The sequence below is a fragment of the Candidatus Saganbacteria bacterium genome (assembly GCA_016223245.1).
Taxonomy (GTDB): domain Bacteria; phylum Margulisbacteria; class WOR-1; order XYC2-FULL-46-14; family XYC2-FULL-37-10; genus JACRPL01.
This window is the reverse complement of record JACRPL010000003.1, coordinates 57,199-114,496: the sequence shown is the minus strand read 5'-3', so window position 1 is coordinate 114,496 and position 57,298 is coordinate 57,199. Positions and strand designations below refer to the sequence as shown.

Below are 57,298 nucleotides of genomic sequence, written 5' to 3'. Positions count from 1 at the left end.
GCAAAAATCTTTTTGAGATTGTAAGACATGTAAGTCAGCAATGATTGGGCATGAGTCTTGAGTAATCCCCAGTAGCGGCATCGTTTGAGGCGATAACTGCGCTTGCCGACCGCAAAAGGTTTCTCGCAAATCGGCCGCATATTGCGGGCATAAACGTAATCATCATTGCTTTCCTTCCATTGCTTCCAGAAAGCCTGATTGTTTTTCGGGATAACAAAATCAATGATGTTGAGATTTTGAATTTCTTTTTCTCTTCCGCCATAGGCCTTGTCGCTTCGATCTCTTTTTTTGCCTTTTCAACATCTTCTCCAGCAAGAAATGCTTGCGCCATTGCGAAACATGGCGACTTTCTTCGAGGACTATTTTATTCGCCCGCCAATTTTCTCCGCGGGGTAGAACAACTTGGACAATTTTGGGCTTCTGGCAATACTCCCTTTGAACAGGAAAATGCCCTAAGAGTAAAAATATTTTTGGAAGCGCTCTTTATCCCAGAATTGCGCAAGGTATTGTCTAGCTCGGCAATAACCAATATCCGAAAAGACGAGGAAGAGGCCAGTCCACCTTATATTTGTGAACAAACTGCCAGGTTGCTTTCCGGCCATAAAGAGATTGTTCGCGGCCTCTACCTTGCCCTGCGGGAATACGATACGCTCGTAATGTGGAAAAGATTGTTTGAGCAAGCGAAAAAATTGGGTATCCCATCAGTTTTGCCGGAGCTTGTCTCTTCGGCGGGCATTTCGTTCAAAGAATTGCGAAATCCTACTCTGGTACTCCGCCAAGATCCGGCTTCTGACAAGGACAGATTTAACCCAAAATTATTCGGGGCGGCAGATATTTGTCCCTTTGATATAGATCTTTCGCCGCAAAACCCGGTTTGGGTCATTTCGGGCGGCAACGGCAACGGTAAAACGCATATTTTGGAAGCGGTTGGCAACGCAATTATCATGGCTAACCGCGGCATACCGATTTTTGCGCGAGCCGCTTCATTGGAACCGGTTGGAGCGCTGGAGATGAATGTAAATGTTTCCCGCCATACTCTGACTGCCAGCGCTTTTCAAAATGAGATACTGCGCTACATCGAAGTGTTTGCGGAAATTGATAGGGTTCGCGAAAAGGGGCTTCCGGCAGTTGTTTTAATGGATGAACCAGGGCGCGGCACCTCGCGGGTAGACGGCTATGCTCTGCTTAGCGGCTTTATTGCCGGCTGTATCAGCCGCGGAGCCTATGTTGTAGCCTCCACGCATTACAATAAAATCGGAGAACTGCTTATTGATCCAAAAGTTAAAATTTTAACGGTTGATTCCGAACATCATCTGAAGAAAGGTGCCGCAGAAAGCGGCGCCATTGCCCGGGCGGCTAAAGAAGGATACCCTGATGAAATTGTATCGGAAGCTCATAATATTTACCTGGCCATGAAGGAGGGACGCAGCGTTGCGCTTGACCCTGTCAAAACTTGGAAACACGGGGAAACAGCAGAGAATTTTGAAATTACACCCTACGATGCGCTTCAGATCGGGGTTTGGAACAATAAACAACAATTTGTTGATCAGCAGGGAAATATTGATTTGACAATGGTTCCGCGAGAGGTCTACGATATTGATCACCGACTATTTTATCTGTGGATCGGGCCAGCCGCATTGGTTTTTGCGGAAAATTCACCTATAGCTTTAGAAGAAGCACGAACAAGCAATCGCCCAGAAGACGAAGCACCAAGCCATGAATTTTCAAAACGCGTCGTAGAGATACCGAGAGTGGTCGGCCACTGGGTCGGATTGGAGCTTACCCGCTCGCTTTCTCCAGCAGAGAGAGAATCCCGCTATCGCTGGTTTCAAAGTTTAGTGGGACTGCCGCAAGAGCAGTTTGACGAGATGAAGGCGGCTGTTTCGTTCGGCGCTTATTTTGAAGGACTGCTGCTCTGGTATGCCCAAGACGGTTCTTTTATGGTTCACTGGGATGACAAAGAAGATAAAATTCGCCACACCAGTGAGGCGCTTGATAAGCTCTTCAGTTCAATGGCAAAGGATATAGCAGAAGAAAAAAAGGCTTATCTAAATTTTGAAGCAATGAGAATATATATTTTTTCCCGCCTGCGCCAGCGGCTGGGGTTCACTGCCACTTTAAGCCTGGCGCTTTCCGATGCAGGCCTCAACAATCCCGACGCGCCTGAATCCGCTCAAATTACTCTGGATGAACTAGGGGCTGTGTCGGCGTTGATCGAAGAAGCAATTTCAAGCCTTGATTTGGAAAAATTAAAACAAGAATTGGTTAATAAGATAAACTCAAAGTTATCCTTGCTTTTGGCGCCAAAAATTGATCCTGTTATATTGGAAAATAGTCCGCTTGGCCCGGTGGAGGCTCAAGAGTACGCTAATGGTATATGGATCCAAATTATGGGCTTTATTAAAGAAAATTGGAAAAGATGGGCGTCCACCATGTCGACGGCAGTACCCGCTTTGACTTCACTCTACAAAAAATATCTGGAGCTAAATGCTCTGCTGGGTTTTGCCGAGACAGTTCGCGAGCAGGGATGGGCGCGAGCGGAAGAAAGCGACAGCCTGTCTCTATCTCGATCCAGGAGTCCGATCTTAACCGGCAGTATGGCGGCAGATGAAGTCGTTCCACTTTCTTGGCCGTCGACTGATCTTGATGGGACTCCGGTTATGGTTCTTACCGGCACAAACGGCGGGGGAAAAACGCATGCGGCGCTTGGTTTGGCCATGGCGGCGCTCTGCCGCCAGCAATTTGGATATGTTCCTGGCAGTTCTGCTTCAATTCCTAAATTTGGGCGGATCATCGCGGCCATCGAAACTGCCGGCCACACAGCCGAAGCAAGCTCCTTCACCGGGGAACTGCGCCGGCTAAAACGCGTGATCGACTTGGCTGATTCCGATGCGGGCGCCGAAAAACCTTTGATCTTTTTGGATGAGCCTGCGAAGGGAACTTCGGGAGAGGAGGCGGCGGCCTTGCAAAGTGCTATTGCCCGCTATTTAGCCAAGCACAGTGCCAAAGTAGTTTTGACAACCAACTATACCGAGCTATTTGAATATGTCGACCGAATGCCAAAAGACACTCTTCCCCATCGGCCATTATCGGTTGAGTTTTTTGGGGATAAGCCGTTTGAATTGCAGGAAGGAAGAGGGCGCAGTTCAGGTATTGATGTAGCGGAGAAAATGGGGTTGCCGACTGATGTCATTGATTTTGCTCGAAAGACAGCGGCAGCGCTGGAATCTGGCAGACATGAAACAGTTCCTCATCTTCCTGCTTTTTTGCATTCGCCGCTTAACATCACGGCACCGGAACACTAAATTATTTCCGGTGCTTGACAATGGATGTTTCAGTAAGTTATAATATATTATAACCAAATGAAATATGAAGAACTATACAAAAAGCTAACCAAGAACCAGCTGTATGTTTTTAGCTTTAGGGACTTGAAAAGACTTTTCCCAAAGGAGTCACCAAGAACCCTTAAATTCCAGGTATATTTTTGGAAGAAAAAAGGCTGGCTAAGAGCTATTCGCCGCGGTTTTTACGAGATCGCTTACCCTGAACGGAAAAATATCCCTGATATGTTCATTGCCAATCGCCTCTACGAGCCGTCATATGTTTCACTTGAGACCGCGCTATCAACCTACAGCATTATCCCCGAAGTCGCGATAGGTGTAACTTCGGTAACAACAAAGGCAACGCGCCGATTTGGATCGTTTGTTTATCGAACGGTCCGGCCCAAAGCTTTTACGGGATATCGGATTATTAAAGAACAAGGTTTTGATATCAAAATCGCTGAACCGGAAAAGGCGCTGATAGATTATTTGTATCTTAAATTGAGGACCAATGGGGAAATTTCAAAGCGCTTCGAAATAAAGGCATTAAGACTTTTGGATAAAAAGAAGCTGCAAATATACATGAAATTATATCCAAAGAAGATCAAGGAGGAGATCAACAAAATATATGCTAACTTATGAAGCGCTTCTCGAATACGCGAAGAATAAAGGGATGCCGACAAATAAGATAAGGGGGATTTTGCGCGAATACATCCAAACCCTTATCCTAAAACATTTATATAGGCATCCTTTGGGGAAAAGATCCTATTTTTTAGGTGGGACTTACCTGCGTTTCGTCCACGGGTTTAAAAGGTTCTCGGAAGACCTCGATTTTAACGGTGAAAAATTCAAAAAAAATGAATTCGTGGATATGGCGCATTATGTCCAAAGCGAGTTTGAACGCGAGAACTTGAACAGCGGCGTCGATTTCGATCATCGCGGCAACCTTTTAACCGCGAAATTCACTTTTAATAGGGAGCTTCAAAGCGCTTATCAATTAATAGATGCAAGAGGGCAATTGATGGTAAAGGTCGAGATCCACCAGCCATCATGGGAACTGAAGACCAATGAGGTGGTCGTCAATAACTTCGGGGAAATGTTCCCGATTTTCACTATGACCGATGGCTATATTTTTTGCGAGAAAATGCTGGCATTAAGCACCCACAGAAGGGGCCGCCATGTTTATGATCTTATCATGATGCTTTCAAAAAAATTCCCGGTGGACGATTATATTTTAAGGGAAAAAAAGGTCAATATCTCCCCCAGGGAATTCCTAAAAGAGATCATTTTTGCCATTCCCGATAAAGAGCTTGAAAAGATGGCAAATTCCCTGCGCCCATTTTTATTCGAGGAAAAAGAAGCGGAGTATGTTGAAAGGGCTAAGTTTTACATAGAACAACTATTGTCAGCTTGAAGATAGTTTGAAACTGGCCCATAATAGGAGGAATAATCATGAATTGGGGAATGAAAAACAGGTTAAGCAAATTATTTCAAGACGACGGACATTGTTTCTTTTTGCCGATAGACCATGGATATTTCCAGGGGCCCACGCATTGCCTTGAAAAACCGGGTGAGACAATTAAACCGCTGCTGCCTTATTGCGATGCTCTTTTTGTAACCAGAGGCGTTTTACGCTCCTCAATCGATGCGAATATAAGCAAACCGATAATATTAAGGGTGTCCGGCGGCACGAGCATTGTAGGAAAAGACCTCGCGAATGAAGGGCTTACCACATCCATCGAAGAGATCCTCCGGCTTAATGCAAGCTCTGTGGGAGTTTCGATCTTTGTCGGAAGCAACTATGAAAAAGAAACTTTATTGAATTTGGCCGAATTGGTAAATCTTTGCGAAAAATATGACATCCCGGTAATGGCTGTTACCGCGGTCGGCAAAGAAATGGAAAAGCTTGAAGCTCGCTATCTAGCTTTAGCTTGTCGGATAGCGGCAGAGCTTGGCGCCAAAGTCGTAAAAACCTATTGGTGCGAAAAAGATTTCGACAAAGTTGTTAATGGCTGTCCAGTCCCGGTTGTAATGGCCGGGGGGCCCAAATGCGCGACCGAACATGACGTTTTTAAATTCGTACACGACGGAATGCAAAAAGGGTCTGTCGGCATAAATCTTGGGCGAAATGTTTGGCAAAGTCCCCATCCTGTGGCTGTTGCGGCGGCTCTTCAAGCAATAATCCATAAGAATGCCAGCGTAAAAGAAGCTCAAGATATTTTCAACGAAAACAAATAGATGCGTGCAGCTGTTTACCACAATAATAATGACATCCGGATCGAAGAGCGGCCAAAACCTTCGATAAACGACGGCGAAATATTGGTGAAAGTCCTGGCAAGCGGGATTTGCGGGACAGACTTAATGGAATGGTACCGCATCAAAAAAGCCCCAAGGATATTAGGCCACGAAATTGCAGGCGAAATTGTCGAATCCAAGTCCGGAAAATACAAAGTCGGGCAGAGAGTATTTGTAAGCCATCATGTCCCTTGCGAAGAATGCAAGTATTGCAGAGAAGGAAACCAAACTGCGTGTGAAACGCTTCATAAAGGCAACTATGACCCGGGCGGCTACAGCGAATTTGTCCGCGTCCCAAAGATAAATGTCGAAAAAGGCACTTACTTATTGCCGAAAAATGTCTCAAACGACGAAGGGACATTGATCGAACCTTTAGCCTGCGCTATCCGCGGCCAAAAAGCGATCGGCGTCAAGAAAGATCATACTGTATTGGTACTCGGAAGCGGCGTCTCCGGATTATTAAACATTTTGATTGCAAAATTGGCCGGCGCGAAGGTTCTCGCAACAGATATTTCCGAATATAGGCTGAACAAGGCAAAAGAATTCGGCGCAGACCAAGTTATCGATGCGCGCCAAAATATTAATATCAAAGCCGACAGGATAATTGTTTGTACAGGAGCATATTCCGCGGTTGAGCAGGCCTTTAATTGCATTGACAGAAAGGGCTTCATTCTTTTTTTTGCTATTCCAAATAAGAATATTGAGATCCCAACCGAAAATTTTTGGCGCAACGAGATCACAGTCACATCATCATATGGCGCCGGACCTGTTAATCTCGAGGAAGCTCTAAAATTAATTAAAACCGGCAAGGTTAAAATAAAAGGCCTTGTAACCCATCACTTGCCTCTAGAAAAGATCCAAGAGGGTTTTAAAATTATCGCTGAAGGAAAAGAGTGCCTGAAGGTTGTGTTGAATTAGTTCTTTCTCGTATAATTTTTTAGATGCTCGGGAACGGCTTGAGTAACTTCATTCTCAACTTTTTTTAAAGCTTCATTTATTCCCATATAAGCCGCGTTGCTTTTTGGCGCCGTTGAGACATAGGTTGTAGCTTGGGCCAATGGAATTCTTGCTTCCGGAAGTCCTACAAACTCAGCTACCTGCATAGCGGCGTTTGAAATAACCAATGCCAAAGGATCAGCATTCCCGACATCTTCGGCGGCACAAATAACAATGCGCCTTGCGATAAACCTTGGATCTTCACCGGCATGTATCATTTTCGCAAGATAATATAGCGCTGCGTCTGGATCTGAACCGCGCATAGATTTTATAAAAGCGGAAATAGTGTCGTAATGTTGGTCGCCTTTTTTGTCGTAGACAACTTTTTTCTTTTGGATCGATTCTTCGGCCACCTTCAGATCAATATTTATTGTCCCACTCTTATCTTTTTGCGTTGAAAGGACGGCCAATTCCAGGGCGGAGAGCGCTCGCCTTGCGTCTCCATCCGACAGTTTTGATAAATGTTCAAGTGCTTCACTATTTATATCGATTTTTAATTTGCCATATCCACGATCTGCGTCTTTAATAGCCGAATTAATTACTATTTTTAGGTTTTCGGTCGATAAAGGTTTCAATTCAAATATTTGCGACCTCGAAACCAACGCCGAATTCACATAAAAGAAAGGATTTTCTGTTGTTGCGCCGATCAAGATAAGATTGCCCTCTTCAACATCGGGCAATAATGAATCCTGCTGAAGCTTATTGAAGCGATGGATTTCATCCAGGAAAAGAATAGTCTTTAATCCATTTAATTTTCTTCGCTGTTTGGCCTGGAGGCTGGCAGTTCGAATATCGTCAACTGAAGCCGTTGCGGCATTAAGCCACTCAAAGTGGCCTTTGGTTGTATTGGCAATAACGCGAGCAATTACAGTTTTTCCGACTCCGGGTGGTCCATAAAGAATAATAGATGTGATCTTGTCGGCTTCGATTAACCGCCTTAATAATTTCCCCTGCCCCAATATTTCTTCTTGGCCTGATATTTCATCAACTGTTCGAGGTGCCATGCGGTATGCAAGAGGCTGGTCTTCTGGTTTTCCTTGATCTTGGAAGAGTTCCATGGGATAAGTATATCAAACATATCACAATTTGTTATATGTTTGAACGGTGTCTGTTTGAAAATATCCGAGCGAAATTCTCTGGACTCGGCAGGCGGAAAGGACGATTTCAAGTTTTGCTGCAAGCTACACTAATTATAAGTTGTGCTTGCCTGCTTTTCAAGCAGTTGGCGGCAAATTCTTTTAATACCAACTTAAGAAAATCGCGCATTCGCGTAATTAAAGGTCGCAAATCAGAAAAGATGAGACCGATTAGCAACTCAGAAACCAGCGACTAAATCCCGATGTGGGAATCGGGACAAGCGTCGCGGTTTCTTCGAGCCTTTCACTAATAGCATTATACCTTGTTAAGCCCCACGGGCTCAACCCTCATTTTATCTAGCCATTAAGCAATCGTCAGATGTTCTTTGTGGCGATAAAAAAATATTTTTAGGATTTTTGTCCAAAAAAGAAAGCCCGCCCCAGTCGGCTAGCCTATTTCAATTTTAGCTTTTTAGCCATTTGCTACAATGGTTGTATCATTTCTATGGAGGTGTCTTATGTTCAAAGAGTTAAAAGGTTTCGGCGGGAATCTCTTCGAGGCAGAATTTGCCAAAAACGTCAAGAACAATTATGCGTCTCATATCCTGGTTAAACTGGTCGATTTCGATTGGTCGTTCATCCGTGAGGAAGCGAAGAATTGCTATAGTAAGAATGGCCAGAGTGCTTTCGATCCGGTTTTGATGTTTAAGATACTTTTTCTTAAAGAGGCGATGCAGCTTAATTCCGACTACCAGCTTGAAGAACTCATCAATCTCTACATTCTTTTCCGTTTTTTCCTCAATGTCTCTTTTAAAGAAAGCAACGATGATTATGTTTACGCCCGGAGCATGCGCTGTATGGTCGAGGTGCCTTTTGCCGTTGGCAAGCGCAGTTATCGCCTGAAAAGATCGCGCTACTGGGGCGAGCTTAAGACACATGCCCAATCTTTGCTAACTTACATGGCATACAATCTCAAGAAAATATTCGCTGCTCCTCCGCCCTTGGAACCGGCCGCTACGGCGGCATAAGGATTAACTGTTTCCAAAATTGGGGGAATGGAGGTGATGGGAAAGAAAAAACCAGCAATTAGAGATTAGAACCTCGGAAAACTCTCAAAAAATTGCTTAGTTTCAAAAACCGTCGGAAAATGTTCGCTTCCTAACCTGTCTCCAATTATATCAGGGGGCTAAAAAGACTCATATTCCCTCGAGCTTGCGCTCGGGGTATGTCGGTTGTCTTAATCAATAAAAATTCAAAAAGTTTTCTCTTGGCCTTACTGAATTCAAAACGGCTTGAAATTTCTATGAAAAACGGTTGGCGAGCCTTAGCCTCGGGCGAGCCAACAAAGACATTTCTCAACTGGCGGAGGGAGGAGGATTCGAACCCCCGATACTGTTTCCAGTATAGTCGCTTTCGAGGCGACCGCTTTCAACCGCTCAGCCATCCCTCCAACTAAATATTAATAACTAATTTTTTAAAGGCTTGACCGCCTTTATAATTTTTTATCTGCTTTTCTCTTCTAGAAGCTTCTTCTTTAGTTAAAAAGCTTTCCTGATAAACTAATTTCCAAGGGCCTTTATATCTTGTCCAATTTCCCTTTGATCGATTGTGCTCCTCTAATCTTTCAATGGGATCTTTCGAAGTATATCCGATGTAATGCTTATTGACATCGTTTTCTAATATGTATATATAAAACATTCGATTATTCTTCTAAGTATTAGTGCTTTTTCCGCCTTTGGCGGAACCCCGCTAGTTCCGTCTGCGGAACGTAGCGGTGGCGAGGCGTTCGCCTTCAACCACTCGGCCACTCCTCCATAAAATCGATAAGCGTCAATGGGTTGGGAAGTGGGAAACGTATTGCGATATACGTTTCAAGCCGCGCAACGACTCGACTGAGCTCGTCGAAGTCCGCAACCGGTCGATTGATAAAGTATACCATCACGATATTTTTATGTCTATTTACGGGGCACAAAAAATTTCTAAAAGTATTTTTTAATAAGTGAAATTTCTGATATTACTTCCCGAAGTAGGCGTATAGAGTAAAAAATAATTCTTCAGGAGGAAAATATCATGGCAATTGATGGGACAAAATTTCAAGTTCAAAAAAATATTTGGAGGACGCCGATCGGGATCGCATCCAGCGTTTTGGGGCCGAACCATAGATCGCTTGGAGATGTCGCAAGAAAGATCAACGAATCCGGACTGAACCTCAAACACGCGCTCACCCATGGCGAAGTCGGAAGATTAGCTGGATTTGCCGCGGCCCATTCTGTATTATACCTTGACTTTAGCGGATCTGTTATCGGGCCCAAAAGATTTGAAGATACACATTCATTTAGTTGTGGAACATACTTCCCTCTGTTATCAGGCGCAAGCTTAAGATTTAGCACTTTCGGGGATGCATCTTTCACTGATTTGGATGCAAGATTTTCAAATTTGACCGGCGTTGACCTAAGCCATGCTCTAGTCAAGGGAGACTTTGCAAAAGCATGGTATGACGCGGCTACAAAATTCTCCGCAGGGTTTAGCTGGCTAGCTTCGATGCATGAGATCAAACCAGTACCACGGACGACAGAAAATATAGGCTGATTATATAATCCCATCTAAACAGCTAACCCTACCTGTGCAATCAGTAAATTTCACGATATAATAGTAAATGTGAGCAAGAATAAACCACACTACGAAGACCTTGGGTTCGCAAAAATAGACCATCATAGGATAAAACGAAAAGGATTCCCTGAAGTGATCTACTGCCAAGGAAAAACTCCCGATCAAATAGCGCATATCGCATCGCGCATCGCGCATTATGGCCATGATGTATTAGCAACCCGGGCTGATAAAACGGCATTCAAGGCAATAAAAGAAATTCTTCCAAAAGCGAAATATCACAAAGTCGCACGAATCGTTACTTTCAAACAAAGCGACATAGAAACAAAGAAACCTGCCTTCGCTAAAGCTTCCATCCTCCGCAGTAGCACTGCTACGGAGGACGGATCGGCAGGCAGGCATAGAAACCCTGTACTTATTGTAACCGCAGGCACATCCGACATACCCGTTTCCGAAGAAGCCGCAATTACGGCAGAATTTCTTGGGCTTAAAGTCGAAAAGCTACATGACGTTGGAGTTGCGGGTATACATCGTTTGTTGAAAAATATTAAAATCTTAAAAAGAGCCTCTGTTATTATCGCTGTCGCCGGAATGGAAGGCGCATTGCCATCTGTAATTGGAGGATTAATTTCTGCGCCAATTATCGCCGTCCCGACATCGGTTGGCTATGGAGCAAGTTTCAAAGGATTGTCGGCACTTTTAACGATGCTAAACTCCTGCGCACCCGGAGTTGCCGCGGTAAATATCGACAACGGCTTCGGCGCCGCCGTTATGGCGAACGCAATTGTTAATCGCAAATGAAAACCGCTTATTTTGACTGCGCATCGGGTATCTCCGGCAACATGATCTTAGGATCGCTTGTAAATGCCGGAGTTCCGATTGAACATCTAAAAAAAGAACTAGCAAAGCTTCGCATTACGCATTACTCGTTACTCGTTACCAGAAAAACAAACAACAGAATTAATGCTACTCATATCGAGGTAAAAACCATAAAAGAAAAAAACCATCGGTCGCTTAAAGATATCAATAAAATAATAGATAATAGCCATCTGTCGAAAAAAATAAAAGTTTTAAGCAAGAAAATATTTTACAATCTTGCAAAAGCGGAAGCCAAAGTCCATAAATGCGGGATAAATGAAATCCACTTCCATGAAGTCGGCGCTATTGACGCGATAATAGATATCGTGGGTTCCGTTACTTGCCTAGCCTTTCTTGGTATCGAAGAAGTTTTTTGCTCTCCAATAAATGTTGGATCGGGAACCACAAAATGCGCTCATGGAACGATCCCAATTCCGGGGCCTGCGACGGTTGAACTTCTAAAAGGGATACCGATCTATGATTCGGGAATAAAAAAAGAGCTCGCAACGCCAACGGGAGCCGCGATCATTGCAACTCTCGCGAAAAGTTTTGGACCATTGCCAAGGATAGAAGTTGAAAAGACCGGATTCGGAGCCGGCGGATATGACCTTAAAGTTCAGCCGAATTTCTTAAGGGTAATTATCGGTGAAAAAGAATTAGAAACCAAAAAAGATATGGTTTTAATGATCGAAACAAACATAGACGATATTGCTCCGAAACTTTTCGATAATACGATCACATCCTTATTGAAAGCTGGGGCATACGATGCATATTTTGAAGATATTCGGATGAAAAAAGAAAGGGCGGCGGTCAAACTAACTGTATTATGCCCTATCGAATTGGAGGATATCATCCTAAAGACGATTTTTGAAACGACTACCTCGTTTGGCGTTCGAACATTCTTAGTCCAAAGAGAAAAACTTGGCCGCCATTTTAAACAGATCAACACAAAATATGGGAAAGCCGCCGTTAAGATCGGAACACTTGGAAAGAAGATCATGACTATCGCGCCTGAATACGAAGACTATAAGAAATTAGCGAATAAACATCATATCCCTATAAAGAAAGCTTATAGAGAAGTTATGCGGAGAGCGATTCGATATCTTGTGGAGTAAGAACTTTCATTTTTGAGGCCAACTCAATAGCAACTTGTTTCGCTTCCGGATCGCCGTAATATACATTATAGTTGATCGCCCTGCGGACCCCTTCCTCTCCCAACAATTCGTCTGTAAGGGAATGCATTATAGCAACCCTGTCGGGGCCATGAAGTTTAACTACGAGATTTTGGATTTGGATGTTCATTTCAGGTATCACACAATATAATCGTCGCGTCACACCCAAAACTTGCATAATATTATTTTCGATTAAATATCTTGGCCAAAAGATCCGATATCATGTTCTTTTTTACAAATATAGCTCTTTCCGGGCACATTTCCTGGCAGCAGAAGCATCTTATGCATTTGCCATAATCGTAAACAGGATTTTTGGATCCGACGGACATAGCTTTTGCGGCGCATACATTGATACAAATCTTGCAATTGACGCATTTTTTGGGATCGATCACAGGTTTATCGGAAAAGTTCTTATTGATAAAGCTTAATAAAAATGAAAGCGGCAAAAATTCGACATTGCTTGGCAAGATATTTATCTTTTTAAAATCGGGACAAGAAAACCCTTGGATGTTTTCCCCGTTAATGATCTTAAGCATCAATTGGTCGATATCGAAGGGATCCGATGTCGCGCCAATAATTCCCAAATGTCTTGGCGTCCCGCCAGCAGGCCCGCCTTCCCCCTCCATTGCCAATACCGCGTCCATTATCGTCAATTTCGGTTTAATTAATCTCGCCAGATCTTCGAGGAGCTCAATAAAAGGCTCGCGTTCTTTTATTTTATAATGATATTGGCTCTTTAAAAGGCCGGGAACGCATCCAAAAAGATTTTTTACGGCATTAGTAGTTCCGGTAAGCACATGGGTCTTAAATTTCGGGATATTTATCAAAACATCATAGCCATAGACTTCCGCCGCGACAGTTATTCTTTTGAATTTTTTCCCATCCGGGAAATTTACTTCTTTGGGTGTTTTAAATTCGATCAGGTCTACTTTTTCTTCATCAAGTACCTTCTTAATGCCGGTAATTTTTGACATTTTCTCGGCAGTTCCAAATCCGGGGCTTTCACCGACGAATGCATGGGCGCCAGCCAACCTAACCAGACGAATGATCGCCCGTATAACTTCTGGATTAGTCGTTACGGCTTTATCCGGACTGTAACCGGCCAAGATATTTGGCTTAAGCAATACTTTTTGCCCCGGTTTAACAAATCTTCCTATGCCGCCTAGCGGCTCAAGGGCTGAAGTTATCGAATTGAATACTTCAACCTGGTCATATGTGCCGCATTTCCGAAAAATTGTTATGTTTTCGTCCATTGCAAATAATTATACATGATTTCGTCGCTTATGACGAAGATTAACTCACCCCCTCCCTCGCTTTGCTCGGGTTTCCCCCTCTCTTATTAAGAGAGGGGGATTAAGGGGGTGAGTTGGCGCGATAATTGCTGTGTATCTTGTGTAATCAAAAATATCTTAGAAAAAAGGAGGTGAATACGATGGCATCATTAAACAAGACCATGCTTATTGGACGATTAACGGCCGACCCGGAAACCCGATTTACTTCGAAAGAAAACCCGATCACAAGGTTTTCGATCGCAGTTGAAAGGCCTTTCAAAAAGGAAGGAGTAAAGGAAGTTGATTTCTTCAATTGCATCGCCTGGGGTCCTCTTGCAAAAATTTGCGGAGAATACCTTAAGAAAGGAAGGCTCGTTGCGGTAGACGGAAGGATTCAGATAAGCAAGTACAAAGATAAGGAAGGCAACAACCGCACCTCGACAGAAATTGTAGCTGAAGGCGTACAAATGCTTGATTTCCCAAAAAAGCAAAAAGAAACCGCTTCTGTATAATAAAAAGCCCCGTATCATGCTGCAGCATGCTGCGGGGTTTATCCCGTACAATGCGCATGCATTGCTACGGGATTTTGCCTTTAAAATACCTTATGTTATAATAGTTTTTATGCGAAAGCGCATAATAACCTCTCTCATCCTAATTGTATTCTGCTCTTTGGCTTATGCCGAAACAATAACTCTCCCGCAGTCAAGATCAACAGGACAAATGTCGCTCGAAGAAGCAATTTATCGAAGGCGATCGGAAAGATCATTCCTCGAAACGCCGCTAAATTCAACCCAGATATCCCAATTATTATGGGCGTGCCAAGGTATAACTGACCCACAATGGAATTTCAGGTCGGCGCCGTCCGCAGGCAGCCTATACCCGTTGGAAATATATGCCGTGGACAAGACCGGCGTATACCATTACCTGCCATTAGAGCATAAACTTGAGGTTATCGTAAAAGGCGATAAGCGGCAAAGCTTGGCCCGAGCCGCGCTAGCGCAGACTTTTGTAGCTGAAGCTCCTTTTATTGTTATTGTTTCGGCAAACTATAATAAAACAAGGACAAAATTCGGCAGCCGAGCCGAAAGATATGTCTACATAGAAGCTGGTACTGCATCAGAAAATCTTCTCCTTCAGGCGACAGCTTTAGGCCTTAAAACAGTCTGTGTCGGTTCGTTCTGGGACGATGTCGTTGCGGCTTCAATGAGCCTTCCGCCCGACCACGAACCATTGCTCCTTATCCCGATCGGCTACGAAAAGAAATGACAAAAACCGGGAAACATGTCGATTGGTTGAGGCTTATCGGGATAATCGTCCTGTTCCTGGGAATAATTTACTTTTACACGAATTTATTTTTCCCCGCCCATATCCCATTTATCATAAAATTCGGCATCATCGGCCGCCCAATGAATATCTTGGTCATCGGGACCGATCTCGACACCAACGCCGAAACCGGGAAGATCATTTCGGAAAGCGGCCGCAGCGACTCGATCATGGTCCTTCATGTCGACCCGCTGGTGAACCGGCTGAATATTGTTTCGATACCAAGGGATTCATATGTTGCAGTGCCGGGGTTTGGATACAATAAAATAAATGCCGCCTTTGTTTTGGGCGGAATAAGCCTTACTAAGGCAACGATCGAAAAACTTCTCGATATCCCGATCGATAAATATCTGATTGTAAATACCGCGACCCTGCCTAAACTTGTAGACCTTCTAGGCGGCGTCCTAATAAACGTTGATAAAGACATGTTTTACATCGACCGAGCCCAGGGACTTTTTATAAATCTCAAGGCCGGATGGCAGAGGTTGAGCGGGAAGCAGGCCGAGGAATATGTGCGGTTCAGGCACGATGCCTTAGGCGACCTAGGGCGCATTGAACGCCAGCAGAAATTTTTGAATGCATTATCTTCAAGGCTTGCGTCTTTCCAATCGATCATCAAAGCTCCGTTCATCATCAACCTCATTAGGGTAAACGTCAAAAGCGACTTAAGTCTGAAAGGCTTCATTATGCTTGCAAATAATATGAGAATGATGCCGAAAAATAACTTTAGGAGCATCACTTTGCCTGGAGACCCCGGCAACAACGCCGCGGGAAGCGTTATCCTTTTGAATATGGATGAAACAAGAAAGATCATAGAAAATAATTTTTAACATGGGATTAAGAAATTCCGGGATAATAATATTGTTCATGACCATGTTTTTAGTCATGGCCGGTTTTGGGATAATACTCCCGATCCTCCCCTTTTTTTCGCTGAACCTGGGCGCGACCTCGTTCCAAATAGGCTTGCTTATGGCAAGCTATTCGCTGATGCAGTTTATCTTTTCGCCTGTTTGGGGATCACTTTCTGATAAATACGGGAGAAAGCCCATAATCCTGATAGGTCTTGCGGGATTTGCCGTTTCATTCGTTCTTTTCGGCATTGCGGACAGCCTTCTGATGCTTTTTGCCTCGAGGATATTAGGCGGGATACTATCTTCTGCATGCCTTCCGACGGCTATGGCATATGTCGCTGATGTGACCGATACGGAAAACCGTGGCCATGGAATGGGCCTAATGGGCGCCGCAATGGGCCTTGGCGTAATTGTAGGTCCTGCTATCGGAAGCTTATTTTCCATATTGCACTTTAGCGCGCCGTTCTTTTTCTCTGCAGTCTTAGCCGTAATAAATCTCCTCTTTGCGGCAATATTCCTGAAAGAATCAAAGAAAAAACGAAGCCGCAGCGAGGTCGAATACAATAGGTTCAAACACCTGCTGTCGCTTAGGGGGTTTTTGGCCTTCGCGTTTTTCCTGGTTTTTGTCGTTTCATTCTCGACCGCGAATTTTGAAGGCACATTCTCGCTTTTCGCGAAAGACAAGCTGAATTTTGGAGCGGTCGAAATGGGCTGGATATTTGTCTCAATGGGTGTTGTGATAGTAATTATCCAAGGCATGCTGATAGGCCGATTAATTAAAAGGTTCGGGGAAGAAAACATCGTTAAGATCGGCCTGATATTATCTTCGATCGGTTATCTCCTTACGATCTTTTCATATGATTTTATTTCTCTGATGATCTTTGTTGGAATTGCAAGCGCGGGAGCTGGCCTTTGCCGCCCAAGCTTGGCATCTCTAATCTCCAAAAGGACAGAGATAGATGAAGGGGCTACAATGGGAGCAATGCAATCCATCGATAGCTTAGGGCGAATTGCAGGGCCTATTTTTGGCGGGTTCGCGCTCGCGATGCACAGTAATTTGCCGTACTTGAGCGGATCGGCGGTAAATTTTCTTTTTTGGATAGCACTATTATTTATTTGACGATAAAAGCTTATTGATCTCTTTCGCGGCCTTTTTCCCGTCGCCCATTGCGGAAATTACCGTAGCGGCGCCTCGGACAATATCTCCACCGGCATAAACATTATTGATCGAAGTTTGTGCATCTTCTGTAATTATTATTCCGCCCCATGAATGTGTTTTGAGGTTTTGGGTGCGAAGCGGGACCAAAGGATTTGGAGAATTGCCAATAGCGACAACAGCTGTATCAATCGGAATTTTGAAATTTGAGCTCTTAATTTCTACGGGTTTTCTCCTGCCTGAAGAGTCAGTATCCCCAAGTTCCATTTGGATGCATTCAAGATCGGTTATCCATCCATTTTCACCCCTGTGGTATTTTGCAGGAAGTGTCAGCTCTTTGAATATTATCCCCTCTTCTTTCGCGCGATGGATCTCTTCACGGCGAGCAGGCATTTCTTTTTCTGTTCTCCTGTAGATTAAATAGACTTCATCGGCGCCAAGCCTTAATGAGACCCTGGCCGCGTCCATCGCCACATTGCCGCCGCCGACAACAGCAACACGTTTGCCGATCTTTATCGGAGTTAAGTATTCCGGAAATTTCCATGCTTTCATCATATTTACGCGGAACAAAAACTCGTTCGCGGAATAGACACCATCATAATTCTCACCGACAATTCCCATGAACTTTGGAAGACCGGCGCCTGATCCAATAAAAACAGCCTTATATTCTTTTAAGAGATCATTTATCGTATATACATTGCCAATCAGCATATCGGTTTTTATCTCAACGCCTAAACTTTTAACGTATTGTATCTCAAGATCGACGATCTTCTTGGGTAAACGGAATTCGGGGATCCCGTAAGTCAAAACTCCGCCGGTTACATGAAGCGATTCAAATACTGTGACTTGATATCCAAGAATAGCAAGGTCTCCAGCACATGCAAGTCCTGATGGGCCGCTGCCAATAACAGCAACTAACTCACCTCGCCTCACTTCGTTCGGCACCCCTCTCTTAACAAGAGAGGGGTTGGGGGTGAGTTTGCTTCTTTCCCAATCGGCAACAAATCTTTCTAGATTACCGATCCCGACCGATTTTCCTTTAATGCCGATAATACACTTCATTTCGCATTGTTCTTCTTGGGGACAGACTCGGCCGCAAATAGCCGGAAGTGAATTTGTTTCTTTTATTTTTTTGACAGCTGATTCAAAGTCGCCTTTAGCTACAAATTTTATAAATGCGGGGATATCGACTTCAACTGGACATTCCGCGACACATTTGGGGCTTTTACATTGCAGGCATCTATTTGCTTCGGCAATAGCTTGATCGACGGTATAACCTAATGGAACTTCCTCAAAATTTTTTATTCTATCCGTTGCCGGCCTATTTATCATTTCTTGTTTTGGTATTTTTTCAGCCATAGTAAACCTTTTACCCCCTCTCATTCTCCCCCTTAGCCATGGGGAGATGTTCCGAAGGGTCAGTGGGGGTCATAAGCCTGCAAACATGATCCATTGCTTGCTTTTCAACATCTTTAAACATTCTTAACCGAGAAGATAATTCGACAAAATCGACTTCATGCCCGTCAAATTCGGGGCCATCGACGCACGAAAACTTAATTTTCCCGCCGACAGTTATCCTGCAAATACCACACATGCCTGTTGCATCAAGCATTAGGGTATTTAGCGAAACAATCGTCCTTATTTTATATGGTTTTGTGATATCACATATGACTTTCATCATCGGAGTCGGCCCTACGGCTATTACCCTATCAATTTTCTCTTTTTTAGAGATCATTTCCATTAAGATATCCGAGACGAACCCCTTAATTCCAGAAGATCCGTCATCAGTTGCAACCCGAAGATCCGTGCTCTGTAATCTAAGTTCTTCTTCATAGATCAATAGGTCTTTGTTTCTAGCACCAATTATCGAAACGACTTCATTGCCAGTTTCTTTTAGCGACTTAACTAGAGGATAGATCTCGGCAATTCCAACCCCACCGCCGATAATGACAACCCTTCCGAACTTTTCGATCTCGGACGGAACGCCCAAAGGACCCAAAAGATGCGCAATTTCATTTCCGGCTTTTAGAGAATCCAACACTTTTGTTGTTGCCCCGATTATTTGAAAAATTATCGTTATCGTTCCCTTTTTAATATCATGGTCGGCTATGGTCAAAGGGATCCTTTCGGCCTTCTCTGTAGGCACAACGACAATAAACTGTCCCGGTTTTGCGGCATTTGCAATATGAGGAGTTTCAACTATTATTTTTGAAGTATTTTCCGAGAGCTTGTCTTTATGCAATATCCTGTTCATTTGTAAGAATTATATCATGGCCTGCAGAAAAAGGATTACTTACTCCGCGTAGCCGAGCCTCTTAGGCTCGGTCGTTTGCTATAATTTCAGCGCCTTAGAGGCGCTGCTACGCAGAGCGGTCGTGCTTGCGGAACTGGTCTGGGGTGTGGTCTATGGGAAGGCCGTTGTAATACCGATAAAAGAACCACATTATAATGCCTTCGGCTTTTTCGATCTCAGGTATTGTAAGATGGCTGTTGGAAAATTGATTTGTCCCCATCAAATCAAGTATAACCTTATGGACAACACCTCGAAAGAATTTCCTGGTAGGATCATTTGGTATCCTATTATCCCTGTACAATTTGGCAAGATACGCTTCCGAGTTATCGGCTATCATCACAAGGGCCGCTTCTTTGGTTGTTGGCAGAGTCCCCGGGTAATGCAGGTCGGGCTCTGTTATTGTTCCCAATAATGCAGCGCCAATATTGGCATACGTCCGCATGCGGCCGTGATGCTGTTCAACACCTTCCAAAACCTTGGGAGGAAACCCCTGATATTGGCCAAGAATTCTGGCTGAATTCCATGGATGAAGGAGCAATAATGCCAATTCTTGCTTGTCCTTTATTGTTAGAGCCTGAAGCCTGTCGCCGGAAACTGCGCCTGCAAAAAAATCCGGATTAGCGAGCTTTCCCGTATCATGGTAAATCCCGATGCATCTTGCAAGATCTGCATTTGCGCCAATGTGGCTTGCGGCTATTGCCGCGGCAGACCCAACGCATAAACTATGGATATATGCGCCGGGCATTATTTCACGAAGCTTTGTCTGGAGCGGATGATAAGGATTGAGCAATGGCCTGAACCTCAGCGATACTTTCGGAGCCAGAGCCTCGAATAAAGTTTCGCTCATCCTTAAGGCGGATGCCGTATTTACATGTAAAACAGTAAGCATATTAGTATATCTTGAGAAAAATTTGAAAATTTCAACGGGACTTCTACATTATAGGCAGAGTTGAATCGCCGACCAAGTATTCATCGATTAACCGCGCGGCCTTGCGCCCTTCAGATATCGCCCAAACAATTAGCGATTGTCCACGGCGCATATCTCCTGCCGAGAACACGCCTTTGCGCGATGTCATATAATTAGCATCGGTCTTAATATTTGACCTTGGATCGAGTTCCAGCCTAAGCTCGGTTATCATTCCTGTTTTTTCAGGCCCCAAGAAACCCAAAGCAAGAAAAACGAGATCAGCTTTGATCTCAAATTCTGTCCCTGGTATCTCTTTCAATTTTTCATCGACTTGCATACATTCAAGCCCCATTACCCTTGACCCTGCCTGCCGGTAGGCATGGCCTTGACCCTTAAATGACTTTGTCATAATTGACCACTTTCGGGTAACACCTTCTTCGTGGCTTGAAGAAGTCTTTAGAATTAAAGGATATTTAGGCCATGTGAAGTTTTCAGTCCTATCTTTTGAAGGCATAGGCATTAATTCAATTTGAACAACGCATGAAGCTCCCTGCCTATTTGCTGTTCCGACACAATCAGATCCCGTATCGCCGCCGCCTATAACTACAACACTCTTTCCCTTTGCAGAAATCGGATCTGTTATATTTGCACCAGCAATAAGTTTGTTTGATTGGGTTAAATATTCCATGGCGAAATAAATGCCTTTAAGATTTCGTCCTTCTATTGCAAGGTCTCTTGGAAATTTCGCGCCGCCTGTTAAACACACGGCATCAAATTCTTTTGTAAGCTTTTCTGCAGGAATATCTTTCCCAATATTAGTGTTTGTCTTAAATTCAATGCCTTCCTGCTTCCAAATATCAATTCTTCGGTCTAAGACACTCTTTTCGAGTTTGAAATCAGGGATACCATAGCGCATAATGCCGCCGAGTTGCTCATCTCTTTCAAAAACGGTGATTTTATGTCCTGCGCTATTTAGCTGTGCGGCGCATGAAAGGCCAGCAGGACCGGATCCTACGACAGCAACTGATTTCCCTGTGCGGACTTTTGGCGGATTTGCTTTAATTAGGCCTTCCTTGAATGCATGTTCGATTATTCCAAGCTCATTTTCACGAATTGTTACCGGATCATTGTTAATGCCTAATACACATGCATATTCACATGGCGCAGGACATACACGGCCGGTAATTTCAGGAAGATTGTTTGTCGAATTAAGCATATCGAATGCTTTTTGCCACTGATTGTGATATATAAATTCATTCCATTCGGGGATAATATTGCCTATAGGACATCCTGAATGGCAAAAGGGCGTTCCGCAATCCATACAGCGGCGAGCTTGCTCGCGCGTCACTTCATCGGGCCTTAATACAAAGACCTGTTTATAATCTTTTACGCGTTCGCAAACCGGACGGTATTCCGATGCGATCCTTTTGTTTTTTAAAAATCCTCTTGGATCCCCAACCATTAGTCTGCTCCTTGGTCTAGCGCTAATTTTTCTTCAAGTTTTTTCTGTTCTAAAAGCCTTTTATATTCGATGGGCATTACTTTAACGAATTTCTTTATTTCTTTGTCCAAATTATCCAGTATATACTTCGCCTTCAGAGAATTCGTGTTCAAATGATGCTTTCTCAATAGGTCGTATAGGACGACGCGGTCCCTTTCGTCCAATTCCTGCAGTTCTATCATCTCGAAATTGCACCTGTCCTTGAATTTTTTGTCTAGATCATAAACATAAGCGACGCCGCCGGACATCCCTGCGCCGAAATTGCGTCCGGTCGCGCCCAATATTACAATGTGCCCGCCGGTCATATATTCGCATCCATGGTCACCAACGCCTTCAACGACGCCATTAAGGCCGGAATTCCTGATGCAGAATCTCTCGCCCGCAACGCCTTTAATATATGCTTCGCCATTTATTGCGCCGTAAAATGCAGTATTGCCGATCAAAATATTTTCATCGGGCTTGTAGCCGGTGTTCTTATCGGGATAAATAATAACTTTTCCTCCGGATATCCCTTTGCCGACATAATCGTTCGCAAAGCCCTCGAGTTCAAAAGTCGCGCCTTTAGCCAAAAATGCGCCAAAACTTTGTCCCGCAACACCATTGAATTTAAATTTAATAGTATCATCCGGAAGACCCGATTCGCCAAAACGCTTGCAGATTTCACCGGAAAGCATAGCGCCCGTGGTCCTGTTGACGTTTTGTATCTTAAGTTCTTCCAAGACCGCCTTCCTGCTGTTCAATGCAGGTTTAGAAATTTTGATCAATTTCCTGTCCAATACATTGTCAATGCCGTGATCCTGTTCTTTTGTGCGATAGATCCCGACATTATTTTGGATTTCCGGCTTATAAAGGACCTTTGAAAGATCGATATCTTTTGATTTCCAAGATAAAATGCCCGTATTTGTTTCAAGCAGGTCAACGCGCCCCACAAGATCGTCGATCTTAGAAATTCCAAGGCTTGCCATTATTTCCCTCAATTCTGAAGCTATGAAAGTGAAATAATTTACAACGTGATCCGGATTCCCTGCAAATTTTGCTTCCAAGATATCGTCTTGGGTCGCAACTCCAACTGAACAGTTGTTTAAATGGCAGTGGCGCAGCATTACGCATCCCATAACGATCAGTGCAGCCGTACAAAAACCGTATTCTTCGGCGCCAAGTATCGCGGCGATAGCCACATCTCGCCCTGTCCTCATTTGGCCATCGGTTTGGAGCCTGACACGGGATCGCAGATCATTTAATACCAATGTTTGATGGGTTTCCGATATCCCAAGCTCCCAGGGAAGCCCGGCATGTTTAATTGAGCTTATTGGAGATGCCCCTGTTCCTCCATCACCGCCTGAAACCAAGATCATATCGGCATGGCCTTTAGCGACACCGGCGGCAACAGTTCCAACCCCGATCTCGGATACAAGTTTTACTGAAATCATGGCTCTTGGATTGACATTTTTTAGATCGAATATCAGTTGTGCCAAGTCTTCAATCGAATAAATATCATGGTGCGGCGGAGGAGATATTAAAGTAACCCCTTGCGTCGTGTATCGAGTTTTTGCTATGATCGCAGAAACCTTATGGCCGGGAAGCTGTCCGCCCTCGCCAGGCTTAGCTCCCTGCGCCATCTTTATTTGTATCTCATCTGCATTAACCAAATAGTTAGTAGTGACGCCAAAACGGCCGGAAGCTACTTGCTTGACAGCAGACCTTCTATTGTCGGCGAACCTTGCAGGGTCTTCCCCTCCTTCGCCTGTATTTGACCTGCCATGGATATGGTTCATGGCAATGGCTAAAGTTTCATGCGCACCGCGGCTGATAGAGCCAAAGCTCATGGCCCCTGTTACAAAACGTTTTAAAATAGATCCAATAGGCTCAACGGACTCAATCAGAATTGGGTTTGTCTTCTTAAACTTCAATACGCCCCTGATAGTTGTCGGATTCTTAGATTGATCGTTTATAAGAGCTGCAAATTCTTTATACCTTGCGTGATCATTTTTTTTCGCGGCATCCTGGATCGCGGAGATGCTTTCCGGGTTCCAAAGATGGAATTCGCCGTCGCGGCGGAATTGATATAGGCCTCCCGGAGGAAGAATTCTTCCGCTTTCTTCCCTTTTTGGATATGCAATTCGATGTTTTTCTAAAATTTCTATTGCTATTGTTTCAAACGTTACGCCGCCTATGCGAGAAGTCGTCCCTGTAAAGCATTTTTCGATTACTTCGTCGGATATTCCAAGCGCTTCAAATATTTGAGCTCCACGATAACTTTGCAAAGTTGAAATTCCCATTTTTGAGAGGATCTTAAGCATGCCGGCATCAATTGATTTGCGATAGTTCTTCAATGCAATATCCGGATCAATATCTAATTGTTTATCGGTTATCAAATATTCGACAACTTCATAAGCCAAATAAGGATTGATGCAGTCGGCTCCAAATCCGAACAGAACGCCAAAATGATGGACCTCTCGAGGTTCGCCGGATTCAAGAATTATGCCGATCTGTGTACGCATCGCATTTTTAATCAAATGCTGATGGACTGCGCCAACCGCAAGCAATGCGGGTATCGCGGCTTTCTCTTTGCCGACTCCCCTATCGGATAAAACTATGAAAGAATAACCATCTTTTATCGCTTTAACAGCATCGGTACAAATATTATCCAATGCTTTGACCAAATTATTCTTGTCATTTATTGGGAACAAGATCGAGATGATTTTTGTCTTAAATCCATTTATATTGATATCAACAATTTTATTTAGGTCGTCATTTGTCAATATCGGATGCTTTACGTATAATTTTTGGCAATGCTCCGGGGTCTCATCGAGAATATTCTTTTGGGACCCGACAAAACTATCAAGCCCCATTACGCATTCTTCACGGATAGGATCGATCGGTGGATTTGTAACCTGCGCGAATAATTGCTTAAAGTACGAGTAAAGGCTTTGCGAATGTTTTGAAAGCACCGAGATCGGGGTATCATTCCCCATCGATCCAATAGGCTCTTTCCCGGTTTCAGCCATAGGTTTAATCACGATCTTTAAGTCTTCCCTCGTGTAGCCGAAAGCACTCAATTCGGTTAATAACTCACCCCTTTTATCCCCCTCTCTTATTAAGAGAGGGGGAAACCCGAACGAAGCGAGGGATGGGGTGAGTTGGTCAAGATCCACTAAATTATCAGTAAGCCATTTCCTGTAAGGCTTTCTCTCCGACATTGTTTTCTTGACTTCATGGTCATTTACAATGCGGCCTTCTTCCGTGTCGATAAAGAAGATCTTACCAGGCTCGAGACGGCCCGAAACTTTTATATTTTTTGGATCGATGTCCAAAACGCCAAGCTCGGAAGCCATCAAGACTTTATCATCTTTTGTGATCAGGTATCTTGCTGGACGCAATCCGTTCCTATCAAGTAAAGCCCCTATTCTTGTACCATCGGTAAAAGCCATAGCGGCTGGACCGTCCCATGGCTCCATAAAGCAAGCATGAAATTTATAAAAATCCTTCAACCCTTCATCCATCAGTTTGTTCTGCTCCCAAGCACCGGGGATAAGCATCATCATTGAATGCGGCAAACTTCGTCCTGACAAGATCAATAATTCCAAGGCATTATCGATCGCGGCAGAATCCGATCCGCCCGGAACAATAATGGGTTTCAATTTTTCGATGTCGGATCCGAACATTTCACTCTTTAGAAGCCCTTCGCGAGCTCTCATCCAATTAATATTCCCGCGAAGAGTATTTATTTCGCCGTTATGGGCAAGAAATCTGAATGGCTGGGCCAGGTCCCATGTTGGAAACGTATTTGTACTATAACGGGAGTGGACAAGGCATAAAGCTGAAACAATTCTTGGGTCTTTCAGGTCAAGAAAGAAGTTTTCGACCTGATCCGGCATGAGTAATCCTTTATAAAGCATAGTTCTTGAAGAAATATTTGTAATATAGAAAAATAACTTCTGTTTGGTGCTAGAATTTCGGATCGTTGTTTCGACTTCTTTACGAATTACATAGAGCTTTCGTCCAAAATCCAATTGTTCATTTTCTGCATCGGAGTTTACCCCGAGCGAAGTCGAGGGACCTTTCCCAATAAAGATTTGCTCAATTACAGGCTCTGTAAGCTTTGCAGTTTCGCCAATTACCGAGTTATCAAGAGGAACGTCCCTGTAACCTAAAAGCTTCTGCCCTGCGGCTTCGATGGCTTTCTTGAACACATCTTTGCAAAATTCCCTGTCTTTTTTATCTTTTGGAAAGAAAATAGTTCCTGTGCCGTAAGATCCGCTTTGAGGAAGATCGATCTTTAACTTAGAACATTCGTGGACTAAGAAATCATGAGGGATTTGAAGCAAAATACCTGCTCCATCGCCAGTTTTTGGGTCGGCTCCGGTAGCCCCGCGATGAGCAAGCCGTCTTAATGCCTCAAGGGATTGTAAAACCGTTGCGTTCGATTTTTTGCCCTTTATATCGCATAAAAACCCGACTCCACAGCTGTCATGTTCGTATGAGGGATCGTAAAGGCCTTGTTTTTTTGGAAAATTATTATATTGCATAGATAAAACTTCTAATCCAAATGATGCAGAGAAATTTCTTTTATGTTAATAAAGTGGCGGATATTTCTTGTAACCAACTCTACTCCCATTTTCCAAGCGCATGCGGCGATCAAGCCATCTATTAAATCGCATCTATATTTGCGCCTAAACTCTGCTCCTATTTGAGCAATTTCAGAATCAATTTCAATTCTCTGAAATATGCTTAATAGTTTATTAATTTCTTCGACTTTTCTTGCATTTAGATGGAAACCGGACAAGACCTCTGCTTCAACTATCGTAGAGATATACCCTTTTATTATCCCATTTTCTATTTTTGAAAGAAGTGCTGAAGCTTTTTCTTCTCCACGAAGATGGTCGATAATAATATTGGTATCAATAAGCATTACTTATTTTGAAACTTCCCTTTTTAAACGTTTCTTCGCCGAACGGCGCAATTTGTTTTCAAATTGAATGCCATTAGTCTTTATTTTTAAAATACCGGATGTTTTGCTGACAATACCACCTTTATTAGGCGAAGATAATATTATTTTGTTGCCATTTTCTACATCAACCAACAAATCCCCGTTTGGCGTACTAGGGAAGACTTTTAAGATAAATTTATAAATATCCTTAATTTTAACTTTTGTCATGGATATCCTCCAATTGGTACTAATTGAGACCAGTTAGCAACTCGGAAACCTGCGACTAAATCCCGATGTGGGAATCGGGACAAGCGTCGCGGTTTCCTCGTGCCCTTTTGCTAATAGCATTATAACTTGTCAAGCCCACTGAGCTCAAGCCCTATTCTAATTCAGCTTAAAAGCCGATAAATAATCTTGTCATTGCGATAAAAATATTTTTTGAAATCTTTGTTGAAATTTTGCCAACTTCTATTGGCTTCTCTCCTGCTTGAATTTCCGGCTTTTTCTCGTTTGCTATAATTGTTTTATCTTATTCAGGAGGTGTCTTATGTTCAAGGAGTTAAAAGGTTTCGGCGGAAATCTTTTCGAGGCGGAATTCACCAAAAACGTCAAGAACAATTATGCGTCTCATATCCTGGTTAAACTGGTCGATTTCGATTGGTCGTTCATTCATGATGAAGCCAAAAATTACTACAGCAGAACCGGCAAGCATGCCTAGGCGGCAATAAATTTTCAAAAAAAGCCCCGCAATCCTCCTTCGCCCGAACTCCGCCGGACAGGTCGCGAAGGCTACCCTTCATTCACCAGCTCGACAAAAGCACATAATAATATTTCCTTGACCAATATTTCCCCGCCGCGGCGATCGATCATGTTAAGCATGCCAAAGTTGCCGCCTTTTTGTTTTGCAACAGGTATTACCATTCGACCTCCCTCCTTTAGCTGGCCAAGGAGGGCCTCCGGAATATGGTCGGCCATTGCGGTTACAAGTATTCGGTCAAAGGGAGCCTTCTCGATCGAACCCGATATTCCATTGCCGACTATTACGGCAACATTGTCTGCCCCTATTTGTTTTAAAACTATTTTTGCCTTTTCCGCGAGTCCGGGAAACCTTTCGATCGTATAAACTTCCCGCGCCAGCCGCGATAGTACAGCCGCCTGGTAGCCTGATCCGGTCCCGATCTCAAGAACACGTTCCGTCCCGTGCAGATCAAGCAAAGCAGTCATAATGGCAACGATCTCGGGCTGGGATATGGTTTGCCCTGATCCGATCGGTAAAGGTGAATTATTATAAGCATAAATCGCCTCTTCTCTTGGACAAAATAATTCCCTTTTAATTGCCCGCATTGCGTCCAAAACATTTCCCAAACCGGCGAAGTCTCCGCGCTTTGTTGCAATATTATCGAACAATTTGTCGCTTTGGGCCCTAAAATATCCATCAAAATAGCGTGATAGCTCCGATCTGCCGAATTCTTCAGGAAAAACTTTTTCTGTTATTAAACATAAGGGAACAAGGCGCGTATCATCCGATAACTCGCCAAGATCTGCCTGCAGGCTAAGCATCATCATTGCTATATTTTGCTCATCCATCTCAAAACATGAAATTATTTGCAATAATTTTGCTGCGGACTTTATCTCCACCTCATCGGGAATGCCAATGTTTCCATGGCGAAGCAATGTTGAAATATCAATTTGAGGGGAAGTTGCGTCACTTTTTTTTCGCATTCCATCGAATCGATCGAACATCCTTTGTACTTCTCTTTCATTATTCGCATTATCGCAATCTTCAGCCCTAATAAAACCACTTAAACCTGTATTATATGAAGGAGTGCCAAACGACGAGGACATCCCCAGATCTGAAAAAGCTCTATAAAGAGATTTTCTTTTCAAAACTTCAGCGGCTCTTTCATGGTTAAACCGCCCTAAAGCATTCAAATCTGTCAAACGATGCCGAACTTTGCAGCTCGAAAGTATGTTTTGAAGATTGGTAATTCTCATTTTTTCTCCCTCGTTTTTACTTTACATCCGGGGTTAAAACCCCTACAATATATTATCGGCAGGGAATTTAAAAATTTCACCCGAGTGGAGGGGAAGTATTTTGAGACTGGTTAGCAACTCAGAAACCGCGAGCCGTGCCTACCGGCAGGCAGGGTTCACTTGCAGGTTCCTAACTAGTCTCATTATTACAAGATCGTTAAAAGCTCCTGATATTTAGCCATCGGCCAGAATCCGTCGGCGACTATTGTTTCTGCGCGATCGACGCTCTCGCGGAGATCATTCAGCGCATTTGCCCCATTCTTAGCGTATAGTTTTGCTTTTTTATCAAGATTCTCTTCTTTCTCGCAAACAACTATCGCTTTTTCTAGGCTCTTTATCGCGGATTGGATATCGGAATATAGAGAAGCCGCAATTTTAAGATCTGCGGAAATTGCTGTTGATTTTGAAGCCGCCTTTGCGTCTCCTAACATCGAGATCTGGGAGAGAACGGCTGGCAATATTAAAGTTCTGGCAATATTTAATCCGGCTTTAAGCTCGACGTCCTTTAGCTTGATGTAAGCATCAATTTTGATCTCCACTTTTGAATGGAGCTCTCTCTTTGAAAGTACTCCGTATTTCTCAAAAAGTTCGGCAACTTCTTTTTCGAGCATAAGATCAAGTGCATCGGGAGTATTCTTTGCATTAGGCAATCCCCTCTTTGCCGCTTCTTTGTGCCATGCTTCGGAATAATTGTTGCCTTCAAAACGCACTTTCTTTGTTTCTTTTAGGACGTCTTTCAAAACAAGGATCGCATTTTCTTTTACGTTCCCGCCTTTTTTAGCCGTCAGCTTCTTTACTATCTCGTCATATCCGTAAGCTACCAGCAAATTAAGCGTTGTCGCGGCTTCCGAGCAGTTCTGCGACGAACCAACAGCGCGGAATTCGAATTTATTGCCCGTAAAAGCTACTGGAGAGGTTCTATTCCTGTCGGAAGTATCCTTGGCTACTTTAGGCAAATTTTTGACTCCTAATGTAATGTGCGCCAAGCTCTTTTCGTTAACTTTTGATCCGATGCCCTCGATCTCATCCATGAGCCCCGCAAGATGCTCGCCAAGATAAACAGACATGATGGCCGGAGGAGCTTCGTTTGCACCTAAACGGTGATCGTTCCCTGCGTCAGCAACTGCCGCACGAAGAAGTCCACCGAATTTGTTCACCCCAAGAAGTATTGCTCCCAGTGTTAGAAGGAAATTGATGTTCTTGATCGGTGAATCCGACGGTTCCAGGTAATTTGTAACCTCATCCCCCATTGACCAGTTGAAATGCTTGCCAGATCCATTAACACCAGCAAATGGTTTTTCATATAATATCGCAACCATTCCGTGCTTATCGGCAACTTTTTGGATGATCGTCATAAGCTGGAGATTGTGATCGATCGCCAAATTAGCTTCTTCATAAAGAGGAGCTATTTCAAATTGGTTGGGCGAAACCTCATTATGCCTGGTCTTTGAAGGGATGCCATGCCTATAAAGCTCGTTATCAAAATCCTCCATGAACATCATAACTTTGTCTTTGATCGCACCAAAGTAATGGTCTTCGAGCTGTTGGCCTTTTGCGGGAGCCGCGCCAAAAAGCGTCCTGCCGGTTATGCGAAGATCCGGGCGTGATTCGTAGAGCTCTTTTGATACCAAGAAATATTCTTGTTCGGGCCCGCCGTAAACATTGATCTTTTTAACCGAATTGTTGCCTAACAATTTCTGAAGTTTGATCGCTGATTCGGTCAAAGCTTTCATTGAACGAAGGAGGGGAGCTTTGAGATCAAGAACTTCACCTGTCCAAGATAAATAAACCGTGGGAATAACCAAAGTCTTTGTATTGCCTGCTTCAAGCAAAAATGCCGGGCTTGTAGGATCCCAAGCTGTATATCCTCTGGCTTCGAATGTTGATCTGATGCCGCCTGACGGGAAACTTGACGCATCAGGCTCGGATTGTATCAACTGCTTTGCGCTGAAACGTTCGATCATATCCCCATCTTTTCCGTAGCTTAGAAATGCATCATGCTTTTCGGCTGTGCCGCCGCGCTGCGGCTGGAACCAATGGGTAAAATGCGTTGCGCCATTTTCTATCGCCCATTCTTTCATTGCATGGGCAACATCGCCTGCGATCGTTTCGTCCAATGAGGCGCCCCTATCCAAAGTCGAAACCAGCTTTGCATAGACTTCTTTGCTTAATTTTTCTTTCATCACCTTTTTGCTGAATGTGAGCTCTCCGAATATCTGGCTCGCCGTTTTTGCCATTTTTATCATTCTCCTTTATTTGTCGATATCTATTTAAAATATAGCAATTAATATGATATAGCAATTAATATGCCACTATTGAATGCTAAATATTTTAGCATAATATTGACAATTTTGTAGTTTAAAGAGCCGTTTGTCCGCTTTCGCCCGTCCTGACCCTTACTACAGCTTCAATAGTCGAAATAAATATTTTTCCGTCACCCGCGCGGCCTGTTCTTGCGGCATCGGCTATCGCTTTTACAACTGCGTCCGCATCGGATTCCTTCACAACAACTTCAACTTTTAATTTTGGAAGGAACTCTACCCTATATTCGCCTGCACGCCATTCAAGTAGTATCCCTTTTTGCGTACCACGTCCTTTAACCTCGGTAACTGTCATCCCGATAATGCCTTTTTCTTCGAGCGCATTTTTTACTTCTTCAAGTTTTTCAACCCTGATTATCGCTTCGATCTTTTTCATATTAGTACACCGACTCCCCATGCTGGGCGATATCGAGGCCAACATCTTCTTCGTTGTCTTTTGCCCGCAATAAAAACATTGTATCAACAATTTTTGCTAAAATATAGGTCGCCGCAAATGAGAATATGGCTATTACCGCAACAGCTATTAATTGGATCTTGAATTGCGTTATATTCCCAAAGAAAAGCCCATTGGCGCCTGCGGGATTCAATGCTTTTTCGGCGAAAAGACCTGTTGCAATGATCCCCCACATACCGCCTATCCCATGGCAAGCAAAAACATCAAGAGATTCGTCGAAACCGATCTTCATCCTGAAGATTATCATGTAGTATGAAAATATTGCCGCTACAACTCCTATCATCAAAGCAGAAAGGGGGCTAACAAAACCTGAAGCAGGGGTTACTGCGGCAAGGCCGGCAATTGCTCCGGTAGAAAAACCGAGCGCAGAAGGACGTTTGTGGCTCCAAGAGATTATCATCCAAGTAAGCGCCGCGGCAGCTCCTGCGGCATTTGTCGCGACAATTGCTTGGGTTGCGATCGCACCAGCTGAAAGCGCCGATCCACCGTTAAACCCAAACCAACCGAACCATAAAAGAAACGCACCAAGAACAGTAAGAGGAATATTGGATGGTTCCATTGGGACTTTTCCATAACCTTTTCTTTTTCCAATGACCAATGCGACAGCGAGCGCCGAAATACCCGCCGTAATATGCACTACGGCGCCGCCGGCAAAATCAAGGACACCCATATTTCTCATCCATCCGCCAATCCCCCATACCCAATGCGCAACAGGCGCATAGACGAACGTTGACCAAAGAAGCGTAAAAACCAAAAAACCCGAGAAATTAATTCTCTCGACAAAAGCACCCGTAATAAGGGCGGGAGTAATTACAGCAAAAGCTAATTGAAACATCATAAAAGCAAGATGAGGTATTCCCGGAGCATAAGCCGCATAGGGAGCGCCCGTTACATGAGCTAGGCCCAGCCAATCAAGGCCTCCTATTATCCCTCCGCGATCAGGACCGAACGCAATTGTATATCCATAAAGTATCCATTGTACCGAGATCATGGCGAGCATAGTGATCGATAGCATGATGGTTGACAAAAGATTCTTCTTTCTGACCATGCCGCCGTAGAAAAATCCGAGAGCCGGGGTCATGAGGATCACAAGAGCAGTTGAAATGAGCACCCACGCGGTATCGCCGCTATTGATCATTGCTAACACCTTCCTTCAAAAGGAATGGCAGCAATTAACTTGCCAAGAAGACACCAATGCCCATTATGCTTTATTTTTAGGCATTATTAAGCCTAATTTTATAGCACACAAAACATCAACTAATCTACATTTTTGTATTAAATAATTAGCGTTTGCCTAATTATTATACAAATATGTATTATAGAACCGATCTACCTTTTTCGCCGGTCCTGACCCTCACAACTTCGTCAACCGGTGATGTAAATATCTTTCCGTCTCCAGCTCGTCCGGTCCTTGCGGTATCGGATATGATCGAAACAACTGTTTCAACGCTTGATTCATCGACAACAAGCTCGATCTTTAATTTTGGAAGAAACTCCACCCTATATTCTCCGGCACGCCATTCAAGCAAAATGCCTTTCTGGTTCCCTCTGCCTTTTACATCGGTCAAAGTCATCCCAATGAAACCTTTCTCCTCAAGAGCATTTTTAATTTCTTCAAGTTTTTCAACTCTAATAATCGCTTCTATTTTTTTTAACCCCATAATATTCTCCCCCTTATTAACTAAAAGCGGATTCGCCGTGCTGGCTGATATCGAGCCCAACCTCTTCTTCTTCCACTCTTGCCCTTAATGAAAATATCGCATCAACGATCTTTGCCAGAATAAAACTTACAATAAATGAGAAAGAAGCCACAACTAATACTGTCAGAGCTTGTATCCCAAACTGGGCCGGATTTCCAAAGAACAATCCGTTAGCTCCGGCAGGATTGATCGCCTTTTCGGCAAATAGTCCGGTGAGTAATGCTCCAACCATCCCCCCCATTCCGTGGCAGGCAAATACATCCAATGAATCGTCAAGCCCGGACTTTGTCCTGATCAAAATTGCATAATAAGAGATCAACGCGGCAACGGTTCCTATTACTATAGAAGAAAGGGGGCTAACAAATCCCGACGCCGGGGTTATCGCAACAAGCCCAACTACCGCACCGGTAGCCAAACCTAGAACACTAGGTCTTTTATGGATCCAGCTAACTATCGTCCAAGTGAGACCAGCCGCCGCTGCAGCAATTGTCGTTACAACAAAAGCTGATGCAGCTAATCCACCGCATGAGAGAGCCGATCCACCGTTAAACCCGAACCATCCAAACCATAGTAGAAATGCTCCAAGAATTGTTAATGGAATATTTGAAGGCTCCATAGGAAACTTTCCGTATCCTCGTCTTTTTCCGATAACCATAGCGATAGCAAGAGCCGTGACACCGGCGGTAATATGGACAACAGTTCCTCCAGCGAAATCAAGCGCTCCAAGATTCCTAAGCCATCCGCCAACACCCCATACCCAGTGGGCAACCGGATCATATATAAATGTTGACCAAAGTAATGTAAATACCAAAAATCCCGAGAAATTTATTCTTTCAACAAAAGCTCCAGTTATTAGAGCTGGAGTAATGACTGCGAAAGCCATTTGGAAAACCATAAATGCGAGATGCGGGATTGTTGCGGCATATGCGGCATTTGGAGCTTGGCCTACACCCATAAGTCCTAACCATTGAAGTCCGCCAATTAATCCTGCGTGATCATTTCCAAAAGCTAAAGTATAGCCGTACAATACCCATTGTATAGAAATTAGGCACAAGATCACAACGGACAGCATCAAAGTTGAAAGCAGGTTCTTTTTTCTGACCATACCTCCGTAAAAGAATGCAAGAGCGGGGGTCATCATTATTACAAGAGCGGTCGAGATCAAAACCCAAGCGGTATCTCCGGTATTTATCATAACTAACACCTTCCTATGCCCATATTGTAGCAATTATTCAGCCAAGAGAATGTTAGGCAAAATCATACATTATTGTATTTTATTGGCCAATTAGTTACAATATTGAAGAGGCTGCCCTTTGAAGGTGTTAGCAATAAAGTTAACAAGGACAGCCCCCCCATAGTTTAGATCGCTTTTTCGTTCTCTTCTTCGGTCCTGATCCTTACAACCCTTTCGACCGAATCCAGGACAAATATCTTGCCATCGCCTACTTGGCCGGTTTTTGCGGCCGCAACCAAGATCTTGATCAATTTATCGACATCCTGGTCTAAAACATAGATCTCGATTTTGATCTTTGGCAGGAGATTAACGGTCTTTTCGCTGACCCTATATTTTTCGACAAATCCCTTCTGCCTACCCGCGCCAAAAACTTCCGATACTGTCAATCCGACAACTCCGGCCGAAGTCAGGGCGCTTTTAACTTCTTCCAATTTTTCGGGCCTTATGAAACATTCTATTTTTTTCATGGTAGTCTCCTTTACATCACATCTCTTGGATAAGCGATCGACGTCATTTCTGCGCGATCCAAACCAAGCACTTCTTCTTCAGGTGTTACTCTGATCCCCATCATTGCATCTTGTACCTTAAAGAAGATATATGAAAGGCTATAAACGAATATGAAACAAGCAATAACACCTATGATCTGCGATACCAATTGTCCGGGATCGCCATGTAAAAGCCCTGAAACATTTCCTTTTATGCCATTCAACCCATCTCCGTATGTGCCATTGGCAAAAATACCAAGGCTTATCATTCCCCACAACCCATTTGCGCCGTGCACAGAAACCGCGCCGACTGGATCATCGAGTTTTAACTTCCATTCGACAAACCAAACGCTCAAGCAAACAAGTACACCGGCAATAGCGCCTATTATTAATGAAGATAACGGACTTACAAAGGCGCAAGGAGCCGTTATTGCGACAAGTCCAGCTAACATTCCGTTGGCGCACATGCCAGGATCCGGTCTTCCCTGCTGCCACCATGTATAAAGCATAGCAAGAAAAGCACCCGAAGCTGAAGCAAGCATCGTGTTCACGGCGATTATTGCAATTCTTGGGTCCGTTCCCGAAAGTGTGCTTCCAGGATTAAAACCGAACCATCCAAAAGCTAAGATGAATGTACCTAGTATTGCCATTGGAATGTTGTGGCCTGGGATCGCAACCGGCGTTCCGTCTTTTCTAAATTTACCGATCCTCGCGCCAAGAACTAAAGCTCCAGCCATTGCGCAAACTCCTCCCACCATATGGACGACTGATGATCCCGCAAAATCGACCAAGCCATGGCCGAATCCAAAATTCGCCCCAAGCTGTGAAAGCCAGCCTCCGCCCCATACCCAGTTACCATAAATAGGATAAAGGATCGCGGAAACGAAAAATCCATATATCACGAAAGCTTTCCATTTCCATCTCTCGGCCATAGCGCCGGTAGGAATTGTTGCCGTCGTATCCATGAATACCATCTGGAATAAAAAGAACCCAATAACTCCCATGCTGGTTATCCCGGACAGTGCAAAGCCTGTCATGCCGAACAAGCCGAAACTTTTACCAAAAAGGCTGATCGTAAACTCTCGGCTTAAGATTTCAGGACCAACGCCAAGAGTCGAAAGGGCCCCAATACCGCCAAACATCAAACCAAACCCTAGAGTAAAAAAACCTAATATCCCTATCGCGTAGATCATCATGTTCATAAGCATCGTATGGTTCGCGTTCTTGATGCGCGTCATTCCAACTTCGACCAGAGCAAACCCTGCCTGCATGAACATTACCAAGAATCCGGTTACCAGAAGCCAGACCATATTTATTGAATTTCCCAAACCTGCTAGATCCATTTTACTCGCCTCCTTTTATATGTTGATATCCAACTGGGTCGTCCATTTCCACTTGCCGTTCAGCGCAGTGCTGTTAAAGAACACGGGGCCTGTTAACAAGCTAATTGTTTTATTAAAGAAATAATAAAGGCCGAAGCCGCCGCCGCCTAAAGCATTATTGCCAGAAGAATAGTCTGCCGCAAAAACAATCCTGTTGTATTCGCCGGAAGAATCCTTAACTGGCGCAAACCCTTTATCATATCCAAGCATCCAGCCGGAATTGTCTGTCCCTAACCCGAGCGAGCTGAAGTTCCCTGTGTAATACGGGCACGCATGTATCCTGCCTGCCGCGCCAAGATCTTTTCCAAGGACAAGATGGATAATGTTCTGCCCGGATGTCGCTTGGTTCAAGCCGACGTTAAATATACCGAGGTTCACGGCCGGAGATCCAGAAAAAAGAGCGCCTTCAGGCATTCCTATTTTTCCGTTCAGGAAGAACGGGTCGTTTAACGGTTCCATATAATCGATCCCGACTTCGGCCTGGATCTTATCCCCTGGAAGTACGCCGACCGTCAAGCCGACATCGGTAGGAAATGCTCCCGCGCCCGGAGTTTCGGTGAACTTTGTTAATGCCGTAAAATAGTTGTCTATACCAATGTGCCACACACCGTAACCTTGGACATCGTAGACGCATGGCGTCCAATAAGTCGTCGACGGCGTCGCCCCCGCTGAAACAATGAGACAAAGCGACATAGCGACATAGAAACAAAGAGACATAGCGACGATTTTTACTTTCATAAAGCGCTCCTTTTTCCCATTATGGGCTAGTAGGAGCAATTATAATACCAGATATTTACGAGGGGTATTAGTCAAGTTAATTACAATATTGTATGTATATACATTTTTGTATCAGGCGGAGATGTTATAGATCTTTATTTTATAGCCAAGCATTCTCTCGGTTATTCCCAATGCGCGCGCGGCATTTCTCTGTGTCTTAAAATTCTTTAAAGCTTCTTCTATTTTTTGCTTCTCGATCGCTTCAACAATTTCAGGAAGCGTTGCCCCAGCCGAAGCCGCTCCAATATCTTTAGTCGTTTGGATATTTTGCGGTATTTCAGTTGGGGTAATAACATCCTTCTTGCTCAATACTACAGCGCGCTCAATTGCATTTTCAAGCTCCCTGATATTTCCGGGCCATGAATAAGCCATAAGGACATCTAGGGCCGCCCTATTTATTCCTTTTATCTTTTTCTTGTTCTCTTTATTATATTTTCCGATAAAATGGTCTATCAAAACAGGGAGATCTTCTCTTCTTTCGCGAAGCGGCGGCAGGTGAATAGGAAAAACGTTTATCCTATAAAAAAGATCTTCCCTGAATTTCCTATCTTTAACCATTGCGGAAAGGTCCCTATGAGTTGCGGCGACAACTCTGACGTCAACTTTTATCGTCTGCGTCCCGCCTAATCTTTCAAACTCTTTTTCTTGAACAACTCTCAAAAGCTTAACTTGAGTTGAGAGCGTTAAGTCGCCTATTTCATCAAGAAATATCGTCCCGTTATCGGCCATTTCAAATCTGCCGATCTTTCGCTCCATAGCTCCCGTAAACGCTCCTCTTTCGTACCCGAAAAGTTCCGATTCCAAAAGATTTTCCGGTAACGCGGCGCAAGCTACTTTAATAAAGGGCTTATTGGCTCTGGGACTTGAATAATGGACAGCCGATGCGACAAGCTCTTTACCCGTTCCCGACTCGCCAAGTATCAAGACGGTAGCCGAACTCTCCGCAACCTGCATCGCGCCTTCAAGCATGGATTCCATAACGCTTGAGCTATAAATGATATTCTTGAATTTATATCTGCCTTTCAATTCCTGCTTAAGCTTTATATTTTCGGAAACGACCGCTTGCTTGTCTTTTTCCGCCATTTCGCGGATCATGACGGCTTGGCCGACCATCGAAGCAATGATCGTTAGCAGTTTTATGTCTTCTTCAAAAGAAACATCCGACTTAAATAAATGATCGACCGAAAGAGCTCCGATGATCTTGTTTCCGATCTTTATTGGAACGCAAAGAAAAGCAAATTTTCTTTCTTTTAAATTCCTTCTTGCCTGCGTCCTGTCCAAAAACGATGGTTCAGCTTCGATATTAGGAATGATCATAGGTTTCCCGGTCTCAACGACCTTGCCCGTGATCCCTTCTCCTATTTTATATTTGCCTCTTTCTTTTTCTTGGTTTGTGAGCCCATGCGCAACTTCTATGTGAAGTTCGGAAGTTTTAGGATCGACAAGAGTAATTGTTCCGCGCTCCATGCCAAGTGAATCGGATAGAACTTTTAAAATGGAATTCAATGTTTTGGCAAGATCGAGCGAGGACGACAACACATCGCTTATTTCTACAAGAACAGTAGCTTTGATGTCCTTCATTATTGTAACATGATATACAATTTTGTAGATATTGTCAAGTGGCTTTTAGGATTTATATCCGTTCGTTATCGGTAGCCGCCAATCTTTGCCGAACGCTCGCGGGGTGATCTTGGGGCCGGGAGGCGACTGTCGGCGCTTGTATTCGGAATTGTCGATCATAGCAATTATTTTTTTTACGACGGCGGAATCAAATCCTTTTGCCGCAATTTGTTTGATACTTTTATTTTCTTCAACATAAGCCTGCATGATGGGATCCAGGATATCATAATCTGGGAGCGTGTCTTGATCGGTTTGGTTAGGTTTTAATTCGGCGGTAGGCGGCCGCACAATGATAGAATTTGGGATCGCTTCCGATTTTTTATTCCTGAAATCGACAAGCTTATAAACCAATGTTTTTGGGAGATCCTTGAGCATAGAATACCCCCCGGCCATATCGCCGTACAATGTACAATAGCCGGTCGACATTTCGGACTTATTGCCGGTTGTTAATACTAAATATCCGAATTTGTTCGATAGGCCCATCAAGATATTGCCGCGGATCCTTGCTTGAAGATTCTCTTCTGCAATATTGGCGGGTTTTCCTTCAAAATGAAGATCAAGTTCTTTTAGATATGTCGAAAAGATGCCGCTGATCGGGATAACTTTTAGCTCTAAACCCAGATTTGCGCAAAGCGTTTGCGAATCTTCAAGGCTTTGTCTTGCGGAATATGGGGAAGGCATATAAACCGCATGGACTTTATCTTTTCCCAATGCGTCAACAGCTAAAGTCAAGGTCAAAGCGGAATCTATCCCTCCCGAAACGCCGATTATTACATCGGAAAACTTATTCTTCCTGGCATAATCCCTTAAATTCAATAACAAGGCTTCATAAACTTCATCATGATCGCCAAGCCATGTATTTTTCTGTTTTTTCCCGCCAAGGTCGAAAATAAAAAGTTCTTCTTTGAACTGTTTGGCCGCTGCAACGGCCTCGCCTTCCGGGCTCACAACCATGCTTCCACCGTCAAATACGAACTCATCCTGCCCTCCAACCATATTCACATATATTGTATATGCTTTTATAGCCTTGGCTCTTGATCTTAGGAGTTTTTCGCGCTCTTTGATCTTTCCCCTGTGATAAGGAGAAGCGTTGATATTCAAAATTATCTTTGCGCCTTTTTTGGCTTCATCATAATAAGGCCCGCGCTCGACCCAAATATCTTCGCATATTGAAAGTCCTATTTTATACCCCCTAAAACTTATGACCGAAGATTTACCGCCCTCCGTAAAATATCTTTTTTCATCAAATACCGAATAATTGGGCAAATTATTTTTATGGTAAATCTCTTTTATTTTTTTATCAACAATAAATGCGCCAGCATTGAATATCTGGTCATTTTTCTTATCGACAAACCCCACATAACAAGCGAGATTGCCGCATGATGCGGCGATCTCTTTAAGGGCCTCTAAGTTGTCAGTTATAAATTGTGGTTTTAAAAGCAGATCTTCGGGAGGATATCCAACGATCGCAAGCTCCGGAAAAACAACAAGATCGGCATCTTGTACTATTGCTTCATTAATAAAATCGGTGATCTTTTTTGTATTGCCTTGAATATCACCGACAATAGGATTTATTTGCGCCAACGCGATCTTCATATGATTTTAAGTTCGCAAACCAGCGACTAAATCCCGATGTGGGAATCGGGACAAGCGTCGCGGTTTCCTCACGTCTCCTTCCTTTTTTGTAACCGCGAAGTTCATTCGCAGGCTCAAAAAAGGCCATTAATTATCTTTATTTATTTTCCCAGAAATCCTTTGATCTTATCAAGAAGCTCCTGGGATTCGAAAGGTTTTACGATGTAACCGTCGCCGCCAACTTCTTTCCCTTTTTGTTTGTCGGAATCCTGCGCCCGAGCGGAAAGCATGATTATGGGAATCTTTTTGAAAGCTTCATCGGATTTTATCTTCCTGCATACTTCAAAACCGTCCATTTTAGGGAGCATCAGATCCAGGATAATGAGATCGGGCTTGCCCCCGATAGCCTTTGCATACGCTTCTTCCCCGTCAAAAGCGCATTCAACTTCATAGCTATTTGCCTCAAGCCTCATTTTTATCATTTCAACCAGCAGGGACTCGTCATCTACAACCAATATTTTTTTTGCCATGTTGGCCTCCTCTTATTATTCTTGGGCAACCGGGATATTAAAACACACTTTCGTCCCATAACCCAAACCTTTCGATTCCACGAAGATCGTACCATGATGAGCCTCAACTATCCCTTTCGCAATAGCAAGCCCCATCCCAAGGCCTCCGGCTTCCCTAGTATACGAACTGTCGACCTGGTAAAATTTTTCAAATATGCGGCTTATATTTTCCGCGGCAATGCCTATCCCGCTATCGATAACGCAGGCATTGATCGATTCCTTGCCGCCTTTGACTCTGATCGAAATCTTTCCGCCTTTAGGCGTAAATTTCATTGAATTCCCAACTAGATTGAGCATCAACCTGCTCAATGCGCTCCGGTCCGCGTATATAGTCGGCACATCAGCCGGGAGGTCAAGCTCCAGGGCCAATTTCAATTTTTGCAGGTCAAAACTAAAGGCTTCTTCGATTTCCTTGATGATCTCGGGCAAATATACGAATTCTTTTTTAATGGCGAATGTCTTGCCCGTCTCCAGCCTCGCAACGTCCAATATCCCATCGATCAAATTATTCAAATGCTTGCTTTGCCTTTTTATGGTTTTTAGCGCATCTTCCTGCTTTTCGTTCAATGGCCCTAATATCTTTTCCAAAAGGATAAGCGTAAATTCCTGGATAGGCGTCAGGGGCGTTTTGAGCTCATGGGACATGACGGATAAAAACTCGGTTTTCTTTTGATTGGCGGCTTTGACCTCTTCCAGGGCGGCTTCGAGCTCGGAGGTCCTTTCTTTGACCTTGTCTTCAAGGGTTTTGGCGTGCATCTCGATCTTTTTATTCGATACTTTAAGATTGGAAGTCATCTGGTTGAATGATTGAGCAAGATCGCCGATCTCGTCTACGCTCTCGATCCTGATCTTGTAATCAAGGTCCCCGCCCGCTATTTTTTTTGTACCGACAACAAACTTCTCGAGCGGTGAGACCAAAAAGAGCCTGGTCAATACAAATACCCCTAATACGCCAAAAATCACAACCCCTAAAGTAATCCCGAATATTATCTGGGAAATTTGCGCCATTGCATCATCAACTTTAGACAATGATATCCCTAATTTTACTTCCCCGACAAGTTTTAAGTCGCTTGTTTTAGACCACGGGCCAATTGGTATCTTTTTTGAAAGTTTTGGAGCAATAATTGATTCGATCGGAACATCGATATTAAAGACCGATGAACGGACAGTTTGGAGGCCGGATATCTGCGCGAGGATGGTTCCTTTTGTATTGACAATCTGCGCATAAACAATGTCTTTCTCATTTTTCAACCCATTAAGCATTATTTGCAAATAATTGGCATCGTTATTTACAATTGCCCGTTCGCTGCCGTATGCGATATTTCTAGATAAAATATATCCTTTATCTTTTAAGTCGCTTGTTATTCTAACGCGTTCGGAAAAAATCAAAAAAAGAGTGAGAAGGGAGGCTGTAGCAATGATTAAAAGAGAAAGTGACAATCCAAATTTAAATATTAGCCCAATTTTCTCGAACCTCATGAAGCGATTATATCCTTAACCATTATAAACCGCAAGCTGCCCGCAGGCGGCATTGATATCGGCGCCGCGGCTTATCCTTCTAACCGATCCTATCCCCTTGTCTTTTAGCGCATCCAAAAAATATTCGATCGTTTCGCGTGGTGAAGGCTTAAAAGTTTTATCATGGGCGTTGAAAGGGATAAGATTTACATTAACTTTAAGCCCATGGCAGAAATCGATCAGGGCATGAAGATCAATATCCGAATCGTTTATCCCGCCAAGCATTACATACTCAAGCGTTACTCTTCTTCCAGTCTTATCTTGGTAATATTCCAAAGCTGACCGTACTTCATCGAGAGAATACGTTTTATTAATAGGCATTATTTTTGACCGGACTTCATTTCGCGCGGAATTCAAGGACACAGCAAGCCTCACCTGAAGAGGGACTTCGGCCAAATTTTTGATCCCGCTTGGAACGCCTGCCGTTGAAATGGTTATTTTCCTGGCTCCGATCCCCATGCCATCTTTTGAATTCAATATATGAATGCTTTTTAAGACATTTTCAAAATTGAGGAATGGCTCTCCCATGCCCATAAAAACGACATTATTCACGCAGTCCGACAAATATATTTGTGAAAGAATTTCCGGAACAGTTAAATTACGGATGAGCCCCATTTTCCCGGTCGCGCAGAATCTACATGAAAATTTACAGCCGACTTGGGTTGAAACGCACACTGTTGCCCTGTTATCTTCTATCATATGAACAGTTTCGATCTGATTTCCGTCTTGAAGTTTTAACAAATATTTCTTCGTTTTATCTTTTGATGCTGATGTTTTTATGATCTTAGTGTAAAAAATTTCGTATTTTTGAGAAAGCTCGGCCCTTAAGTCTTTTGCTAGGTCGGTCATTTCCCCAAAAGAACGTGCATGCTTCTTATGTACCCATTTATATATCTGTTTTGCCCTAAATTTTGCCAAACCCAGCTCTTTTTCAAGTTCGGACAGTGAAAATTCCAGCAAATTGGTCATTGGTAATTGGTCATTGGTCATTACATGTATATGTTATAGCATTTGACATCCTAAAACAACACGTGCTAACATCGAAAAATATGAAAAGCCTTGTTATTGTCGAATCGCCCGCGAAAGCAAAGACCCTGGAAAAGTTTCTTGGAAAAAATTATTCGGTGCTTGCCTGCGGTGGGCATGTCATGGACCTGCCGGGCAAAAAGCTCGGGGTCGACGTCGAGCACGATTTTAAGCCGTCCTATGTCACGATAAAAGGCAAGTCAAAAATAATAAACTCCCTTAAAGCCGCCGCAAAAACCGCCGCAACAATATTCCTCGCCCCCGACCCTGACCGCGAAGGCGAAGCGATAGCCTGGCATCTTGCCGATATCCTGGATTCGGGAAAAAAGATCAAAAGGATCGAATTCCACGAGATAACCAAAGAAGCGGTAACAGAAGCGGTCAAGAACCCGAGGACAATCGATATGAAGAGGGTCGACGCCCAGCAGGCCAGGCGCATTTTGGACAGGCTTGTTGGATACAAGATATCCCCCCTGCTTTGGAAAAAAGTCAGAAAGGGATTGTCGGCGGGGCGAGTACAATCGGTCGCGGTAAAACTAATAGTTGAAAGAGAAAAAAAGATACGGGCCTTTATTCCACAGGAATATTGGAGCATAGAAGCCTACCTCAACAAAAAAGAAGCGTCCATCGTCGCGAAATATTTATCAAAAGATGCCATTCCAAACCAGGCGGAGGCGGATAAAATAACAAATGAATGCAAAAATGCTTCTTTTGCCGTGTCCGATGTAAAAAAGAAAGAACAGAAGCGCAACCCGAGCGCGCCTTTTATCACATCCACCCTCCAGCAGGAAGCGGCAAGGAAGCTGGGATATTCCGCAAGAAAAACAATGACAATAGCGCAGCAGCTTTATGAAGGCGTTGATCTGCAAAAAGAAGGGCACGTCGGTCTTATTACATACATGAGGACGGATTCGGTAAGGATAGCGAATGAAGCCCTCTCCTCTGTCCGGGAATATATCGCCAAAGAATTCGGGAAAGAGTTCCTTCCCGAAAAACCGAATGTTTTTAAAACAAAAAAATCTGCGCAGGATGCCCACGAAGCGATCAGGCCTTCTTCTGCCGCGAGAAACCCGCAAGCAATAAAGGACAGTTTAACACCGGAACAATTCAAACTTTACAATTTGATCTGGATGAGATTTGTGGCTTGCCAAATGAACCAAGCGATAGTTGAGCAAACATCGATCGATATTTCGGCCGGAAGCCATGCCTTCCGCACAACAGGCTCCATAATCAAATTCTTCGGGTTCATGAAGCTTTATGAAGAATCAAAAGATGAGAAAGAAGACGATAAAGAAGCGATATTGCCCGACCTAAAAGTTGGCGATATTTTAATTCTCGATAAACTTGACCCAAAACAGCATTTTACGGAACCGCCTCCCCGATATAGCGAAGCATCGCTTATCAAGGAACTTGAAGAAAAAGGGATCGGCCGCCCATCGACTTACGCCCCGATACTTTATACGATCGAAACGCGCGGCTATGTTACGCGCGAGAGCCGCATCTTTAAGCCAACGGAACTCGGAGAAACAATCTCCAACCTTTTGGAAAAACATTTTCCAAATATCATGGATTATGAATTTACGGCCCATATGGAAGACGAGCTCGACGAAATAGTCGAAGGAAAGCTCAATTATGTAGATGTTTTGAAAGAATTCTACGATCCTTTCGCAAAAGACCTGGAACGGGCTTACGAGAAAATGGAAACGCTCAAGAAAGACAAACCAACCGATGAAAAATGCCCGACATGCGGACAGCCGGTTGTTATAAGGAACGGGAGATTCGGCGAATTTCTCGCGTGTTCAGGTTTTCCTAAATGCAAATTCACAAAAGCCATAACAAAAAGCCTTGGTGTCAGCTGTACGAGAGAAGGATGCAGCGGCGAGATACTTGTAAGGCGCACTCGCCACGGTAAAGTATTTTATTCCTGCAGTAATTATCCCGAATGCAAGATCGCTTTTTGGGACAGGCCAATAGCCGAAAAATGCCCAAAATGTTCAAAGATCCTTGTTGAAAAAGCCTTAAAAAATAAGATCGTCATCAAATGCAGCGATAAGGCCTGCGATTACGAACGGGAAAAAGAATGAAACAATATTTGCTAAAAAACTTCATTTTCAAGATGCTCGCCCTAATATTGGCTCTGATGCTCTGGATGCTTGCCCGCGGCTTTTTTATTAGATGAAAGCAATCAAATCACCAAAAGAAATGAGCTTGTTTTCAAAGCGCACATGCGAGCGCGGGCAGAAGATCGCGCTAGTACCGACGATGGGTTCTCTCCATGAAGGCCATTTATCTTTGGTCGAGAAAGCCAGGAGCCTGGCCGATATGGTCGTTGTTTCCATTTTTGTAAATAAAACCCAATTTGCCCCGAACGAAGATTATAATAGCTATCCAAGAGACCTGAACCGCGACAAAGCGCTTTTGAAACATCTTGACCCCATCGTGTTATTTACTCCAAGCGCATCCGACATGTACCATCCGGATTTTGGAACCTGGGTCGAAGAAGAAGTTTTATGTAAAAAGCTATGTGGAAAGTTCAGGATGGGCCATTTTATGGGCGTTACAACTGTTGTCGCCAAACTTTTTAACATTGTCAGGCCTGACTTGGCTATTTTTGGAGAAAAAGATTATCAGCAATTGCTTATAATAAAAAAACTCGCCAAAGATCTTAGTTATCCGGTAGAAATACACTCCTGCCCGACGGTTCGGGAATATGATGGGATCGCAATGAGCTCAAGAAACCAGTACTTATCCGAAAAAGACCGCAAATCGGCAACGATGCTATATAAGTCATTGATAAGGGCTAAGAAAGATATTGAAGACGGCGAGATCGATAGCAGAAGGATCATAGTTAATATTGGAAGGCTTTTGGGATTTGAGCCGTCGATAAGAGTAGATTACACAGCGATAGTCGATCCGCACACTCTCGAGGATATAAAAGAAGTTAAGGGCAGAGTTTTGGCCGCTCTGGCGGTTAGGATCGGAAAAACGCGCCTAATAGACAATATGATGATCTCTCCTAAATGAAAGGGCCTTCCGGATTTTCCCTGATCGAATTACTTGTCGTCATATCGATCATCGGCTTTATCCTCGCTATTTCCATAAATACTTTCTCATCATTTCAAAACGGATTAAGGCTGAAAGCTGCGGCTGAAGGCATTGCATCCGACCTGAAGCTCGCATCCGATGCGGCAAAAAGCAAAAAAGAAACAGTGGCGGTCGTTTTTTATAAGGATTCTTACGAATTCTCTTTGTCAAAAAAAGGCATTTCGCCATTAAAGATACTAAATCCCCAAACAGTAAAATTCTCCGAATCCGGGAACCCGCAACCCGGATATTTTGGGACTATAATTCTAACTGATTCAAAGCATATAAAGAAAATAATAATATCCCCTATCGGAAGGATAAGGATAGCATGAGAAAAAAAGGCTTTACGCTTATCGAAACTCTTATTTCGCTGTGTATATTGGCCGTTGTGGCCATTTCATTCTCATATCTATTTGTTTCAAGCATGCAATCGGCAAATGAGACGGAGAATTATGCCAAGGCCTTGTACTTGGCGGAGAGTAAAATGGAAGAATTGCGGTCCAAGAATTTTTCCGAAATAAATTCCTCATCGTTTGATAGCGGCAACGGACAAACGGTCGTGAGTCCCGTCACATACGACTTATTGGAAATACATTTAAGCTATAACTGGATGAAAAACCGCAAACCAATAGAATTCTACTCAATGAGGTCGAAATATTAAATGAAAATCCTCTCCGCTTTACCCTCTCTCATTCTCCCCCTTGATAAGGGGGAGATGTCCCGAGCCCTGAGCGAAGTCGAAGGGTCGAGGGACAGAGGGGGTCATGGACAGAAAGTGGCGGGCTTTACTCTTATAGAAACGCTGGTCACGCTTTCAATCTCGGCAATTATCCTTATTGTTTTATCTGCTGTCTTTTCAACATATTTTAAAACTTACGGCAAAAAGGCCGCATCAACAAATATTTCGGAGCTAAAACGATCTATTTTAACCGGCATATTGGACGACCTCCGTTTTTCATCAAGCTTAGAAGTCAACTCAAATAAGATTTCATTTTCCAAGGCCAATTCCGCCATAAAATATGAATATAAAAGCGGAAAAGTCAAAAAAACTATAAATAAATACTCGAATTACCTGTCCGAAGCGGGACAAATAAATAATTTGGCTTTTGCGAAGGTCAAATATAATTTGATCAATGTTGTGGTCGATCCCTTATCGGCCGAGGTAGCGATAAGAAATGAATAATAAGGGAATATCGCTTATATTCGCAATATTCTTCATAAGTTTCCTATTAATAATTAGTTTGGGGATGATCAGGTCGGCTTACAATTCGAGATCAACAATCCATTTGGAGAAGGACCATCTTACTGCCCTGTATCTGTCCGAAGGCGCCATAGAAATTGGAAAATCCAGGTTAATTAGCAATCCAAATTGGTATACGGATGCCGCAATGGACGGGAAATTATCCGATTGGTTAAAAAACAGGGCAAAAGGCGAAACAACCGCAAGATCGGACAAGTTATCATTAAAGACCGTAAAAATATTCAATAGATCGGCTCTCTATGGGATAGGTTATTGCAGAGGATCCTGTGCTATAATTAAGTATGAAAATGGAAAATTTGAGGAAATATAGCTCGTGTTGACCATAATCCTTCCAACCTACAATGAGAAGAAAAACCTTGCTGAACTGTCCGATCGCATAAAGACCTCGTCCCCAAGCTGTGAAATAATTGTCGTCGATGACAACTCACCTGATAAAACGGCAGAATTTGCGAACAACCTTGGGCTTACGACAATTGTACGCCCGCATAAAATGGGATTAGCTTCCGCAATTCTTGATGGGTTTAAACTAGCGAAGGGAGATGTCATATGCGTTATGGATGCCGACCTGTCCCATCCTCCCGAAGTCATCCCTCAAATGTATAATATAATAAAAAATGGGGATGCCGATATTGTTATAGGCAGTAGGCTTTGCCGCGGCGGAGGACAGCGGGATTGGACAATAATAAAAAGATTCATATCGGATATCGCGCGTTTTCCGGCAAGGCTATTGACCAATGTCAAAGACTCGACCTCGGGATTTTTTATGCTGAAGAAAAGCGTAGTACAGGGAATTCCCCTAAATTCCCTGGGCTACAAACTTTTGCTGGAAATTTTGGTCAAAGGGAACTATAATAATCTCAAAGAGATTCCCATTATTTTTGCTAACCGCAGCGATACGAAAAGCAAACTAGGGCTTAGGGAGATCACTGAATATTACACTCAAATAGGATTGCTTTACAAAGACCTTATTTGGGGAAAACTTAAAAAAAGAGGGAATAAATGATAAACATATTAATTGTCCTATGTTCGATCCTGCTTGCGGTTTCGGGCCAAGTGCTTATGAAACAGGGAATGAACAATTTCGGCACATTCCCGATAAAAGAATTGATATATAAAATCATTCCGATGTTTTCGAGCCCTTGGGTCATTTCTGGTTTTGTTCTATTTGGGGTTTCGTCGATATTTTGGCTTGCTGTATTATCAAGGATGGAACTATCACTCGTATATCCAATGGTATCGATCGCATATGTCTTGGTCGCTCTGATCTCAATGTTCGTCTTTAAAGAGAACGTTAGCATGATCAGATGGACAGGTATCGCCGTTATCTGTGTTGGAGTGTTTTTGATATCTAGAAGCTAGTTAAGAAGGATCAGTCCTGCTTAAAATATTTAGTGAAATCTTCAGGTTTTAAATTCTCGATGAATTCTTTGAACTTCGCGGTCTCTTCGGCGTCTTTTTCCGCGTTCACAAGCTTTGCCTGCATCATGACCGATTCTGATACGAATATCGGGGCTTCAACCCGGAGCGCAATTGCAATAGCATCTGAAGGCCTTGCATCAATTGAAAGTTTATTATCCGTCCCGTGGGTCAGTTCGATAACCGAGAAAAAAGTCCCCTCTTTGACATCGTTTATCACGACCCTTGTGATCTTGCCATTAAGCCTATCGATTACGTGTGTCAGCAGGTCATGGGTCATGGGACGGGGAGATTGCACGCCCTGAAGCACCATTGCAATAGCTGCGGCTTCAAAAACGCCGATCCATATCGGGAGGAAGTTTAATTCATCCTGGTCGCGAAGCAATACCACGGGCGACAGGTTCCGCGGGTCAAAGCCCAGGCCGCCCACAGCCATTTGGATCATTTGACCGACTCTACGACCTTTGCGAATGCTTTTGGATCAGATATCGCAAGCTCCGAGAGTGATCTCCTGTCGAGAAGTATTCCTTTTTTCTTTAAGCTGGAAATAAAGCGGCTGTAAGTATATCCCAGGTCCCTTAAGGCTGCGTTGATCCGCGAGATCCACAATCTCCTGAAGTTGCTCTTGCGGTCTTTGCGGTCGTTTGTCGAATACCGCAAAGCTTTCATGCCGGCAACTTTTGCGCCAACCCTATAAAGCCTTTTTAGGGATCCTCTAAAACCTTTGGCCCTGTTTAATACTTTTTTGCGCTTCTTGCGCGCAACGCTGCCTCTTTTAACTCTTACCATATGGCATCATCACCCTTACCCTTTCAAAATCTGTATGGCTGATCTCCCTGTCCCTTCCGTGCCTGTGTTTTTGCCCCGGGGATTTTGACTCAAGAATATGCCGAGTCTTGACCCCGCGCTGCAAAACTTTTCCCGTTGCTGTAATTTTAAATCGCTTTGCGGCTGCTTTCCTTGTTTTCATTTTTGGCATGATTATGTTTTTGGCACCAATAACAGCACCATACTCCTCCCTTCCATTTTTGTCCGGCCTTCGGCAACTCCGATATCGGAAACCAGGTCAACCAATTTTTGGATAACTCTGGCGCCTATTTCCTTGTGTGTTACCTCTCGGCCCCTGAAATACAAATTGACCTTGACCTTATTCTTCTTTTCCAAAAATTCTCTTGTCCTCGCCACACGGACCATCAGGTCGTGCTCGCCGATCTTGACCGAGAGCTTCACTTCCTTCACGATCGTCGAATGCTGGGATTTTCTAGCCTCTTTATCGTGTTTTGTCTGCTGGTACTTAAACTTTCCGAAATCGGACAGTTTAGCTACCGGAGGTTTGGCGCCTGGAGAAATAAGAATAAGATCCAGGCCTTTTTCTCTCGCGAGGTTTAAAGCGTCAAATGTCTTATAGATCCCTAACTGCGAACTGGCTTCGTCGATAAGGCGCACCTCGGGCACTCTTATCCTCTCATTCACATAGTAATCTCTTGCTATTTTCCACCTCCGACAAACCTTTATTATACTTCAGTTACAGGTGTTTGTCTATTTCATTTTTGATGCGAAGAATAAAATCGTCCATGGTGAAAAGTCCTAGGTCGCCGTGAGCCCTTGAACGGACGGCTAGTTTCTTATCAGCTATCTCTTTATCGCCCAAAATTATCATATATGGGATCTTCTGGAGCTGGGCTTGGCGTATCTTATACCCCATTTTTTCTCGGCCGTTATCGACTTCAACCCTTAGATCGCTTGCAAGCAATTCGTTCTTCAAGTTTTCGGCATATTCATTGTGCCTGTCGGCAATTGGAATTATCATTACTTGAACAGGCGAGATCCAGACAGGGAACGCCCCTGCATAATTTTCGATAAGAGCTCCTAAAAATCTTTCAACGCTCCCCAAAACCACCCTATGGATCATGATCGGGCGCTGTTTGCTTCCATCTTCCGCGATATAGTTCATATCGAACCTTTCAGGAAGATTCAGGTCAACCTGAATGGTTGGACCCTGCCAAAGGCGACCAAGAGCATCTTTCATCTTAACATCTATCTTCGGACCATAGAATGCGCCCCCGCCTTCTTCAATGCTATATTTGATCCCTTTTTTATCCATTGCCGACTTGAGAGCAGCAGTCGAGTGTTCCCAGTTTTCATCAGAACCGATTGCGCTCTCGGGGCGGGTTGATAGGAATACTTCGCTGTCAAACCCGAATGTCTTCAGCATATCAAAAGCAAAATCTATAACACCAAATATTTCGTCTTCCAATTTTTCTCGCGTTGTAAAGATATGGGCGTCGTCCTGCGTGAAGCCTCTGACCCTTAATAAGCCGTGGAGGACCCCGGATCGTTCATAACGGTAAACCGTGCCAAGCTCGAAGAATCTTATAGGCAGATCCCTGTAACTTCTAAGTTTTGATTTATAAATTAAAATGTGTCCCGGGCAATTCATGGGTTTTAATACATAATCCTGTTTATCGATCTCCATAAAATACATATTTTCTCGGTAGTGTCCGGTATGTCCCGATGTATTCCACAGATTTATCTTTGCTATGTGAGGCGTCATGACAAACTCATATCCGCGCTTGATATGCTCGCGGCGAAGAAAATCCTCGATAAGCAAGCGCAACCTGGCGCCGCGCGGATGGTAATATACCAGCCCCGCTCCGGCTTCTTCGTGGTAAATGTTAAAAAGGTCGAGCTCCTTGCCTAATTTTCGATGATCTCGTTTGGCCGCCTCTTCAAGTTTAACTAGATGGGCCTTAAGGTCTTCGACATTTAAGAATGCCGTGCCATATATTCTTTGGAGCATTTCATTCCCTTCATCTCCTCTCCAATAAGCGCCCGCAATCGTCAACAGTTTGAAAGCTTTTATCTCGCCTGATGACCTGATATGCGGTCCGCGGCAGAGGTCTATGAATTTTCCTGTTTTGTAGAGTGAAACCTTATCATCCTCTATGGCTTTTATCAGCTCAACTTTAAATGTTTCCCCGCGTTTTTCGAAAAATTTGACCGCTTCATCTTTTGAAAGTTCTTGTCTTTCAAACGGCTCGTTCGTATTGATCAACTCCTGCATCTTTTTCTCGATCTTAACGAGATCTTCAGATGAAAGAGTCACTCCGGGGATATGGAAATCATAATAGAAGCCTTCTTCGATAGAAGGGCCGATAGCTAGTTTCGCATTCGGATAAATTTCTTGTACCGCCGCTGCAAGTATATGGGATGTCGAATGCCTAAGTGTTTTTAGCTCCACTATAAACCGATTTGAATATCAACAACTACATAATTATTTTTCGAATTATTGTTGTCGGTAACCGATGCCGTGTCAAGCGTTAAAATTGGCAAACCAATCTTGGCTCCAAGCGTTGAAAGCGATAATCCGGCGCCCGATGCGGCGCCAGCCCTTAAGATCAGGAAATTAAATAGTAGGGGATATTCAATTCCGATATGGGTATTAGTCCCGCCGCCAGCTACAGGGATATTTTCAAGGTCCACTGCAATGAGCATATTGACGACTGGGATCGTAGCCGAAGCGCCGAGGACATAAGTGCTTGTATCCGTTGCCGTAGTGTCGGCGAGGTCAACTTCCGGGCTTGCAACAAATGTCGTACCTGAAGGCGTCAATGACTGCGATTTGTTCTTATATTTCGTACTCTGGCCAAGGTTCCTTGCGACAAGAGAAATTGATAAATCAGAAACCATTGGGACGCTTACTGTCGTTAATGCGCCCACATCAACGCCGAAACCCGAACCAATGCTTGAAAGCTGCGTCCCTCCTGTTAGAGCGCTTGCCGTTAAGCTTCCGTTTGCCGCATAAATATATTTTATGTTCGTTCCAAGATGCAATGTGCCGACTGGAAGCCCAGGGAAATTATAAGAACCTCCCAAAGTCAATACGCCCGCCGCATTTCCAGTCCCGGTTATTGATCCAGCCAAACTGCTGGCGGTTTTTGTGACTGCGGCGCTCATCATTGGGATAACACTGATCCCGATCTTTCTTACGTTAAAACCAATTACGCCGCTTACGCTGCCGTTAACGTCCACCGCGCTAGCATAATTGTCAGCAAGAAATTTTGAAGGGTTCGAAAGAGACCCAAGGGTCGCAAGAAGCTTATCGATATTCTGGTATGAACCGCCAAGAGAAATTTTTGTTTCCGCGGCCATTATGCTGCTTTTCATGAGAGCCGCCGGATTATAATAAGCAGACGCTAGATCGTAAACAACAGCCGTACCGGCCCCGCCCATGCCGGCGGCGCGGGAACCGATCAAAAGCTGGGCGGAAGACAGGGAAGAAAGGCATAGGAAAAGGCATAGGAAAAGGCATAGGCGCAGGAATAGGGATTGGATTTTTTTCATATTGGGATACCTCCGTGTTAAGCGGATATTAGCAGAACTGCTTGCAAAAATCAATCATTTCTGTTATTATTGGATCTCTTTGCATATGCCCAAAAAATCTAAAAGCTGCGGGTTGTTGGTTGTAATATCCGGCCCTTCAGGGGTTGGAAAGTCGACTGTCGTAAGAAGATTGCTGGAAATCGGCGCAAAACTTAAGATGTCGATTTCCGCAACGACTAGGCCGCCTCGTCCTATGGAAAAACACGGGAAAGATTATTTTTTTATTACCGAAGAAGATTTTTTTGATCGTGAAAAGAAGGATAAGTTCCTTGAATGGGCGCAAGTGCATGGTTATTATTACGGCACGCCTATTGATTTTGTCGAGAGCGAACTTGAAAAAAACCATGTTGTCGTGACCGAGGTCGATGTCCAAGGCGCGGCAAACATTAAAGAATCCGTATCGTGTGGAAAGCTTAGCAGTTCGGCGGTTTTTATTTTTCTCATTCCGCCATCGGTCGACATTTTGGCATTCAGGCTTAGGCGCCGCAAGACCGAGGACGAGGAAGTTGTAAATTACAGGCTGCGGGCGGCGATCGCCGAGCTTCAAGTAATGGAAAAATACGATTATATAGTAGTAAATGACAAGGTCGAGTCTGCCGCGGAAAAGATCCGCGCTATTATTAATGTCGAAAAAGAGAGGGTGTTATTAAATTGACCACAAAAGAAACGATCGATATCTTATTGAAAAATGCGAAAAACAAGTTTTTGTTGAGCAATGCCGTTGCGGGCCGTGCAAAGCAGATAACCGAAGGCTCTCTCCCATATGTTAATGATTTTGACCCCACGAACCCGATCATTACGGCGATCAGGGAAATTGCAAGGGACAAGATCCGCATCAAGCTTTTGACCGCGGAATCAAAGAAGCCGGTTGAGATCAAAATGGTTGAGCCCGAAGAGCCGAATGCATTGGAAAAACTAGCCAAGGGCAGCAAGAAAGAGACTAAGAAGAAAAAAGCGTAAGTTTCAGTCAGCAAACCAACCTGCGAGTAAACCCTGCCTGCCGGCAGGCACGGCTCGCGATTTCTCTTTTTTCCTTAACCGCGGCGTTTAGCCGCAGGTTTTATAAGATGTTAAAGAATAAAACAATCATTGTCGGTGTATCAGGTGGAATAGCCGCTTACAAGACTTGCGAAGTTGTTTCTCGCTTAAAAGATCTCGGCGCAAACGTATATGTTGTAATGACCAAATCAGCCCAAGAATTTGTATCTCCCCTAACCTTTCGCACATTATCGGGAAACCCTGTTATCACATATCTATTCTCAAAAGAACTAAAAAATATCCCAGTTCCGCATATTTCTCTTTCACAAAAAGCCGATCTTATAATAATTGCGCCAGCAACCGCCAATATAATAGGAAAAGTAGCAAGAGGCATAGCAGACGATCCAATATCAACAATTACAATGTCAGCTAAATGCAAAAAGCTTATAGCGCCTGCCATGAACTGCGAAATGTGGAGAAACCCGGTTGTTTCGGAAAACACGGTAAAATTAAAGAAACTCGGCTTCGTCTTCGTGGGTCCAGAAGTTGGAAAACTTGCCTGCGGCGATCATGATATAGGCCGCATGTCCGAACCGAATCAGATAATTGAAAAAGCGATCGAATTGATTGGAGTGAAACAAGATCTAAAAAGGGAAAAAATATTAGTTACTGCCGGCGGAACAAGGGAAGCGATCGATCCTGTAAGATTTATATCAAATAGATCGTCAGGAAAAATGGGATATGCTGTCGCCGAAGCCGCACGCGACAGGGGAGCTGAAGTCACTTTGATTTCTGCAAATGTCGCGCTACCCTCTCCGCTCGATATCAAACCTATAAAAGTCGAATCGGCCGATGAGATGCTCACAGCTGTTCTAGGAAACTATTCTGAAGCGGATATTATTATAATGGCAGCGGCCGTTGGGGACTATAAATCCGAAATCCGAAACTCGAAATTCATCCTTCGCAGTAGCGCTGCTACGGAGAACGGATCCGAAACAAAGCTAAAATCCAAAACTCTAAATCTAAAACTCATAAAGAATCACGACATTATTAAAACAATTTCTCAGCAAAAAGGAAGAGCAAAAAAGATACTAGTAGGATTTGCGCTTGAAACGGACAACTTGCTGACAAACGCAAAAAAGAAACTCAAAGAAAAAGATTTGGATATGATCGTCGCGAACGATGAAACGACCTTTGATTCTGATTCGGCCAAAGTAACCATTATTTCGAAGAACGGTAAAGCAAAAAAGCTACCAAAGCTTCGGAAGTCGGAAACTGCTAACAGGATATTAGATGCCCTTCTACGATTATAAATGCTGAGTTCCACATTTAACTTGATTTAACCATGATCGATGGGCTATAATTTCAATCATGAAAAAAGAAATCATAAAATGGACAAAACAGGGGGATCATGATCTTGAAATGGCAAAAAATATCATTGATGATGGCGGTTACGACACTTGCGCATTTCTTTGCCAGCAGGCCGTTGAAAAATACCTTAAAGCCCTCTACATATTATTAAACAACAAACCAGCGCCAAGAACACATTATCTTGATGAAATCGGAAGAAATCTTAATGTCCCTAGCCAAATCCTCAGTTTATTAAAAGAGCTTTCTTCTGATTATATGGTTTCAAGATATCCCGATGTTACAGCTTCCGCTCCTTTTGAAGAATATTCAGAAAGCGACGCAAAAGGCAAGATTAAGACGGCCGAAGATATTCTTTCTTGGGTTAAAAGCCAAATACAAATATGAGCTGCGAAATAAAAGACCAAGAAATAAAAAGCTTCCTAGAACAAAATCTTGCTGCAATAAAAAGGGGATTTAATCCTCAAGAGCTTTGGTTTTTTGGCTCAAGGGCGCTCGGCAAAGCAAGGCCAAACAGCGACATTGATATGATCCTGGTATCAAATAAATTTTTAGGAAGGAAATTCATTTACAGAATGGGGGACTTTTTGAAAACTATCGATTTCCACCGGCACATCGACGCAATTTGCTATACTCCCGATGAATTCAAAGAAAAAAAGAACGAAATTGGGATTGTCAGCGAAGCCCTTGAGAAAGGAATGAAAATAATTTGATCGATTGCCATTAACCATGCCCTTTTACGATTATAAGTGCAATAAATGCGGAAAGAAATTTGAAGTCCTCCACGGAATGGGAGCTAAGCCATCCGGCATAAAATGCGAATTTTGCGGAGCTGAAGATATTTCAAGGGTCTATTACCCGACTGTTAGTAATAGTGAGGGCGGAGCTCAATCGACTTCAAACAGAAGTGGATGCGGTTCGTGCTCTTCAGGCGAATGTTCCAGCTGTTCGCATTGAAAGGCTGCTTGAATAGTCATTCAGAAAAGAGTAATATAAAATTAGATAATAGGAGGAAAAGATCATGATAGTTCCTGAAATTGTATTTTTAATTGAGGATGACCCTGAAGGCGGGCTTACCGCGAAAGCGCTCGGCCATTCCATTTTCACACAGGGAGAAACGCTTGAAGAATTGAAAACTAATATTCATGACGCTTTATCGGCTCATTTTGACAAGAAAGACTTAATTCCATCGATAGTCAGGCTCCATATTGTAAAAGAAGAAACTTTGGCGTATGCCTAAATTACCACGGAATCTTTCAGGCAGAGGCTTGATTAAATTGCTAAAAAAGTATGGCTATGAAGTTAGCAGAGAAACAGGAAGCCACATCAGAATAATTTTAACCATAAAAGCACAAGAACATAAAATCACTATTCCTGACCATGGGGAAATAAAACTTGGGACGCTGAACAACATCTTGAACGATATCGCTTCCTATTTGGGTATGACAAAATCACAATTAATCGACTCTTTGTTCTCCTGAGCAAACAATACAAATAAATGCCCTTCTACGATTATAAGTGCAATAAAGCAGCCGTTCTAGCTGTTCTCATTAATCT

The 57,298-nt window shown here is 43.6% G+C and carries 62 protein-coding genes and 1 tRNA gene (1 of these 63 cut by a window edge); 30 read left to right on the top strand and 33 right to left on the bottom strand.

Features of this window, described 5'->3' with window-relative positions; all coding sequences use genetic code 11:
• Positions 1-140, bottom strand: the 5' portion of a protein-coding gene (locus tag HZC34_00740; GenBank protein MBI5700362.1) for a transposase. 37 nt of this gene lie to the left of the window's left edge; the window shows 140 of its 177 coding nt (coding positions 1-140); its start codon is at positions 138-140; its stop codon lies beyond the left edge, outside the window.
• Positions 141-236: 96 nt separating this feature from the next.
• Here HZC34_00740 and HZC34_00735 point away from each other — a divergent pair, with 96 nt between their 5' ends.
• From HZC34_00735 to HZC34_00715, 5 genes are read left to right on the top strand one after another with little or no spacing between them, the layout of a single operon-like run.
• Positions 237-3,305 (top strand): hypothetical protein, encoded by a 3,069-nt coding sequence (locus HZC34_00735; GenBank protein ID MBI5700361.1) that lies wholly within the window; start codon positions 237-239, stop codon positions 3,303-3,305.
• Between the two features lie 57 nt (positions 3,306-3,362).
• A complete protein-coding gene (locus HZC34_00730) occupies positions 3,363-3,962 on the top strand; it encodes a hypothetical protein (GenBank protein MBI5700360.1) in 600 nt (199 codons plus the stop codon).
• The gene (locus tag HZC34_00725) at positions 3,949-4,734 is read left to right on the top strand and encodes a nucleotidyl transferase AbiEii/AbiGii toxin family protein (protein MBI5700359.1); all 786 of its coding nucleotides are present in this window, start codon (positions 3,949-3,951) and stop codon (positions 4,732-4,734) included. Before HZC34_00730 ends, HZC34_00725 begins: the two co-directional genes overlap by 14 nt.
• A gap of 38 nt (positions 4,735-4,772) precedes the next feature.
• Positions 4,773-5,558: a 3-hydroxy-5-phosphonooxypentane-2,4-dione thiolase gene (lsrF, locus tag HZC34_00720; protein MBI5700358.1), complete on the top strand. Its 786-nt coding sequence runs from the start codon at positions 4,773-4,775 to the stop codon at positions 5,556-5,558.
• On the top strand, positions 5,559-6,533 hold the full coding sequence (locus tag HZC34_00715; GenBank protein ID MBI5700357.1) for an alcohol dehydrogenase catalytic domain-containing protein: 975 nt from the start codon (positions 5,559-5,561) through the stop codon (positions 6,531-6,533).
• Here HZC34_00715 and HZC34_00710 read toward each other — a convergent pair.
• On the bottom strand, positions 6,530-7,669 hold the full coding sequence (locus HZC34_00710) for a replication-associated recombination protein A (protein MBI5700356.1): 1,140 nt from the start codon (positions 7,667-7,669) through the stop codon (positions 6,530-6,532). The genes HZC34_00715 and HZC34_00710 overlap by 4 nt on opposite strands.
• A 536-nt stretch (positions 7,670-8,205) precedes the next feature.
• On the opposite strand from HZC34_00710, the gene HZC34_00705 reads away from it, so the two are divergent.
• A complete protein-coding gene (locus HZC34_00705; protein MBI5700355.1) occupies positions 8,206-8,715 on the top strand; it encodes a transposase in 510 nt (169 codons plus the stop codon).
• 332 nt (positions 8,716-9,047) lie between these two features.
• On the opposite strand, the gene HZC34_00700 is transcribed toward HZC34_00705, so the two are convergent.
• Both HZC34_00700 and HZC34_00695 read right to left on the bottom strand, forming a co-directional pair.
• A tRNA-Ser gene (locus HZC34_00700) sits at positions 9,048-9,137 on the bottom strand.
• A gap of 2 nt (positions 9,138-9,139) precedes the next feature.
• A complete protein-coding gene (locus HZC34_00695; protein ID MBI5700354.1) occupies positions 9,140-9,385 on the bottom strand; it encodes a GIY-YIG nuclease family protein in 246 nt (81 codons plus the stop codon).
• A gap of 372 nt (positions 9,386-9,757) precedes the next feature.
• On the opposite strand from HZC34_00695, the gene HZC34_00690 reads away from it, so the two are divergent.
• The 3 genes from HZC34_00690 to larC are packed head-to-tail and all read left to right on the top strand — an operon-like array spanning position 9,758 to position 12,267.
• Positions 9,758-10,276, top strand: coding sequence for a pentapeptide repeat-containing protein (locus HZC34_00690; protein MBI5700353.1), 519 nt, complete (start codon positions 9,758-9,760; stop codon positions 10,274-10,276).
• Between the two features lie 39 nt (positions 10,277-10,315).
• Positions 10,316-11,095 carry a nickel pincer cofactor biosynthesis protein LarB gene (larB, locus tag HZC34_00685; protein MBI5700352.1) on the top strand — a complete coding sequence of 260 codons (780 nt, stop codon included), beginning with the start codon at positions 10,316-10,318 and terminating at the stop codon, positions 11,093-11,095.
• Entirely contained in the window at positions 11,092-12,267 is a 1,176-nt protein-coding gene (gene larC / locus HZC34_00680; protein ID MBI5700351.1) for a nickel pincer cofactor biosynthesis protein LarC, read from the top strand. The genes larB and larC overlap by 4 nt, the downstream gene beginning before the upstream one ends.
• Here larC and HZC34_00675 read toward each other — a convergent pair.
• Together HZC34_00675 and HZC34_00670 are read right to left on the bottom strand one after the other, a co-directional pair.
• A complete protein-coding gene (locus tag HZC34_00675; protein MBI5700350.1) occupies positions 12,233-12,454 on the bottom strand; it encodes a hypothetical protein in 222 nt (73 codons plus the stop codon). The genes larC and HZC34_00675 overlap by 35 nt on opposite strands.
• A gap of 52 nt (positions 12,455-12,506) precedes the next feature.
• Positions 12,507-13,577: a DUF362 domain-containing protein gene (locus HZC34_00670; protein MBI5700349.1), complete on the bottom strand. Its 1,071-nt coding sequence runs from the start codon at positions 13,575-13,577 to the stop codon at positions 12,507-12,509.
• A gap of 179 nt (positions 13,578-13,756) precedes the next feature.
• Here HZC34_00670 and ssb point away from each other — a divergent pair, with 179 nt between their 5' ends.
• From ssb to HZC34_00650, 4 genes are all read left to right on the top strand, one after another.
• The gene (gene ssb / locus HZC34_00665; GenBank protein MBI5700348.1) at positions 13,757-14,107 is read left to right on the top strand and encodes a single-stranded DNA-binding protein; all 351 of its coding nucleotides are present in this window, start codon (positions 13,757-13,759) and stop codon (positions 14,105-14,107) included.
• A 109-nt stretch (positions 14,108-14,216) separates the two neighbouring features.
• Entirely contained in the window at positions 14,217-14,861 is a 645-nt protein-coding gene (locus HZC34_00660; GenBank protein MBI5700347.1) for a SagB/ThcOx family dehydrogenase, read from the top strand.
• Entirely contained in the window at positions 14,858-15,748 is an 891-nt protein-coding gene (locus HZC34_00655) for an LCP family protein (GenBank protein ID MBI5700346.1), read from the top strand. Before HZC34_00660 ends, HZC34_00655 begins: the two co-directional genes overlap by 4 nt.
• A 1-nt stretch (position 15,749) precedes the next feature.
• Complete coding sequence (locus tag HZC34_00650) at positions 15,750-16,889, top strand: MFS transporter (GenBank protein ID MBI5700345.1); 1,140 nt, start codon at positions 15,750-15,752, stop codon at positions 16,887-16,889.
• Here HZC34_00650 and gltA read toward each other — a convergent pair.
• The 7 genes from gltA to HZC34_00615 form a co-directional block, all read right to left on the bottom strand.
• Positions 16,878-18,284, bottom strand: coding sequence for an NADPH-dependent glutamate synthase (gltA, locus tag HZC34_00645; protein MBI5700344.1), 1,407 nt, complete (start codon positions 18,282-18,284; stop codon positions 16,878-16,880). The two genes, HZC34_00650 and gltA, sit on opposite strands and share 12 nt — an antisense overlap.
• Positions 18,285-18,294: 10 nt before the next feature.
• Positions 18,295-19,179, bottom strand: a complete 885-nt coding sequence (locus HZC34_00640; GenBank protein MBI5700343.1) for a sulfide/dihydroorotate dehydrogenase-like FAD/NAD-binding protein — start codon at positions 19,177-19,179, stop codon at positions 18,295-18,297.
• A gap of 106 nt (positions 19,180-19,285) precedes the next feature.
• Positions 19,286-20,107, bottom strand: a complete 822-nt coding sequence (locus HZC34_00635; protein ID MBI5700342.1) for an HD domain-containing protein — start codon at positions 20,105-20,107, stop codon at positions 19,286-19,288.
• Positions 20,108-20,150: 43 nt separating this feature from the next.
• Entirely contained in the window at positions 20,151-21,587 is a 1,437-nt protein-coding gene (locus tag HZC34_00630) for a glutamate synthase subunit beta (GenBank protein ID MBI5700341.1), read from the bottom strand.
• Complete coding sequence (gene gltB / locus HZC34_00625; GenBank protein MBI5700340.1) at positions 21,587-26,155, bottom strand: glutamate synthase large subunit; 4,569 nt, start codon at positions 26,153-26,155, stop codon at positions 21,587-21,589. The genes HZC34_00630 and gltB overlap by 1 nt, the downstream gene beginning before the upstream one ends.
• Positions 26,156-26,166: 11 nt before the next feature.
• Positions 26,167-26,538 (bottom strand): type II toxin-antitoxin system VapC family toxin, encoded by a 372-nt coding sequence (locus HZC34_00620; GenBank protein ID MBI5700339.1) that lies wholly within the window; start codon positions 26,536-26,538, stop codon positions 26,167-26,169.
• 3 nt (positions 26,539-26,541) lie between these two features.
• Positions 26,542-26,784, bottom strand: coding sequence for a hypothetical protein (locus HZC34_00615; protein MBI5700338.1), 243 nt, complete (start codon positions 26,782-26,784; stop codon positions 26,542-26,544).
• A 319-nt stretch (positions 26,785-27,103) separates the two neighbouring features.
• On the opposite strand from HZC34_00615, the gene HZC34_00610 reads away from it, so the two are divergent.
• The gene (locus tag HZC34_00610; GenBank protein MBI5700337.1) at positions 27,104-27,274 is read left to right on the top strand and encodes a hypothetical protein; all 171 of its coding nucleotides are present in this window, start codon (positions 27,104-27,106) and stop codon (positions 27,272-27,274) included.
• 71 nt (positions 27,275-27,345) lie between these two features.
• Here the strand turns inward: HZC34_00610 and HZC34_00605 are convergent, their stop codons facing one another.
• The 14 genes from HZC34_00605 to rlmN all read right to left on the bottom strand — a co-directional run bounded on the left by HZC34_00605 (position 27,346) and on the right by rlmN (position 43,215).
• Positions 27,346-28,116, bottom strand: a complete 771-nt coding sequence (locus tag HZC34_00605) for a protein-L-isoaspartate(D-aspartate) O-methyltransferase (protein ID MBI5700336.1) — start codon at positions 28,114-28,116, stop codon at positions 27,346-27,348.
• A gap of 620 nt (positions 28,117-28,736) precedes the next feature.
• Entirely contained in the window at positions 28,737-30,827 is a 2,091-nt protein-coding gene (locus HZC34_00600) for a glutamine synthetase III (protein ID MBI5700335.1), read from the bottom strand.
• Positions 30,828-30,948: 121 nt separating this feature from the next.
• Positions 30,949-31,287 (bottom strand): P-II family nitrogen regulator, encoded by a 339-nt coding sequence (locus tag HZC34_00595; protein ID MBI5700334.1) that lies wholly within the window; start codon positions 31,285-31,287, stop codon positions 30,949-30,951.
• 1 nt (position 31,288) lies between these two features.
• Positions 31,289-32,503, bottom strand: a complete 1,215-nt coding sequence (locus HZC34_00590; protein ID MBI5700333.1) for an ammonium transporter — start codon at positions 32,501-32,503, stop codon at positions 31,289-31,291.
• A gap of 178 nt (positions 32,504-32,681) precedes the next feature.
• Entirely contained in the window at positions 32,682-33,026 is a 345-nt protein-coding gene (locus HZC34_00585) for a P-II family nitrogen regulator (GenBank protein MBI5700332.1), read from the bottom strand.
• Between the two features lie 16 nt (positions 33,027-33,042).
• Positions 33,043-34,260, bottom strand: a complete 1,218-nt coding sequence (locus HZC34_00580; protein ID MBI5700331.1) for an ammonium transporter — start codon at positions 34,258-34,260, stop codon at positions 33,043-33,045.
• A 164-nt stretch (positions 34,261-34,424) separates the two neighbouring features.
• On the bottom strand, positions 34,425-34,766 hold the full coding sequence (locus HZC34_00575) for a P-II family nitrogen regulator (GenBank protein MBI5700330.1): 342 nt from the start codon (positions 34,764-34,766) through the stop codon (positions 34,425-34,427).
• An 11-nt stretch (positions 34,767-34,777) separates the two neighbouring features.
• Entirely contained in the window at positions 34,778-36,127 is a 1,350-nt protein-coding gene (locus HZC34_00570; GenBank protein ID MBI5700329.1) for an ammonium transporter, read from the bottom strand.
• A gap of 15 nt (positions 36,128-36,142) precedes the next feature.
• Entirely contained in the window at positions 36,143-36,904 is a 762-nt protein-coding gene (locus HZC34_00565) for a hypothetical protein (GenBank protein ID MBI5700328.1), read from the bottom strand.
• Between the two features lie 111 nt (positions 36,905-37,015).
• Positions 37,016-38,524: a sigma 54-interacting transcriptional regulator gene (locus HZC34_00560; GenBank protein MBI5700327.1), complete on the bottom strand. Its 1,509-nt coding sequence runs from the start codon at positions 38,522-38,524 to the stop codon at positions 37,016-37,018.
• A gap of 45 nt (positions 38,525-38,569) precedes the next feature.
• The gene (locus HZC34_00555; GenBank protein MBI5700326.1) at positions 38,570-40,159 is read right to left on the bottom strand and encodes an NAD+ synthase; all 1,590 of its coding nucleotides are present in this window, start codon (positions 40,157-40,159) and stop codon (positions 38,570-38,572) included.
• A 140-nt stretch (positions 40,160-40,299) separates the two neighbouring features.
• The gene (locus HZC34_00550; protein MBI5700325.1) at positions 40,300-40,668 is read right to left on the bottom strand and encodes a response regulator; all 369 of its coding nucleotides are present in this window, start codon (positions 40,666-40,668) and stop codon (positions 40,300-40,302) included.
• Between the two features lie 15 nt (positions 40,669-40,683).
• Positions 40,684-42,186 (bottom strand): HAMP domain-containing histidine kinase, encoded by a 1,503-nt coding sequence (locus HZC34_00545; GenBank protein ID MBI5700324.1) that lies wholly within the window; start codon positions 42,184-42,186, stop codon positions 40,684-40,686.
• A 15-nt stretch (positions 42,187-42,201) separates the two neighbouring features.
• On the bottom strand, positions 42,202-43,215 hold the full coding sequence (gene rlmN / locus HZC34_00540; GenBank protein MBI5700323.1) for a 23S rRNA (adenine(2503)-C(2))-methyltransferase RlmN: 1,014 nt from the start codon (positions 43,213-43,215) through the stop codon (positions 42,202-42,204).
• Between the two features lie 59 nt (positions 43,216-43,274).
• Between rlmN and topA the strand changes: the two genes are divergently transcribed.
• From topA to HZC34_00500, 8 genes are all read left to right on the top strand, one after another.
• Positions 43,275-45,335 carry a type I DNA topoisomerase gene (topA, locus tag HZC34_00535; protein MBI5700322.1) on the top strand — a complete coding sequence of 687 codons (2,061 nt, stop codon included), beginning with the start codon at positions 43,275-43,277 and terminating at the stop codon, positions 45,333-45,335.
• A gap of 91 nt (positions 45,336-45,426) precedes the next feature.
• Complete coding sequence (locus HZC34_00530; GenBank protein MBI5700321.1) at positions 45,427-46,275, top strand: pantoate--beta-alanine ligase; 849 nt, start codon at positions 45,427-45,429, stop codon at positions 46,273-46,275.
• Entirely contained in the window at positions 46,272-46,667 is a 396-nt protein-coding gene (locus tag HZC34_00525) for a prepilin-type N-terminal cleavage/methylation domain-containing protein (GenBank protein MBI5700320.1), read from the top strand. Before HZC34_00530 ends, HZC34_00525 begins: the two co-directional genes overlap by 4 nt.
• Complete coding sequence (locus HZC34_00520) at positions 46,664-46,996, top strand: prepilin-type N-terminal cleavage/methylation domain-containing protein (GenBank protein ID MBI5700319.1); 333 nt, start codon at positions 46,664-46,666, stop codon at positions 46,994-46,996. Before HZC34_00525 ends, HZC34_00520 begins: the two co-directional genes overlap by 4 nt.
• A gap of 114 nt (positions 46,997-47,110) precedes the next feature.
• Positions 47,111-47,518 (top strand): prepilin-type N-terminal cleavage/methylation domain-containing protein, encoded by a 408-nt coding sequence (locus HZC34_00515; protein ID MBI5700318.1) that lies wholly within the window; start codon positions 47,111-47,113, stop codon positions 47,516-47,518.
• Positions 47,511-47,906, top strand: a complete 396-nt coding sequence (locus HZC34_00510) for a hypothetical protein (GenBank protein MBI5700317.1) — start codon at positions 47,511-47,513, stop codon at positions 47,904-47,906. The genes HZC34_00515 and HZC34_00510 overlap by 8 nt, the downstream gene beginning before the upstream one ends.
• A 3-nt stretch (positions 47,907-47,909) precedes the next feature.
• Positions 47,910-48,599, top strand: coding sequence for a polyprenol monophosphomannose synthase (locus tag HZC34_00505; GenBank protein ID MBI5700316.1), 690 nt, complete (start codon positions 47,910-47,912; stop codon positions 48,597-48,599).
• A complete protein-coding gene (locus HZC34_00500; protein ID MBI5700315.1) occupies positions 48,596-48,955 on the top strand; it encodes an EamA family transporter in 360 nt (119 codons plus the stop codon). Before HZC34_00505 ends, HZC34_00500 begins: the two co-directional genes overlap by 4 nt.
• Before the next feature lie 10 nt (positions 48,956-48,965).
• On the opposite strand, the gene HZC34_00495 is transcribed toward HZC34_00500, so the two are convergent.
• From HZC34_00495 to HZC34_00470, 6 genes are read right to left on the bottom strand one after another with little or no spacing between them, the layout of a single operon-like run.
• Positions 48,966-49,457, bottom strand: coding sequence for a bifunctional nuclease family protein (locus tag HZC34_00495; GenBank protein MBI5700314.1), 492 nt, complete (start codon positions 49,455-49,457; stop codon positions 48,966-48,968).
• A complete protein-coding gene (gene rplT, locus HZC34_00490; protein MBI5700313.1) occupies positions 49,454-49,801 on the bottom strand; it encodes a 50S ribosomal protein L20 in 348 nt (115 codons plus the stop codon). Before rplT ends, HZC34_00495 begins: the two co-directional genes overlap by 4 nt.
• Positions 49,788-49,991 (bottom strand): 50S ribosomal protein L35, encoded by a 204-nt coding sequence (rpmI, locus tag HZC34_00485; protein MBI5700312.1) that lies wholly within the window; start codon positions 49,989-49,991, stop codon positions 49,788-49,790. Before rpmI ends, rplT begins: the two co-directional genes overlap by 14 nt.
• Positions 49,992-49,993: 2 nt before the next feature.
• Positions 49,994-50,527 carry a translation initiation factor IF-3 gene (locus HZC34_00480; GenBank protein ID MBI5700311.1) on the bottom strand — a complete coding sequence of 178 codons (534 nt, stop codon included), beginning with the start codon at positions 50,525-50,527 and terminating at the stop codon, positions 49,994-49,996.
• Between the two features lie 10 nt (positions 50,528-50,537).
• Positions 50,538-52,256 carry a threonine--tRNA ligase gene (gene thrS / locus HZC34_00475; GenBank protein ID MBI5700310.1) on the bottom strand — a complete coding sequence of 573 codons (1,719 nt, stop codon included), beginning with the start codon at positions 52,254-52,256 and terminating at the stop codon, positions 50,538-50,540.
• On the bottom strand, positions 52,253-53,356 hold the full coding sequence (locus HZC34_00470; GenBank protein ID MBI5700309.1) for a hypothetical protein: 1,104 nt from the start codon (positions 53,354-53,356) through the stop codon (positions 52,253-52,255). Before HZC34_00470 ends, thrS begins: the two co-directional genes overlap by 4 nt.
• 85 nt (positions 53,357-53,441) lie before the next feature.
• Here HZC34_00470 and gmk point away from each other — a divergent pair, with 85 nt between their 5' ends.
• The 8 genes from gmk to HZC34_00430 all read left to right on the top strand — a co-directional run bounded on the left by gmk (position 53,442) and on the right by HZC34_00430 (position 57,222).
• Complete coding sequence (gene gmk, locus HZC34_00465; GenBank protein MBI5700308.1) at positions 53,442-54,050, top strand: guanylate kinase; 609 nt, start codon at positions 53,442-53,444, stop codon at positions 54,048-54,050.
• Positions 54,047-54,355, top strand: a complete 309-nt coding sequence (locus HZC34_00460) for a DNA-directed RNA polymerase subunit omega (GenBank protein MBI5700307.1) — start codon at positions 54,047-54,049, stop codon at positions 54,353-54,355. Before gmk ends, HZC34_00460 begins: the two co-directional genes overlap by 4 nt.
• Before the next feature lie 107 nt (positions 54,356-54,462).
• Positions 54,463-55,686 (top strand): bifunctional phosphopantothenoylcysteine decarboxylase/phosphopantothenate--cysteine ligase CoaBC, encoded by a 1,224-nt coding sequence (gene coaBC, locus HZC34_00455; GenBank protein MBI5700306.1) that lies wholly within the window; start codon positions 54,463-54,465, stop codon positions 55,684-55,686.
• Between the two features lie 58 nt (positions 55,687-55,744).
• On the top strand, positions 55,745-56,128 hold the full coding sequence (locus HZC34_00450) for a HEPN domain-containing protein (GenBank protein ID MBI5700305.1): 384 nt from the start codon (positions 55,745-55,747) through the stop codon (positions 56,126-56,128).
• Entirely contained in the window at positions 56,125-56,454 is a 330-nt protein-coding gene (locus tag HZC34_00445; protein MBI5700304.1) for a nucleotidyltransferase domain-containing protein, read from the top strand. The genes HZC34_00450 and HZC34_00445 overlap by 4 nt, the downstream gene beginning before the upstream one ends.
• Positions 56,455-56,458: 4 nt before the next feature.
• A complete protein-coding gene (locus tag HZC34_00440) occupies positions 56,459-56,698 on the top strand; it encodes a zinc ribbon domain-containing protein (protein ID MBI5700303.1) in 240 nt (79 codons plus the stop codon).
• Between the two features lie 64 nt (positions 56,699-56,762).
• On the top strand, positions 56,763-56,981 hold the full coding sequence (locus HZC34_00435; GenBank protein MBI5700302.1) for a 2-oxoisovalerate dehydrogenase: 219 nt from the start codon (positions 56,763-56,765) through the stop codon (positions 56,979-56,981).
• Positions 56,974-57,222: a type II toxin-antitoxin system HicA family toxin gene (locus HZC34_00430; GenBank protein MBI5700301.1), complete on the top strand. Its 249-nt coding sequence runs from the start codon at positions 56,974-56,976 to the stop codon at positions 57,220-57,222. The genes HZC34_00435 and HZC34_00430 overlap by 8 nt, the downstream gene beginning before the upstream one ends.
• Positions 57,223-57,298 lie beyond the last annotated feature (76 nt).

Coding starts and splice junctions, on each gene's coding strand:
- HZC34_00590 (MBI5700333.1), bottom strand. CDS start 32,503: ATGATCAATAGCGGCGATACCGCGTGGGTGCTCATTTCAACTGCTCTT.
- gltA (MBI5700344.1), bottom strand. CDS start 18,284: ATGGCTGAAAAAATACCAAAACAAGAAATGATAAATAGGCCGGCAACG.
- HZC34_00430 (MBI5700301.1), top strand. CDS start 56,974: ATGCCTAAATTACCACGGAATCTTTCAGGCAGAGGCTTGATTAAATTG.
- HZC34_00435 (MBI5700302.1), top strand. CDS start 56,763: ATGATAGTTCCTGAAATTGTATTTTTAATTGAGGATGACCCTGAAGGC.
- HZC34_00565 (MBI5700328.1), bottom strand. CDS start 36,904: ATGAAAGTAAAAATCGTCGCTATGTCTCTTTGTTTCTATGTCGCTATG.
- HZC34_00560 (MBI5700327.1), bottom strand. CDS start 38,524: ATGAAGGACATCAAAGCTACTGTTCTTGTAGAAATAAGCGATGTGTTG.
- rpmI (MBI5700312.1), bottom strand. CDS start 49,991: ATGCCAAAAATGAAAACAAGGAAAGCAGCCGCAAAGCGATTTAAAATT.
- HZC34_00525 (MBI5700320.1), top strand. CDS start 46,272: ATGAAAGGGCCTTCCGGATTTTCCCTGATCGAATTACTTGTCGTCATA.
- HZC34_00570 (MBI5700329.1), bottom strand. CDS start 36,127: ATGGATCTAGCAGGTTTGGGAAATTCAATAAATATGGTCTGGCTTCTG.
- HZC34_00530 (MBI5700321.1), top strand. CDS start 45,427: ATGAAAGCAATCAAATCACCAAAAGAAATGAGCTTGTTTTCAAAGCGC.
- HZC34_00725 (MBI5700359.1), top strand. CDS start 3,949: ATGCTAACTTATGAAGCGCTTCTCGAATACGCGAAGAATAAAGGGATG.
- HZC34_00655 (MBI5700346.1), top strand. CDS start 14,858: ATGACAAAAACCGGGAAACATGTCGATTGGTTGAGGCTTATCGGGATA.
- HZC34_00550 (MBI5700325.1), bottom strand. CDS start 40,668: ATGGCAAAAAAAATATTGGTTGTAGATGACGAGTCCCTGCTGGTTGAA.
- HZC34_00605 (MBI5700336.1), bottom strand. CDS start 28,116: ATGCTTAGCCTGCAGGCAGATCTTGGCGAGTTATCGGATGATACGCGC.
- HZC34_00585 (MBI5700332.1), bottom strand. CDS start 33,026: ATGGGGTTAAAAAAAATAGAAGCGATTATTAGAGTTGAAAAACTTGAA.
- topA (MBI5700322.1), top strand. CDS start 43,275: ATGAAAAGCCTTGTTATTGTCGAATCGCCCGCGAAAGCAAAGACCCTG.
- HZC34_00450 (MBI5700305.1), top strand. CDS start 55,745: ATGAAAAAAGAAATCATAAAATGGACAAAACAGGGGGATCATGATCTT.
- HZC34_00615 (MBI5700338.1), bottom strand. CDS start 26,784: ATGACAAAAGTTAAAATTAAGGATATTTATAAATTTATCTTAAAAGTC.
- gltB (MBI5700340.1), bottom strand. CDS start 26,155: ATGCAATATAATAATTTTCCAAAAAAACAAGGCCTTTACGATCCCTCA.
- HZC34_00675 (MBI5700350.1), bottom strand. CDS start 12,454: ATGAACATCCAAATCCAAAATCTCGTAGTTAAACTTCATGGCCCCGAC.
- HZC34_00695 (MBI5700354.1), bottom strand. CDS start 9,385: ATGTTTTATATATACATATTAGAAAACGATGTCAATAAGCATTACATC.
- HZC34_00650 (MBI5700345.1), top strand. CDS start 15,750: ATGGGATTAAGAAATTCCGGGATAATAATATTGTTCATGACCATGTTT.
- gmk (MBI5700308.1), top strand. CDS start 53,442: ATGCCCAAAAAATCTAAAAGCTGCGGGTTGTTGGTTGTAATATCCGGC.
- larC (MBI5700351.1), top strand. CDS start 11,092: ATGAAAACCGCTTATTTTGACTGCGCATCGGGTATCTCCGGCAACATG.
- coaBC (MBI5700306.1), top strand. CDS start 54,463: ATGTTAAAGAATAAAACAATCATTGTCGGTGTATCAGGTGGAATAGCC.
- lsrF (MBI5700358.1), top strand. CDS start 4,773: ATGAATTGGGGAATGAAAAACAGGTTAAGCAAATTATTTCAAGACGAC.
- HZC34_00630 (MBI5700341.1), bottom strand. CDS start 21,587: ATGGTTGGGGATCCAAGAGGATTTTTAAAAAACAAAAGGATCGCATCG.
- rlmN (MBI5700323.1), bottom strand. CDS start 43,215: ATGACCAATGACCAATTACCAATGACCAATTTGCTGGAATTTTCACTG.
- HZC34_00730 (MBI5700360.1), top strand. CDS start 3,363: ATGAAATATGAAGAACTATACAAAAAGCTAACCAAGAACCAGCTGTAT.
- HZC34_00620 (MBI5700339.1), bottom strand. CDS start 26,538: ATGCTTATTGATACCAATATTATTATCGACCATCTTCGTGGAGAAGAA.
- HZC34_00635 (MBI5700342.1), bottom strand. CDS start 20,107: ATGCTTACTGTTTTACATGTAAATACGGCATCCGCCTTAAGGATGAGC.
- HZC34_00470 (MBI5700309.1), bottom strand. CDS start 53,356: ATGAAAAAAATCCAATCCCTATTCCTGCGCCTATGCCTTTTCCTATGC.
- rplT (MBI5700313.1), bottom strand. CDS start 49,801: ATGGTAAGAGTTAAAAGAGGCAGCGTTGCGCGCAAGAAGCGCAAAAAA.
- HZC34_00710 (MBI5700356.1), bottom strand. CDS start 7,669: ATGGAACTCTTCCAAGATCAAGGAAAACCAGAAGACCAGCCTCTTGCA.
- HZC34_00555 (MBI5700326.1), bottom strand. CDS start 40,159: ATGAAGATCGCGTTGGCGCAAATAAATCCTATTGTCGGTGATATTCAA.
- HZC34_00600 (MBI5700335.1), bottom strand. CDS start 30,827: ATGGCAAAAACGGCGAGCCAGATATTCGGAGAGCTCACATTCAGCAAA.
- HZC34_00640 (MBI5700343.1), bottom strand. CDS start 19,179: ATGAACAGGATATTGCATAAAGACAAGCTCTCGGAAAATACTTCAAAA.
- HZC34_00670 (MBI5700349.1), bottom strand. CDS start 13,577: ATGGACGAAAACATAACAATTTTTCGGAAATGCGGCACATATGACCAG.
- HZC34_00580 (MBI5700331.1), bottom strand. CDS start 34,260: ATGATAAATACCGGAGATACCGCTTGGGTTTTGATCTCGACCGCTCTT.
- HZC34_00660 (MBI5700347.1), top strand. CDS start 14,217: ATGCGAAAGCGCATAATAACCTCTCTCATCCTAATTGTATTCTGCTCT.
- HZC34_00500 (MBI5700315.1), top strand. CDS start 48,596: ATGATAAACATATTAATTGTCCTATGTTCGATCCTGCTTGCGGTTTCG.
- HZC34_00445 (MBI5700304.1), top strand. CDS start 56,125: ATGAGCTGCGAAATAAAAGACCAAGAAATAAAAAGCTTCCTAGAACAA.
- HZC34_00510 (MBI5700317.1), top strand. CDS start 47,511: ATGAATAATAAGGGAATATCGCTTATATTCGCAATATTCTTCATAAGT.
- HZC34_00595 (MBI5700334.1), bottom strand. CDS start 31,287: ATGAAAAAGATCGAAGCGATAATCAGGGTTGAAAAACTTGAAGAAGTA.
- HZC34_00705 (MBI5700355.1), top strand. CDS start 8,206: ATGTTCAAAGAGTTAAAAGGTTTCGGCGGGAATCTCTTCGAGGCAGAA.
- HZC34_00545 (MBI5700324.1), bottom strand. CDS start 42,186: ATGAGGTTCGAGAAAATTGGGCTAATATTTAAATTTGGATTGTCACTT.
- HZC34_00520 (MBI5700319.1), top strand. CDS start 46,664: ATGAGAAAAAAAGGCTTTACGCTTATCGAAACTCTTATTTCGCTGTGT.
- HZC34_00715 (MBI5700357.1), top strand. CDS start 5,559: ATGCGTGCAGCTGTTTACCACAATAATAATGACATCCGGATCGAAGAG.
- HZC34_00610 (MBI5700337.1), top strand. CDS start 27,104: ATGTTCAAGGAGTTAAAAGGTTTCGGCGGAAATCTTTTCGAGGCGGAA.
- HZC34_00690 (MBI5700353.1), top strand. CDS start 9,758: ATGGCAATTGATGGGACAAAATTTCAAGTTCAAAAAAATATTTGGAGG.
- HZC34_00495 (MBI5700314.1), bottom strand. CDS start 49,457: ATGATCCAAATGGCTGTGGGCGGCCTGGGCTTTGACCCGCGGAACCTG.
- ssb (MBI5700348.1), top strand. CDS start 13,757: ATGGCATCATTAAACAAGACCATGCTTATTGGACGATTAACGGCCGAC.
- HZC34_00575 (MBI5700330.1), bottom strand. CDS start 34,766: ATGAAAAAAATAGAATGTTTCATAAGGCCCGAAAAATTGGAAGAAGTT.